At 68.9% G+C, this 55,557-nt stretch carries 56 protein-coding genes, 3 tRNA genes, 1 other RNA gene and 1 pseudogene (1 of these 61 cut by a window edge); 30 read left to right on the top strand and 31 right to left on the bottom strand.

What is annotated here, in order from left to right:
* Nucleotides 1–7 precede the first annotated feature (7 nt).
* Entirely contained in the window at nt 8–790 is a 783-nt protein-coding gene (locus tag BLT25_RS05820; protein ID WP_091043135.1) for a sigma-70 family RNA polymerase sigma factor, read from the top strand.
* 142 nt (nt 791–932) lie between these two features.
* Nucleotides 933–2,123, top strand: coding sequence for a DUF5667 domain-containing protein (locus BLT25_RS05825; RefSeq protein ID WP_091043137.1), 1,191 nt, complete (start codon nt 933–935; stop codon nt 2,121–2,123).
* A gap of 115 nt (nt 2,124–2,238) precedes the next feature.
* Here the strand turns inward: BLT25_RS05825 and BLT25_RS05830 are convergent, their stop codons facing one another.
* From BLT25_RS05830 to BLT25_RS05850, 5 genes are all read right to left on the bottom strand, one after another.
* Complete coding sequence (locus BLT25_RS05830) at nt 2,239–3,195, bottom strand: lysophospholipid acyltransferase family protein (protein WP_091043140.1); 957 nt, start codon at nt 3,193–3,195, stop codon at nt 2,239–2,241.
* On the bottom strand, nt 3,188–4,207 hold the full coding sequence (locus BLT25_RS05835; protein ID WP_091043141.1) for an NAD-dependent epimerase/dehydratase family protein: 1,020 nt from the start codon (nt 4,205–4,207) through the stop codon (nt 3,188–3,190). Before BLT25_RS05835 ends, BLT25_RS05830 begins: the two co-directional genes overlap by 8 nt.
* Before the next feature lie 14 nt (nt 4,208–4,221).
* Nucleotides 4,222–4,323 (bottom strand): 30S ribosomal protein bS22, encoded by a 102-nt coding sequence (locus BLT25_RS05840; protein WP_008356322.1) that lies wholly within the window; start codon nt 4,321–4,323, stop codon nt 4,222–4,224.
* Between the two features lie 185 nt (nt 4,324–4,508).
* Nucleotides 4,509–4,712 (bottom strand): helix-turn-helix domain-containing protein, encoded by a 204-nt coding sequence (locus tag BLT25_RS05845; protein ID WP_008356311.1) that lies wholly within the window; start codon nt 4,710–4,712, stop codon nt 4,509–4,511.
* Between the two features lie 210 nt (nt 4,713–4,922).
* Nucleotides 4,923–6,128: an acetoin utilization protein AcuC gene (locus BLT25_RS05850; RefSeq protein WP_091043144.1), complete on the bottom strand. Its 1,206-nt coding sequence runs from the start codon at nt 6,126–6,128 to the stop codon at nt 4,923–4,925.
* 185 nt (nt 6,129–6,313) lie between these two features.
* Between BLT25_RS05850 and trpS the strand changes: the two genes are divergently transcribed.
* Complete coding sequence (gene trpS / locus BLT25_RS05855) at nt 6,314–7,291, top strand: tryptophan--tRNA ligase (protein WP_091043146.1); 978 nt, start codon at nt 6,314–6,316, stop codon at nt 7,289–7,291.
* 99 nt (nt 7,292–7,390) lie between these two features.
* On the opposite strand, the gene BLT25_RS05860 is transcribed toward trpS, so the two are convergent.
* Nucleotides 7,391–8,842 (bottom strand): MFS transporter, encoded by a 1,452-nt coding sequence (locus tag BLT25_RS05860; RefSeq protein ID WP_091043149.1) that lies wholly within the window; start codon nt 8,840–8,842, stop codon nt 7,391–7,393.
* Between the two features lie 257 nt (nt 8,843–9,099).
* Here BLT25_RS05860 and BLT25_RS05865 point away from each other — a divergent pair, with 257 nt between their 5' ends.
* The 3 genes from BLT25_RS05865 (at nt 9,100) to BLT25_RS05875 (ending at nt 11,088) form a co-directional block, all read left to right on the top strand.
* Nucleotides 9,100–10,209 carry a ScyD/ScyE family protein gene (locus BLT25_RS05865; RefSeq protein WP_091043151.1) on the top strand — a complete coding sequence of 370 codons (1,110 nt, stop codon included), beginning with the start codon at nt 9,100–9,102 and terminating at the stop codon, nt 10,207–10,209.
* A gap of 494 nt (nt 10,210–10,703) precedes the next feature.
* Nucleotides 10,704–10,832: a type IV toxin-antitoxin system AbiEi family antitoxin gene (locus BLT25_RS30650; protein ID WP_176883648.1), complete on the top strand. Its 129-nt coding sequence runs from the start codon at nt 10,704–10,706 to the stop codon at nt 10,830–10,832.
* Nucleotides 10,822–11,088 carry a hypothetical protein gene (locus BLT25_RS05875; RefSeq protein ID WP_091043155.1) on the top strand — a complete coding sequence of 89 codons (267 nt, stop codon included), beginning with the start codon at nt 10,822–10,824 and terminating at the stop codon, nt 11,086–11,088. The genes BLT25_RS30650 and BLT25_RS05875 overlap by 11 nt, the downstream gene beginning before the upstream one ends.
* A gap of 3 nt (nt 11,089–11,091) precedes the next feature.
* Here BLT25_RS05875 and BLT25_RS05880 read toward each other — a convergent pair whose 3' ends face one another.
* From BLT25_RS05880 to BLT25_RS05890, 3 genes are all read right to left on the bottom strand, one after another.
* Nucleotides 11,092–12,549 (bottom strand): alkaline phosphatase PhoX, encoded by a 1,458-nt coding sequence (locus BLT25_RS05880; RefSeq protein WP_091043158.1) that lies wholly within the window; start codon nt 12,547–12,549, stop codon nt 11,092–11,094.
* Nucleotides 12,550–12,722: 173 nt separating this feature from the next.
* A complete protein-coding gene (locus BLT25_RS05885; protein ID WP_091043160.1) occupies nt 12,723–14,183 on the bottom strand; it encodes an alkaline phosphatase PhoX in 1,461 nt (486 codons plus the stop codon).
* Nucleotides 14,184–14,606: 423 nt separating this feature from the next.
* Complete coding sequence (locus tag BLT25_RS05890) at nt 14,607–15,557, bottom strand: 5'-nucleotidase (RefSeq protein WP_091043163.1); 951 nt, start codon at nt 15,555–15,557, stop codon at nt 14,607–14,609.
* 99 nt (nt 15,558–15,656) lie between these two features.
* Here BLT25_RS05890 and BLT25_RS05895 point away from each other — a divergent pair.
* A tRNA-Pro gene (locus BLT25_RS05895) sits at nt 15,657–15,729 on the top strand.
* 8 nt (nt 15,730–15,737) lie between these two features.
* Here the strand turns inward: BLT25_RS05895 and BLT25_RS05900 are convergent.
* The gene (locus BLT25_RS05900; RefSeq protein ID WP_143033645.1) at nt 15,738–16,211 is read right to left on the bottom strand and encodes a PNPOx family protein; all 474 of its coding nucleotides are present in this window, start codon (nt 16,209–16,211) and stop codon (nt 15,738–15,740) included.
* A gap of 83 nt (nt 16,212–16,294) precedes the next feature.
* On the opposite strand from BLT25_RS05900, the gene BLT25_RS05905 reads away from it, so the two are divergent.
* The 8 genes from BLT25_RS05905 (at nt 16,295) to acs (ending at nt 26,313) form a co-directional block, all read left to right on the top strand.
* The gene (locus tag BLT25_RS05905) at nt 16,295–17,410 is read left to right on the top strand and encodes a sensor histidine kinase (RefSeq protein WP_091043168.1); all 1,116 of its coding nucleotides are present in this window, start codon (nt 16,295–16,297) and stop codon (nt 17,408–17,410) included.
* Entirely contained in the window at nt 17,407–18,180 is a 774-nt protein-coding gene (locus BLT25_RS05910) for a LytR/AlgR family response regulator transcription factor (protein ID WP_091043171.1), read from the top strand. Before BLT25_RS05905 ends, BLT25_RS05910 begins: the two co-directional genes overlap by 4 nt.
* Nucleotide 18,181: 1 nt before the next feature.
* The gene (locus tag BLT25_RS05915; protein WP_091043174.1) at nt 18,182–18,550 is read left to right on the top strand and encodes a hypothetical protein; all 369 of its coding nucleotides are present in this window, start codon (nt 18,182–18,184) and stop codon (nt 18,548–18,550) included.
* Entirely contained in the window at nt 18,547–20,079 is a 1,533-nt protein-coding gene (locus BLT25_RS05920) for a sodium/solute symporter (protein ID WP_091043176.1), read from the top strand. Before BLT25_RS05915 ends, BLT25_RS05920 begins: the two co-directional genes overlap by 4 nt.
* Nucleotides 20,080–20,345: 266 nt before the next feature.
* Nucleotides 20,346–22,091: a hypothetical protein gene (locus BLT25_RS05925; RefSeq protein ID WP_091043179.1), complete on the top strand. Its 1,746-nt coding sequence runs from the start codon at nt 20,346–20,348 to the stop codon at nt 22,089–22,091.
* Between the two features lie 174 nt (nt 22,092–22,265).
* Complete coding sequence (locus tag BLT25_RS05930) at nt 22,266–22,616, top strand: DUF485 domain-containing protein (RefSeq protein WP_091043182.1); 351 nt, start codon at nt 22,266–22,268, stop codon at nt 22,614–22,616.
* On the top strand, nt 22,616–24,235 hold the full coding sequence (locus tag BLT25_RS05935) for a solute symporter family protein (protein WP_091043185.1): 1,620 nt from the start codon (nt 22,616–22,618) through the stop codon (nt 24,233–24,235). The genes BLT25_RS05930 and BLT25_RS05935 overlap by 1 nt, the downstream gene beginning before the upstream one ends.
* A gap of 110 nt (nt 24,236–24,345) precedes the next feature.
* Nucleotides 24,346–26,313 (top strand): acetate--CoA ligase, encoded by a 1,968-nt coding sequence (gene acs, locus BLT25_RS05940; protein ID WP_091043187.1) that lies wholly within the window; start codon nt 24,346–24,348, stop codon nt 26,311–26,313.
* A 110-nt stretch (nt 26,314–26,423) separates the two neighbouring features.
* Here acs and BLT25_RS05945 read toward each other — a convergent pair whose 3' ends face one another.
* Entirely contained in the window at nt 26,424–27,011 is a 588-nt protein-coding gene (locus tag BLT25_RS05945; protein ID WP_091043190.1) for a C40 family peptidase, read from the bottom strand.
* 480 nt (nt 27,012–27,491) lie between these two features.
* On the opposite strand from BLT25_RS05945, the gene nhaA reads away from it, so the two are divergent.
* The 3 genes from nhaA to BLT25_RS05960 all read left to right on the top strand — a co-directional run bounded on the left by nhaA (nt 27,492) and on the right by BLT25_RS05960 (nt 30,339).
* A complete protein-coding gene (nhaA, locus tag BLT25_RS05950; RefSeq protein WP_091043191.1) occupies nt 27,492–28,790 on the top strand; it encodes a Na+/H+ antiporter NhaA in 1,299 nt (432 codons plus the stop codon).
* A gap of 42 nt (nt 28,791–28,832) precedes the next feature.
* Complete coding sequence (locus BLT25_RS05955; RefSeq protein ID WP_091043194.1) at nt 28,833–29,240, top strand: phage holin family protein; 408 nt, start codon at nt 28,833–28,835, stop codon at nt 29,238–29,240.
* Nucleotides 29,241–29,406: 166 nt separating this feature from the next.
* The gene (locus tag BLT25_RS05960; RefSeq protein WP_091043197.1) at nt 29,407–30,339 is read left to right on the top strand and encodes a type IV toxin-antitoxin system AbiEi family antitoxin domain-containing protein; all 933 of its coding nucleotides are present in this window, start codon (nt 29,407–29,409) and stop codon (nt 30,337–30,339) included.
* A 163-nt stretch (nt 30,340–30,502) separates the two neighbouring features.
* On the opposite strand, the gene BLT25_RS05965 is transcribed toward BLT25_RS05960, so the two are convergent.
* Genes BLT25_RS05965 through nth form a run of 4 tightly spaced genes read right to left on the bottom strand, consistent with a single transcriptional unit; the run spans nt 30,503 to nt 33,730 of the window.
* A complete protein-coding gene (locus tag BLT25_RS05965; protein WP_091043199.1) occupies nt 30,503–31,681 on the bottom strand; it encodes a MarP family serine protease in 1,179 nt (392 codons plus the stop codon).
* Complete coding sequence (locus tag BLT25_RS05970; protein WP_091043202.1) at nt 31,678–32,373, bottom strand: NUDIX hydrolase; 696 nt, start codon at nt 32,371–32,373, stop codon at nt 31,678–31,680. Before BLT25_RS05970 ends, BLT25_RS05965 begins: the two co-directional genes overlap by 4 nt.
* Entirely contained in the window at nt 32,370–32,981 is a 612-nt protein-coding gene (locus BLT25_RS05975; RefSeq protein ID WP_176883650.1) for a TlpA family protein disulfide reductase, read from the bottom strand. Before BLT25_RS05975 ends, BLT25_RS05970 begins: the two co-directional genes overlap by 4 nt.
* Before the next feature lie 32 nt (nt 32,982–33,013).
* Nucleotides 33,014–33,730: an endonuclease III gene (gene nth, locus BLT25_RS05980; RefSeq protein ID WP_091043206.1), complete on the bottom strand. Its 717-nt coding sequence runs from the start codon at nt 33,728–33,730 to the stop codon at nt 33,014–33,016.
* Between the two features lie 187 nt (nt 33,731–33,917).
* Between nth and BLT25_RS05985 the strand changes: the two genes are divergently transcribed.
* Complete coding sequence (locus tag BLT25_RS05985) at nt 33,918–34,595, top strand: Crp/Fnr family transcriptional regulator (protein ID WP_008356269.1); 678 nt, start codon at nt 33,918–33,920, stop codon at nt 34,593–34,595.
* 111 nt (nt 34,596–34,706) lie between these two features.
* On the opposite strand, the gene BLT25_RS05990 is transcribed toward BLT25_RS05985, so the two are convergent.
* Genes BLT25_RS05990 through BLT25_RS29395 form a run of 5 tightly spaced genes read right to left on the bottom strand, consistent with a single transcriptional unit; the run spans nt 34,707 to nt 37,655 of the window.
* On the bottom strand, nt 34,707–35,303 hold the full coding sequence (locus BLT25_RS05990) for a YdeI/OmpD-associated family protein (protein ID WP_091043208.1): 597 nt from the start codon (nt 35,301–35,303) through the stop codon (nt 34,707–34,709).
* 17 nt (nt 35,304–35,320) lie between these two features.
* Nucleotides 35,321–36,115: an MBL fold metallo-hydrolase gene (locus tag BLT25_RS05995; protein WP_091043211.1), complete on the bottom strand. Its 795-nt coding sequence runs from the start codon at nt 36,113–36,115 to the stop codon at nt 35,321–35,323.
* A complete protein-coding gene (locus BLT25_RS06000) occupies nt 36,112–36,993 on the bottom strand; it encodes an NUDIX hydrolase (RefSeq protein ID WP_091043214.1) in 882 nt (293 codons plus the stop codon). The genes BLT25_RS05995 and BLT25_RS06000 overlap by 4 nt, the downstream gene beginning before the upstream one ends.
* A 51-nt stretch (nt 36,994–37,044) precedes the next feature.
* Nucleotides 37,045–37,503 (bottom strand): RidA family protein, encoded by a 459-nt coding sequence (locus BLT25_RS06005; RefSeq protein ID WP_091043216.1) that lies wholly within the window; start codon nt 37,501–37,503, stop codon nt 37,045–37,047.
* Nucleotides 37,500–37,655 carry a Sp36 family protein gene (locus BLT25_RS29395; protein ID WP_141791386.1) on the bottom strand — a complete coding sequence of 52 codons (156 nt, stop codon included), beginning with the start codon at nt 37,653–37,655 and terminating at the stop codon, nt 37,500–37,502. Before BLT25_RS29395 ends, BLT25_RS06005 begins: the two co-directional genes overlap by 4 nt.
* Nucleotides 37,656–37,747: 92 nt before the next feature.
* Here BLT25_RS29395 and BLT25_RS06010 point away from each other — a divergent pair, with 92 nt between their 5' ends.
* The 3 genes from BLT25_RS06010 (at nt 37,748) to BLT25_RS06020 (ending at nt 40,813) form a co-directional block, all read left to right on the top strand.
* Nucleotides 37,748–38,560, top strand: a complete 813-nt coding sequence (locus tag BLT25_RS06010) for a maleylpyruvate isomerase family mycothiol-dependent enzyme (RefSeq protein ID WP_091043219.1) — start codon at nt 37,748–37,750, stop codon at nt 38,558–38,560.
* A gap of 73 nt (nt 38,561–38,633) precedes the next feature.
* Nucleotides 38,634–39,650, top strand: a complete 1,017-nt coding sequence (locus BLT25_RS06015; RefSeq protein WP_091043221.1) for an ATPase BagA — start codon at nt 38,634–38,636, stop codon at nt 39,648–39,650.
* Entirely contained in the window at nt 39,647–40,813 is a 1,167-nt protein-coding gene (locus BLT25_RS06020; RefSeq protein ID WP_091043224.1) for an ArsA family ATPase, read from the top strand. Before BLT25_RS06015 ends, BLT25_RS06020 begins: the two co-directional genes overlap by 4 nt.
* A gap of 94 nt (nt 40,814–40,907) precedes the next feature.
* Here BLT25_RS06020 and BLT25_RS06025 read toward each other — a convergent pair whose 3' ends face one another.
* Nucleotides 40,908–41,183, bottom strand: a complete 276-nt coding sequence (locus BLT25_RS06025) for a WhiB family transcriptional regulator (protein WP_045548985.1) — start codon at nt 41,181–41,183, stop codon at nt 40,908–40,910.
* Nucleotides 41,184–41,411: 228 nt separating this feature from the next.
* On the opposite strand from BLT25_RS06025, the gene BLT25_RS06030 reads away from it, so the two are divergent.
* Entirely contained in the window at nt 41,412–43,778 is a 2,367-nt protein-coding gene (locus BLT25_RS06030) for a penicillin-binding protein (protein WP_091043226.1), read from the top strand.
* Between the two features lie 68 nt (nt 43,779–43,846).
* Here the strand turns inward: BLT25_RS06030 and BLT25_RS06035 are convergent, their stop codons facing one another.
* Nucleotides 43,847–44,305, bottom strand: coding sequence for a GatB/YqeY domain-containing protein (locus tag BLT25_RS06035; RefSeq protein ID WP_176883652.1), 459 nt, complete (start codon nt 44,303–44,305; stop codon nt 43,847–43,849).
* 26 nt (nt 44,306–44,331) lie between these two features.
* Between BLT25_RS06035 and BLT25_RS06040 the strand changes: the two genes are divergently transcribed.
* From BLT25_RS06040 to BLT25_RS29740, 4 genes are all read left to right on the top strand, one after another.
* Nucleotides 44,332–45,264: a metallophosphoesterase gene (locus BLT25_RS06040; protein WP_091043229.1), complete on the top strand. Its 933-nt coding sequence runs from the start codon at nt 44,332–44,334 to the stop codon at nt 45,262–45,264.
* 73 nt (nt 45,265–45,337) lie between these two features.
* A tRNA-Pro gene (locus tag BLT25_RS06045) sits at nt 45,338–45,411 on the top strand.
* A gap of 72 nt (nt 45,412–45,483) precedes the next feature.
* Nucleotides 45,484–45,942: a nitroreductase family deazaflavin-dependent oxidoreductase gene (locus BLT25_RS06050; protein ID WP_091043231.1), complete on the top strand. Its 459-nt coding sequence runs from the start codon at nt 45,484–45,486 to the stop codon at nt 45,940–45,942.
* Nucleotides 45,943–45,979: 37 nt separating this feature from the next.
* Complete coding sequence (locus BLT25_RS29740) at nt 45,980–46,768, top strand: hypothetical protein (RefSeq protein ID WP_091043234.1); 789 nt, start codon at nt 45,980–45,982, stop codon at nt 46,766–46,768.
* 106 nt (nt 46,769–46,874) lie between these two features.
* On the opposite strand, the gene BLT25_RS06060 is transcribed toward BLT25_RS29740, so the two are convergent.
* The 7 genes and pseudogenes from BLT25_RS06060 to BLT25_RS06085 all read right to left on the bottom strand — a co-directional run bounded on the left by BLT25_RS06060 (nt 46,875) and on the right by BLT25_RS06085 (nt 53,586).
* Nucleotides 46,875–47,918, bottom strand: a complete 1,044-nt coding sequence (locus BLT25_RS06060; protein ID WP_091043237.1) for an aspartate-semialdehyde dehydrogenase — start codon at nt 47,916–47,918, stop codon at nt 46,875–46,877.
* Nucleotides 47,915–48,472, bottom strand: a complete 558-nt coding sequence (locus BLT25_RS30655) for an ACT domain-containing protein (RefSeq protein WP_371113327.1) — start codon at nt 48,470–48,472, stop codon at nt 47,915–47,917. Before BLT25_RS30655 ends, BLT25_RS06060 begins: the two co-directional genes overlap by 4 nt.
* Nucleotides 48,449–49,750, bottom strand: a pseudogene (locus tag BLT25_RS06065) (aspartate kinase); the annotation flags it as partial. The gene BLT25_RS30655 and the pseudogene BLT25_RS06065, both read right to left, overlap by 24 nt.
* A gap of 11 nt (nt 49,751–49,761) precedes the next feature.
* Complete coding sequence (locus BLT25_RS06070) at nt 49,762–50,349, bottom strand: DUF5063 domain-containing protein (protein WP_091043240.1); 588 nt, start codon at nt 50,347–50,349, stop codon at nt 49,762–49,764.
* Nucleotides 50,350–50,435: 86 nt separating this feature from the next.
* Nucleotides 50,436–51,032: a recombination mediator RecR gene (recR, locus tag BLT25_RS06075; RefSeq protein ID WP_008356228.1), complete on the bottom strand. Its 597-nt coding sequence runs from the start codon at nt 51,030–51,032 to the stop codon at nt 50,436–50,438.
* A gap of 33 nt (nt 51,033–51,065) precedes the next feature.
* The gene (locus tag BLT25_RS06080; RefSeq protein ID WP_091043242.1) at nt 51,066–51,461 is read right to left on the bottom strand and encodes a YbaB/EbfC family nucleoid-associated protein; all 396 of its coding nucleotides are present in this window, start codon (nt 51,459–51,461) and stop codon (nt 51,066–51,068) included.
* A gap of 10 nt (nt 51,462–51,471) precedes the next feature.
* The gene (locus tag BLT25_RS06085; RefSeq protein WP_256328468.1) at nt 51,472–53,586 is read right to left on the bottom strand and encodes a DNA polymerase III subunit gamma and tau; all 2,115 of its coding nucleotides are present in this window, start codon (nt 53,584–53,586) and stop codon (nt 51,472–51,474) included.
* 176 nt (nt 53,587–53,762) lie between these two features.
* Here BLT25_RS06085 and BLT25_RS06090 point away from each other — a divergent pair, with 176 nt between their 5' ends.
* Nucleotides 53,763–54,374: a DUF4328 domain-containing protein gene (locus BLT25_RS06090; RefSeq protein WP_091043247.1), complete on the top strand. Its 612-nt coding sequence runs from the start codon at nt 53,763–53,765 to the stop codon at nt 54,372–54,374.
* A 14-nt stretch (nt 54,375–54,388) separates the two neighbouring features.
* On the opposite strand, the gene ffs is transcribed toward BLT25_RS06090, so the two are convergent.
* An RNA gene (gene ffs / locus BLT25_RS06095) (signal recognition particle sRNA small type) lies at nt 54,389–54,479 on the bottom strand.
* A gap of 100 nt (nt 54,480–54,579) precedes the next feature.
* Here ffs and BLT25_RS06100 point away from each other — a divergent pair.
* A tRNA-Ser gene (locus BLT25_RS06100) sits at nt 54,580–54,667 on the top strand.
* A 94-nt stretch (nt 54,668–54,761) separates the two neighbouring features.
* Here BLT25_RS06100 and BLT25_RS06105 read toward each other — a convergent pair.
* Nucleotides 54,762–55,172, bottom strand: coding sequence for a RidA family protein (locus BLT25_RS06105; protein WP_091043249.1), 411 nt, complete (start codon nt 55,170–55,172; stop codon nt 54,762–54,764).
* A gap of 77 nt (nt 55,173–55,249) precedes the next feature.
* Here BLT25_RS06105 and BLT25_RS06110 point away from each other — a divergent pair, with 77 nt between their 5' ends.
* On the top strand, nt 55,250–55,557 hold the 5' portion of the coding sequence (locus BLT25_RS06110; protein WP_091043252.1) for a winged helix-turn-helix transcriptional regulator. It continues 58 nt past the right edge of the window; 308 of the gene's 366 nt are visible here — the first part of the coding sequence; it begins with the start codon at nt 55,250–55,252; its stop codon lies beyond the right edge, outside the window.

Here is a 55,557-nt window from a genome sequence, read left to right on the forward strand (position 1 = left end):
GACCCACATGTCGCGCCGCGCCAATGACGTCCATCGTCGCTTGGATGCGCTGCGCGCTGCGGTCGAGCTCTTGATGAACGAGGGCTACGAACCCGCCTACGCCGGGGTGGCCGGTGCGTCCGGTCCGCTCGCCGAGCCCGAGCGTCGCGGCTCGGGTGGCACCCACGAGTCCACGCCCCGCTCCGACAACGAGCCGGACGACGACACCGAGCTCGCCGCCTCCTCGGAGGAGAGCGAGGCCGACCGCACCCGGCTGATCGCGCTGGTCGAGCTCGCCCGCAAGGGCGACAAGGAGGCGTTCGGCCTCCTCTACGACCACTACAACGGTGCGGTCTACCGCTTCCTCTTCTACCGGACCCGCTCCACCCAGGTCGCCGAGGACCTGACCTCGGAGACGTTCTTCCGGGCGCTCCGCTCGATGACCGGCTTCCGCTGGCAGGGCAAGGACTTCGGCGCCTGGCTGATGACCATCGCGCGCAACCTGGCCACGGACCACTTCAAGGCGGGACGTACGCGCCTGGAGATGACCACCGAGGACATGGGTCAGCACGACTCCTCCTCGGACGGGCCCGAGAAGATCGTGATGGCCGGGGTCACCAACGAGATGCTGCTCGGCGCTCTCTCCAAGCTCCCCGACGAACAGCGCGACTGCATCATCATGCGTTTCCTCCAAGGGCTGTCGATCGCGGAGACAGCCGCTATCCTCGGGCGCAGCGACGGAGCCGTGAAACAGCTCCAGCTGCGCGGGATCCGCAATCTCGCCAAGCAGATGCCTGACGGGATCCGCTGATGACTGTGTTCCGCACCACCTTGAATGCTCGACCGGTTGCCGTAACCCGCGGCCGGGGCGACTCGTTGTCCGACATGGCAGCGCCTTGTGCGCAGCTGTTTCGACGAATCCCTGACAGCCGACACCGAGTAGGAACCCCCCGATGAGCCCGGCATTCCCGGCGCGAAAGCGTGCCGACGAGTTCGACCGAATGGTCGCGGCCACTGCCGCGACGGATCGGCGTGCCTCGCAGTCTGCCGACGAGCTTCGTGATCTGGCAGTCTTCGCTTCGTCGCTCTCCACTCTCAGCGACTCAGCCGTCCCCAGTCGCGACTTCTCCGTCTCCCTTCGCGAGCGCCTGATGGCGGCGGCCGACACCGAGCTCGTGCCCGCGCCCCGCACCGAGAAGACCGTCGAGCGCAAGCTCACCGTCGGTCCCGTGCGCAGGCCGCGCCGGCAGCGCAATCTGGCCGTCGCCCTCGCCGCGATGGCGATCGTCGGCGGCACCGCGGGTGCCGCGGCCGCGTCCCAGACCGCCCTGCCCGGTGACTCGCTCTACCCGGTCAAGCGCGCCGTGGAGAACGTCTCGGCCGGCTTCACCGTCAGCACCCAGGCCCGCGGCATCCGGATCCTCGAGGACGCCGGCACCCGCCTGCGCGAGGCCAAGTCGCTCGTCGCTGACGCGCCGATGACCGACTCCGAGCGGGTCACCACGACGCTCGAGACCTTCTCGCGACAGGCCGCCCACGGCTCCGACCTGCTGATCAGCGACTTCGAGCAGTCCCAGGACAACGACTCGCTCGCCCAGCTGCGTACGTTCGCTGCCGATGGCGTCGAGGAGCTGGCCGAGCTGAGCCCGAAGGTGCCCGAGCGGGCCGAGCCGGCCGTCTCCGACGCCGCGCAGACCCTCGTGCTGATCGACCAGGCCGCCGCCCAGCTCTGCCCCACCTGCGAGGGTGGCATCACCGAGCTTCCCGCGACGCTGGTCTCCAGCCTCACCTCCGACATCGACGGGCTGCTTCCGGCCGACACCGTCGTCGAGGCCGAGGCGCTGCCGCCGCTCACCCAGGACGACAACGCCCTCGACCTGCCCTCCATCGACCCCGACAAGATCGGTCCCGGCTCGGTGACCGACCCCAAGGGCACTCAGGACGACCCAGCGAAGCCCTCCGAGGAACCGGAGGAGGACGGCAGCATCCTGCCGAGCCCCAGCACCCCCTCAGACGGCGACCCCTCCGAGGACCCGGACACCGACCCCGAGACCGTGACGGACCCCGTCACCGGTCTGGTCACCGGCGTCACCGGCCTGGTCGGCGACGTGCTCGCCGGCGCGACCGGTCTCCTCACCCCGTAAAGCACCACGCCGAGGCGTCACTGCCGTCGGCCGAGTGGGCACGCGTGTGCCGCCTCGGTCGACGCGAGTGACGTCTCGGCCGACGGGGGTGACGCCTCGGCTGGGGTGGGTTGGGTCAGCCGAAGACGGAGGCGCGCTCGCCCAGCAGGCGGTAGAGGGTCTGCTGGATCGTCTCACGCACCTGGTCGGTGACGTTGAAGACCAGCATCGGGTCGTCGGCCTCGGCGGCGTCGTACGCATCGGTGCGGATCGGCTCGCCGAACTCGATCAGCCACTTCGACGGGAGCGGGATGAGACCCAGCGGCCCGAGCAGCGGGAAGAACGGCGTGATCGGCAGATAGGGAACGCCGATGACCTTGGCGAGGGCCGGGATGTTGCCGACCAGCGGATAGATCTCCTCGGCTCCGACGACGGAGAGCGGCACGATCGGGACGCCGGTGCGCAGCGCGGAGGAGACGAAGCCGCCGCGCCCGAAGCGCTGGAGCTTGTAACGCTCGCTGTAGGGCTTGCCGATGCCTTTGAAGCCCTCGGGCCAGACGCCGACCAGCTCGCCGTTGCGCAGCATCCGCTCGGCGTCCTCGCTGCAGGCCAGCGTCGCGCCCGCCTTGCGGGCGATGTTGCCGACGATCGGCATCCGGAAGACGAGGTCGGCCCCGAGCGGGCGCAGGTCACGCCCGAGCTCGTCGTGGATCGAGACCATCGTCATCAGGCCGTCCATCGGGATGGTGCCGGAGTGATTGGAGACGATCAGGGCGCCGCCGTCGGTCGGGATGTTCTCGATGCCGCGGACCTCGACACGGAACCACTTCTCCTTGATCGGCCGCAGCACGGCCAGCATGAAGCGTTGGGTGAGCTCGCGGTCGAAGCCGTATTCGTCGACGGAGTATTCGCCCGAGATCCGGCGGCGCAGGAACACGATGAACCGAGCGAGCTGCTCCTCCCACTCGGCTCCGAAGACCTCTTTGGCAGCGATCTCCAGAGCCGCGGCCCAGTCGGCCGCCGGGATCGCCCGCAGCGGGTGGCGCTCACGCGCCGTGGTGCCGGTTAAACCCTGGGCGGCGGACTCAGTCACCGGGCGCTCCTGTCAGTCGGCTCTCCAAGGCGGCCAGCGCACGGTCGGCACGGTTCACGGACGGCATCACGCTGTCCGCAAAGTCTACGACCGTGTCTTCGGTCGTGTATCGAGGTTCGAAGCCCAGCAGGGAGCGCATCCGCGTGGTGTCGACGCCGCGACCGTAGGTCAGCAGCGCCTTCAGCTCGGCGGGATACTCGCCGCCGCCGAACCTCGCCAGGCCGAACAGGGGCTCGGGGATGGGCACGGTGACCCGCTGCAGCCGTCTCGCGACCTGTGCATGGGTCAGCACCCCGTCGCCGGCGACGTTGAACGTCCCGGGGACCCCGGTGCGTACGGCATGTTCGAGGACGCCGTAGAGGTCCTGCTCGTGAAGAAACTGAAGGCGCGGGTCGAAGCCGAGCACGTTGGGTACGACCGCTCGCCGGAAGTGGGCGGCGATCGGGCTGACCACGCTCGGGCCGAGGACGTTGGCGCAGCGCAGGACCGTGACGGCGATGTCCGGGCGACGACGGGCGAAGCCGCGTACGTAGGACTCGATGTCGGCCACGTCGCGGGCATAGCCAGAGGACGGGGTGCGCCGCGGCTCCATCGACTCGGTGAACATCGCCGGGTCGCGGCTGCTCGCCCCGTAGACCTGGGTCGTCGACTTCACCACGACCTGGCGCAGGGACGGCGCGGTCTGGCAAGCCGCGAGGAGCTGCATCGTCCCGATGACGTTGAGCTCCTTCATCGTCGAACGACCCCCGGTGGTGCCGGGGGTCGCGATGACGCTGAGGTGGACGACGGTGTCGACCTCCTCCTTGGCGATCACCTTGGCGATCACCGGGTTGCGGATGTCGGCTCGGACGAATCCGACTTTGCCGATGTCGCCGCGAGGCGGTGCGACATCGACGCCGATCACTCGCTCGACGTTCGGGTGGCGGGCGGCAGCGCGCGCAAAACGGCGCCCGAGGTCACGCGAGACCCCGGTGACCAGGAGGACCCGACCGGGTCCAGAGCGTTCCGCCACCTACGCCACGTACGTCACTTGCCGAGCTTGCGGCGCTGGACGCGAGTCTTCTTGAGCAGCTTGCGGTGCTTCTTCTTCGCCATGCGCTTGCGACGCTTCTTGATGACAGAACCCACGGGGAACCCTTCACGATCGTTGCAGAGAATGCCGGCCCGGTGCCGACGCGGCCACTCACCGCAGCGCGCGGCAAACAGACCTAGGGGGTAAGACTAACGAAGCCAGGGCACCCAGAGAGAATCGGTGACCCGATGCGACCGGTGTTGCCCCCGCGCCCTACGTGCCCGGGCGCGGGGTCCGACAACTAGCCCGCGTTGTAGAACGAGCTCTTGAGGTATTCGTTCGCGTCGTCCTCCCGAACCCGGAAGGAACGACCGACACGCACCGCAGGCAGCTCGCCCGAATGAACCAACCGGTAGACCGTCATCTTGGATACGCGCATCATCGACGCAACCTCGGCAACGGTCAGGAACTTGCTGTCAGAGATGTCTCCAGAAGGAGTAACCATCTGCTTCCACCGTTCTCTCTCGAGTGATCGCGACGCCAGCGGCTTCCCCACCTCTGGTCCAAAAACGCGATCCCAAAGTGAGAATAGGGCCTGATGTGACAGATGGGGAAGGGGACACCCTTGAGAATCTCACATACCACCGGCGTGTCGAGTTGCATTTGGGCGCGACGAACTGCGGTTTCTAGACCGTCCCGAAACTAGGTGACCGGGCTACGGCATCGGGTCGAGCCCGTGCAGCGGGAACACCGCTGTGCGAGTCGCGTGGACCTGCCGGTCCAGCCACGTGCCGGGGTCGTATCCGCTCCCCCAGTCGCGGTAGGCCGGTTCACGTCCGTCCGTCATGCGCAACGGCGCGACCCTCCCGAGGCGCGTCTGCACGTGCTCGCGCCAGCCACCTGGCACGTCGAGCGTCGGCTCCAAGGGATTCCCCGACACTAGCGCAAGAAGGTGCGTCCATGCGCGTGGCACGACGTCGACGACCGCGTACCCACCTCCGCCGAACGCCACCCACTTGCCCGCGCACACCTCGTGCGCGAGCTCGTGGAGCGCGACGTACGCCGCCCGCTGGCCGTCCACGCTCAGCGCCAGGTCGGCGAGGGGGTCGTCGGTGTGCGAGTCGCAGCCCTGCTGGGTCACCAGGATCTCCGGCTGGAACTCACGGACCAGGTCGGGCACGACGGCGTGGAAGGCACGCAGCCAGCCGTGGTCGGCCGTGCCGGGCGGCAGCGCGACGTTGGCCGCGGTGCCCTCGGCTTCGGGTCCGCCGATCTCCTCGGCGAAGCCGGTGCCGGGGAAGAGCAGCTGGCCGGTCTCGTGGATCGAGATCGTCAGGACGCGCGGGTCGTTCCAGAAGGCCCGCTCCACACCGTCCCCGTGGTGCACGTCCACGTCGACGTACGCGACCTTCTTCACGCCCTGGTCGAGGAGCCACTGGATGCCGGCGGCGACGTCGTTGTAGATGCAGAACCCGGCAGCGCGCCCGCGCATCGCGTGGTGCAGGCCGCCCATGATGTTGGCGCTGTGCAGACTCTCGCCGGAGTAGACCTGGCGGCAGGCCTCGATGCTCGCGCCGACGATGTGGGCGCTGGCGTCGTGGATGTGCGCGAAGACCGGGTCGTCCTCGGTGCCGAGGCCGTGGGCGAGGTCCGACTCGCCGCTTCGGCCGGCCTTGATGACCGCCTCGATGTAGCTCTCGTCGTGGATGGTGAGGAGCTGCTCCGGGGTGCCCATCGGCGCCTCGACGACCTTCAGATGGTCGAGTACGCCGAGCTCGCCGGCCAAGCGCATCGTCAGGTCCACCCGGATCGGCGCCATCGGGTGAGTCGGGCCGAAGTCGTAGTCGGCCAGACTCTCGTCGAAGACGACCGTCGAGTGCCCCTGGCACGAGGTCGGCCACGTGGTCGGCGGAGTCGTCATGGGCCACACGGTATCCGTGACGTGTGCGACACTGGAGAGGTGTTCAGCATTCGTTCCACCCAGTGGTGGTCCGCCTCCTAGGCGGTCCACCCTCTTGTCGAGCACTCACATCAGGCCGCCCACGGGCGGCCTCTTTCGTTTCTGACGTCGCTGACCCGTGGGCCTCACCACCCGAAAGGTCCATCATGACGAAGCGACTCTCCCTCATCACTCCCTCCGGCCGACTCACCCTCGGCAACCTGCTCGGCGCGCTGCGGCCGATGCGATGTATCGAGCCTGTCGAGATGGCCGCCACGGCCGACTCCTCGGCCTTCTACGGGCTTTCCGACCTGCACGCGCTGACGCTGCCGCACGAACCGTCGGTGCTGCGTACACGAACGGAGGAGATGGCCCTCCTCCTGATGGCCTCCGGGCTCGAACCGGCCACGTTGTTCATCCAGTCCCACGTCCCCGCGCATCGCTCGCTCGGCTATCTGCTCGAGTGCGTCGCACACACCGGCGAGCTGGGCCGGATGATCCAGTTCAAAGAGAAGTCCCGCCGGGTCGGGGCATCGGTGCGCGCGTCGCTGTTCACCTATCCGGTGCTGATGGCGGCCGACATCCTGCTCTACGGGGCGACCGAGGTGCCCGTCGGTGACGACCAGCGCCAGCACGTCGAGCTCGCCCGCGACATCGCGATCCGGTTCAACACGACGTACGGCCGGGTCTTCTCAGTCCCCCAGGCGGTCCATCCGGCGGCCGGGGCTCGGATCATGGATCTGGCCGACCCGACCCGCAAGATGTCGAAGTCGGCCGGAGACGAGCACCCGGGGTCGATCTTCCTGCTGGACGATCCCGATGCCGTACGCCGCAAGGTGGCCCGCGCGGTCACCGACTCCGCAGGGGACGTCTCCCGCGACGAGGAGCGGCCGGGGGTCACCAACCTGATCGACATCCTCGAGGCCTGCGGTGGATCGGCGGCGGGCCTGTCGGGCTACGGCGCCCTGAAGGCCGCGGTCACCGACGCGGTCGTCGCCGAGCTCGAGCCGATCCAGAAGCGCTACCGCGAGCTCGCCGCGGACCGGACGTACGTGACGCAGGTGTACGCCGCCGGAGCCGAGAGGTGCCGCGACGCGACCGCGCCGGTCCTGGCGGCTGCTGAGGCGGCGATCGGACTGGCGTGAACGCGAGTCGCGCCCTGTAACACGCTGTTCGTAGGACTACTCGCCCTATCTGAACGGGCGAGAAGTCCTACGAACGACGTGTTACAGGGGCCGGAACCGTCAGATCCGTACGTCGGCCAGCTCCCCCACCCGCGCACCCTGCGGCCGCAGGTAGACCACGAAGGTGACCAGGGCGCAGATGGCGTAGAAGACGGTGAAGGCGACGAACGCCGACTTCGTGGCGTCGAGGGGGTTGTCGACCCAGGGGCTGTTGAAGGCGATCGGGATGAGGAAGCCACCGACCGCGCCGACGGCACCGATGATGCCGACCGCGGCGGAGGACTTCTTGGTCGCGCCGACGAGCGCGGCGTCCCGCTCGGTGGTCCCCGGGGTGGTGGCCAGCTCGGCCTCGCGACGGAAGATCGACGGGATCATCTTGTACGTCGACCCGTTGCCGATGCCGGTCGAGGCGAAGACCAGCATGAAGAAGCCCAGGAAGGCGGGGAACCATGCCTGGTTCGCCTGCGCGATGGCGGGCGAGGCGTCCGGGTTCGGGGTGAGCTGCATCAGCGTCCACAGCACGGCAAGGGTGAAGACGACCATCCCGACGAACGCGCCGAGCGTGACCTTCGCACCGCCGAAGCGGTCGGCGAGCCAGCCACCGAACGGCCGCGTCGCGGAGCCGACCAGCGCGCCCAGGAAGGCGAAGTAGGCGAAGTAGATGCCGGTGCCGAGCGGCGCGGGCTCGGGCACCCAGAAGTTCAGCTTGATCAGCAGCGGCATCGCGGCGGAGTAGCCGATGAAGGAGCCGAAGGTGCCGATGTAGAGGAACGACATGATCCAGGTCTGCTTCGACTTCACCACCGAGAGCTGCTCACGCACGGGCGACTTGGCGGAGCTGATGTTGTCCATGAAGAAGAAGGCCGCGAGGATCGCGATGACGGCCAGCGCCGCGTAGACGAACGCCGCCCGCTCCAGGTGGATGCCACCGGACGAGGCCTTGACCAGCCCGAAGATGCCCGCACCGCCGACGATGACCGGCAGCAGGAACTGGATGAGGGCGACGCCGAGGTTGCCGCCGGCGGCGTTGAGGCCGAGTGCCGCACCCTTCTTCGAGGCGGGGTAGAAGAAGTTGATGTTGGCCATCGAGGAGGCGAAGTTCCCGCCACCGAGGCCGGCGGTGGCGGCGATCAGACAGAAGACCCAGTAGGGGGTGGACGGCTGCGTGACGGCGTACGCGAACCCGAGGGTCGGCACGAGCAGCAGCGCGGCCGACATCATCGTCCAGTTGCGGCCGCCGAACTTCGGCACCGCGAGGGTGTAGGGCACCCGCAGCAGCGAGCCGACCAGGTTCGGGATGGCGATCAGGAAGAAGAGCTGCGACGGCGTGAAGTCGAAGCCCTGAGCGACCAGGAAGGCCGAGGAGACCGACCAGATCAGCCAGACCGAGAAGCCGAGGTGCTCGGCGAAGATCGACCAGATCAGGTTGCGGCGGGCGGTCTTCGCCCCGGTCTCCTCCCAGAAGGTGGCGTCCTCCGGACGCCAGTCGTCGATCCAGTGGCGGCGGCTCATGTGGGCTCCTCAGGTGCGGGCGGTCGGCGAGATGCCACTCACCATCGCCAGCCCACGTTTCAGCAGGCGCCAACCCTCGCGCGCAGGCCCGTCAACTTCCTCTCACGACCTCACAGGGCTCACAACCTCACCGCTGCCACCGAGAAAGGCGTTACCCAAACCGGGCGATTCGATCGCCACCGGAGGCAATGAGACTGAACAACGACCGGCGACGACGCGGTCGCCGGTCGATACAGACAACACAAGGAGGACACACAATGTCCAGACTTCCAAGGTGTCTGACGGCGGCTGTCGCACTGATCCTCGGCGCGGCGCTCATCGCCACCACCCCGGCAGCACAGGCTCACTCGAAACCCAAGCTGCCCAAGGGCGTACTCGCGTCCGGCCTGCTCTCCCCGCTCAGCGCGGCGGTGGGCGAGGACGGGACGGCGTACGTCTCCTCGAACTTCGCCGGGCAGATCCTGAAGGTCCGGCCGGGCAAGTCGCCGAAGGTCGTCTACACCGATCCGAACGGCTACGAGGTCGGCGGGCTCTCGGTCCGCGACGGCGTGGTGACCTTCGTGGTCACCCGGTCCAACCGCGAGACCTTCGAGAACACGGGCAGCTGGCTGAAGCGGCTCTACCCCTCGGGCAAGGTCAAGACGGTCGCCGATCTGCACGCCTACGAGACGAAGCGAAACCCAGACGGCCGTACGTCCTACGGGTTCCGCGACGGCGACACCGACTGCAACGCGAAGTGGCCGGCCGACATCGGCGCGCCCGCGGCCTACAAGGGCGGCATCGACTCGCACCCGTACGCCACCGCGCTCACGCACGACCGCACCTACGTCGCGGACGCCGGCGGCAACAGCATCCTGTCGGTCTCCTCGCACGGTCACATCCGGACCGTCGCGACCCTGCCGGGGATCCCGTACACGTTCACCCCGGAGGTGGTCGCCGGCTTCGGGCTCGACCCGTGCTTCGAGGGCCGGACCTACTACTTCGAGGGAGTCCCGACCGACGTCGAGACCAGCCACCACGGACGTCTCTACGTGTCCAGCCTGCCGGGCGGACCGGAGGGTCCTGAGCTCGGTCCTCGCGGCAGCGTCTTCAAGATCGACGCCAGGACGGGACACAAGAAGCAGGTCGCCAAGGGCTTCCTCGGCGCCACCGGTGTCGCGGTGAGTCCGCACGGCACGATCTACGTGGCCGAGATGTTCGGCAACAAGATCACCGCCGTACGCCACGGCCACCGCTGGACCAAGGCTTCACCGCCGACTCCAGGGGCGGTCGAGTGGACCAGGTGGGGCGTGGTCGCCACGATCGACGTCCTCTCCGGCACCGACGGCAGTTCGGCGCCGGCCGGGAAGCTGGTCAACCTGGGCTGACACGCAAACGAAGGGTGTTCAGTATTTGCTGCTGTTCAGTTGGTCTGAACAGCAGCAAATACTGAACGGACGTGATGATGACCATCGACCCCGACTGGCCGACGCTCGAGGAGCACTGGTCCTCGCCGGAGATCGTCCCCTGTTGCTCTGGACTCAGAGCATCCCGCCGAAGACCGCGGACGCTCTTCGTCGCGCCGGCGTTCAGTACGCAGCGGCGTATCGGTGAGTCTGGTGAACGACACGCTGCGGCTGCTGCACGGGTCGGGCTACGACTTGCCCACGCCCGGGAGGAGGAACGGCGCCCTTCTCGATCACTGGGCCGCGGCGCTCCCCAGCGGACTCGCGCCCTCGGCTACGGCTTGCCGGCTTCCACGGGGACATCGACGTCGACGACCTCACGCAACCGGACGGGCCAAGCCTGCCGATCTTGAACCGCTGGCGCACCGACGGCACCATGAACGTGTTCGTACGCCGGAAGTTCTGGAGCGATCCCGGTGCGGAAGAACGCCCCAGCCGAGCCGCGTCGACTCAGCCCGTGGCCACTTGTCTACGCCGACCTCTTGGCAACCGGAGACCCGCGCCTACGCACCATCGCACAGGTGCTGCGTGACCATGAAGCTTGATCTCGCAGCACCGCTCGACCTGGGGCTCGCGGACGCCCAAGACATCGGCGTCGTGCTGTCGTGGTACTCCGACTCCGCAGAGGTCAGCGATTCCCTCTACGAGACCGAAGCGGGCAATGAGGTTCTGGCCACCGAAGAGTATGACTCGACGCTTGCCGCCGCGCATTGGCTCGGTCGCGCTGATGCCAGGTCGCTTGACCACCTGCGTACGCGGCGGGCGGCCAGGGCTGCCCTCCGCGTACGTCTTCTCTCCTGATCCTCAGCCGAGGTAGCGCTCCCACGGGCCGGTGATGGCCAGGGTGTAGCCGGGGTCCTGCATGTTGACGAAGAGGACCTTGCCGTCGGGCGAGAAGCACGGGCCGCAGAACTCGGAGTCGTTGAGGTCGTTGCGGGCGATGGCGTACGCCGGGCCGCCGGGGAACGCGCCGAGCACGTGCGAGGCGCCGGTGCCGTCCTCGGCGAGCACCAGCGAGCCCCAGGGGGTGACGGTGACGTTGTCGGGGCCGTCGAAGGTGAGGTCGGTGTACTTCGGCGCCGGGGCATCGTCCTCGGACTGCGTCTGGTGCGGGAAGTACGTCACCAGCTGGATGGTCTCGGCCGCGTAGTCGTAGAACCAGACCATGCCGTCGTGCGGGCTGGCGTCGGCGGGGAGATCGGTGTCCTCCCACGCGTAGGAGTTGACCACGTAGACACCCTCGTCGGTGCCCCACACACCCTCGAACTTGCGCCCCCGGGTGACCTCGCCGTCGGCGAACTGCTCCCGACAGGGAGTCGACTGCGCGTCGCGCTCGGGGACGGTCTTCCACGTCACCGGGAAGGGCTGGCCCATCTGGGCCGAGGTCAGGTAGGCCACGTCGGGCAGCACCGAGCCGTCGGGCAGGATGATCTGCATCGCGGCGAGCGTGCCGGCGTCGTCCGCCAGCTCGGTGAGCACGCCCGGACCGAGCCTCACGCCGGCAGGGGCGGTCCAGCGGTAGAAGAGCCCGTTGGGCTCGTCGGCATCCTCGGAGAGGAACACCTTCGTCCTGGTCCTGTCGATCGCGAGGGCCTCGTGGTCGTAGCGGCCGAAGGCCTTGATCGGGCGCGGGTCGGCCGAGCCGTCGGCCCAGACCTCGAAGACGTAGCCGTGGTCCTTCTCGTAGACCCCCGTGCTGCCGTCCTCGCCCTCCCACTCCTCACCGGCGTCGTTGACGGTCTCCTCGCAGGTCAGCCAGGTCCCCCACGGCGTCGGGCCGCCGGCGCAGTTGGTGGAGGTGCCGGAGATCGCGACGAACTCGCCGAAGTTGGCCCCGCCCGCGTCGGTGGTGATCACGGTGCAGCCACCCGACGGCGCGCCCGGGTCGTAGACGGTGCCCTCGACGAGCGGCACCGGTACGCCCTCCCCGGGCTCGATCTCGTGGTTCTGGATGAGCGTGTAGCGCCCGCGCCTGCCACCGAGCACCATCATCCCGTCGTGGTTGGACGGCGTCTCCTCCCCCGTCTTCAGGGTCGTCTCACCGGCGGAGGTGACGATGGCGTACGCGAACCCCTCGGCCAGCGCGAGGATCCCCTTGGGGTCGTCCACGAGCGGCGGGAACGGCTCGCGGGCACGCTTGCGTCCCGGGGTGCCGGGCCGCGCGGGCTTCGCCTCGGCGAGAGCGGGAACGGCACCGGCAACGGCCAGGCCGACCCCGGTCGCGGCTCCTCCGGTGAGCAGGGAGCGTCGAGTTGCAGGCATGGGTTGAACTCCTCGAGCGAAGGTAGGGGATCCCGAGACAGGTCTCAGCCCTCAACCCAAGCCACTCCGCAACACCTGCGCGCGCGCCCGAGATGAACCTCAGGCGACGGCGCCGTGAAACGTAGGCGGCGGGCGGCCCGAGCCGCCCACCGCGTACGTGTTCGCCCTGGGCCTCAGCCGAGGTAGCGCTCCCACGGGCCGGTGATGGCCAGCGTCAGCCCCGGGGACTGCATGTTGACGAAGAGCACCTTGCCGTCCGGCGAGAACGCCGGTCCGCAGAACTCGGAGTCGTTGAGCTGGTTGCGCGCGATGGCGTACGTCGGGCCGCCGGGGAACGAGCCCAGCACGTGGGAGGAGCCAGAGCCGTCCTCGGCGAGCACCAGCGAGCCCCACGGCGTGACGGTGACGTTGTCCGGGCCGTCGAAGACCAGGTCGTCGTAGGCGGGACGGTCGTTCTCCCACGCCTCGTCGTTGTGGGGGAAGTACGTCACCAGCTGGATGGTCTCGTTCTTGTAGTTGTAGAACCACACCATGCCGTCGTGCGGGACCGCGTCGGCCGGCAGGTCGGAGCTGTCCTCACCGGCGTAGGAGTTGACGACGTAGACGCCCTCGTCGGTGCCCCACACGCCCTCGAACTTCTTTCCGCGGGTCACCTCGCCGGTGGCGAACTGCTTCCGGGTCGACACCTCGCGCGCATCGCGGTCGGGCACCGGGATCCAGCGGACCGGGAACGGCCGGTTGAGCTGGGTGGAGGTCAGGTAGGCCACGTCGGGCAGGATCGAGCCGTCGGGCAGGATGATCGCCATCGCACCGAGCTCGCCGGCGTCGTCGGCCAGGTCCTCCGCGATCCCGGGCCCGAGCTTGTAGCCGCGCGGAGCCTTCCAGCGGTAGAACAGCCCGTTCGGCCCGGAGGCGTCCTCGGAGAGGTAGACGTGGCGGCGGTCCTCGTCGATCGCGAGCGCCTCGTGGGCGTAGCGACCGAAGGCCTTGATCGGGAGCGGCAGCTTGCGGCCGTCGGGGAAGACCTCGAAGACGTACCCGTGGTCCTTCTGGTAGCCGTTCCCCGAACGCGTCTCGGTCTCCTCGCAGGTCAGCCAGGTCCCCCACGGGGTCGGGCCGCCGGCGCAGTTGGTGAGCGTGCCGGAGATGCCGACGAACTCGCCGAGGTTCTCGCCGCGCGCGTTGGTGGTGATCACGGTGCAGCCGCCGGCGGCGGTCGCGCCCGGGTCGTAGACCGTGCCCTCGACGTGCGGGACGCCGTACGTCGCGTTGCGGCCGAGCTCGTGGTTCTGGATCACCGTGTAGGTGCCGCGGCGACGGCCGGCGAAGACCGCGTTGCCGTCGTGGGCGCCCGGGGTCAGCTCGCCGCTGTCGAGCTTGGAGACGCCCGCGCGGGTGATGATCGTGTACGAGAAGCCCTCGGCCAGCGCCAGGATCCCGTCGGGGTCGTCGACGAGCGGCGGGAAGGCCTCGTACGGGGTGGGCGCGTACGTTCCGGCGCCACCGGATCCGCGCCCGTTCCTTGCGGTGGCACCGGGGGTGGATTCGGCGAGCGCGGGCATGTTCCCGGCAATCGCGATCCCGACGCCGGCGGCAGCGCCACCGGCGATCAGAGAGCGACGGGATGCAGGCATGGTGGTACTCCTCGGAGCTTGGTAGGGGATCCCGAGACAGGTCTCGGCCCTACTCAAGCCACTCCACATCACCCGTGCGCCCGCGCGAGGTGAACGTCAGGCGGCGACGCCGTGAAACGTACGCCGGAGGCGACTCAGGCCGCTCCGAACAGGCCGCTCAGGCCGGTCCTCCGGGCGGGGCCGGAGCGCCCGCTCTCCCACGCGTACCCGCACCTGCAGCACATCAACCGCCGGCGGCCCCCCACCGAACGCGAGAGAACCCGGATCTCCTCGTCTTCGGTGCACTTGGCACACATAGCCGAAGTCATCGAGTGAACTCCTCGCACTTCTCAAGTGAACAGAATCTGTACAACTCCGCCCAGGGTGACATATGCGAGGGCCCATCCACCAGATGAGAACCTCCTGTGGATGAACTGTAAAGCGCTATTGACCAGCGGGAACGTCGTCGGCGTTGGCCACGCCGTAGGGGACGTGGACCCCGGCGATCGACCCGACCGCCTCGTCCAGGTGGGTCGTCTGGTCGTCGAAGAAGATCAGCGGGCGGAGCACCTCGAGCACGCGCACCTTCTCCACGCCGCCGAGGAAGAAGGCCTCGTTGACATGGACGTCCCAGGACTGCAGCGACCGGATCGCCCGCTCGTGGGCCGGAGCGCCGCGGGCGGTGACCAGCGCGATCCGCAGCCGCGGCTCGTATCCAGGGGACTCCAGGCGGCGCTGCTCCTCGATCCGCTGGATCCGGTTGAGGTCGCGCAGCAGCGGCTGCAGCGGCCCGGGCTCGAGCGGCTCGGCCTTCCGGCTCGCCTCATAGACCCGGTAACGCTCGATCCCCTCCTCGCGGAAGACCCGCTCGGAGCCGTCGTCGGCGAGCACACCGTCGAAGTCGAAGGCGACGACGACGGAGCGGTCCGTCTCGTCGTACGTCGCCGCCGACGGCAGCACATGCCCGGCCGGGAACCCTTCGCGGCTGGCCGCGATGACGTCCTCGCGGTTGCCGCTGAGGAACAGCGACATGTCGAGCGCGCCGATGTAGGGGTGGGGCGAGCGGCCCTGGGTGAAGACCGCGCGGGTCATCGGAAGGCCGTGGTGCTCGATCGAGCGCATCACCCGCAGCCCGGTGTTGGGATCGTTGCGCGAGACCACGATCACCTCGACGAGACCGTCGTCGGCGTCGGGCGCCAGGTCGTTGAGGCTCAGCAGCCGCTTGATGAACGGGAAGGCGACCCCCGGTGCGAGCGGATCGTCGATGCGGTCGTCCTGGTAGCGGCGGTAGGCGCTTTCACCGTGCTCGCGGAAGTACGCATCCGACTCGGTGAGGTCGAAGAGCGCGCTCGACGCGATCCCGACCACCAACCGGTCCCTCAGCTCATATCCCACGCGTCGCAACCTACCGCCGATAAATCGTGTGCGTTCCGGCTCCAGGCCTGTCTACGGTGGGTGACATGCAGCAGCGACCGCGCCCGTGAAGACACTGCACGGGTTGTGGGGAAGCGGCTATCCCTCCTGGGTTGGGTCCAGGCGATCGCGGGTTCGAGTCCCGCCAACCCGACGATGACCTCAGTCCACGTTGGTGACGCGGAGGAACTCCTGGACGTCGAAGACGGCGCGGAAGACGCCGGCGCCCTTGGGAAGCAGAGGCGCGACCTCGGCGTACGGCACAACGCGCGGGTCGGTGACCCGGTGGTCGACGCCGTCGTGGACGATCGTGGCCGAGTTGGCGGCCAGCACGTTCTGGGCCCAGTCGACCTTCGAGGTGTAGGGCAGATTGATGACGAAGCCGTCGGGGGTCGGGAACGGCGTGACCGGAGTGGCGTACTCCCGTCCGCTCGCGCGGCCGACGTGGAGGACGACGCCGTTGGTGACGCCCTCCATCCCGGCGGTCTTCAGGGCCTCGGAGGCGAATCGCTTCGAGAAGGCGCGGATGCGGTCCTGAAGCCACGGCGACTTGTTGCGCATGCCGATCACGAAGGCGGCCCCCGCGCCCGCCACGCCGACGGCCAGGAGACCCGGGATCACTCGACTCAATCGCATGCTGCCAACGTACATCGGCGGGTGACAGATACCGTGTGCGTCGTCACACTGGAGGTCTGATCCACCGGAGGGAAGGAGCGCGGATGCGGCGCTGGCTGCGCACCCCGCTGGGCACTCACCTGGGCACCGAGGCCGACCGGGCGACCTTCCGCACCCTCCACAACGCATCGCTGGCGAGCCCTGCGCTGCGTGGCGGCCTGACCGTCGACAGCGCCGAGCGCGCCGCCCCGCACCTGCAGGCGCTCCTGGCCGCTCCCGCGCTCGCGATCACCGACACCGACGGTCTGCTCGCCTGGGAAGGCATCGGCACCCACCACCAGGAGCACGCGACCAAGCTGGCCGAGGGGACGCTGGAGCGCGGCGCGACCAGGTTCTACGACCGCGTCGACCTGGAGTGCGGTCAGGCCGGCTGCCCGCTGCACTCCGCCGTGGTCAGCCCGCTGGTCGTCGACGACCACCTGGTCGGCACGCTGCAGGCGTACGCCCCGGACACCTCGGCGATGATGGTCCGCGCCACCGACGAGGTCGCGACGTGGGTCTCCGGTCAGCTGGAGCTCGCCGAGCTCGACGCGTCTCGGCGGCGCCTGATGGAGGCCGAGGTGCGCGCGCTGCGCGCTCAGATCAGCCCGCACTTCATCTACAACTCGCTGGGGGCGATCGCCAGCTTCGTACGCACCGATCCGGAGCGTGCGCGCGAGCTGCTGCTGGAGTTCGCGGACTTCACCCGCTACTCCTTCCGGACCCACGGCGAATACACCACGCTGTCCGAGGAGCTCCGCTCCGTGGAGCGCTACCTCCTGCTGGAGCAGGCCCGGTTCGGCGAGCGGCTCTCGGTGCGGCTCTCGGTGGCACCCGAGGTGCTGCCGATCGCGGTCCCGTTCCTGTGCCTGCAGCCGCTGGTCGAGAACGCCGTACGCCACGGTCTGGCCGACGCGCAGACCGGCCACATCTCCATCCGGGCCGCCGACAGCGGCACCGAGTGCGTGATCGAGGTCGAGGACGACGGCGCCGGCGAGGACCCGGAGAAGGTGCGCAACGCGCTGGCCGGCGGCGCCGACTCGGTCGGCCTGGGCAACGTCGACGCCCGGCTCCGCAACGCCTACGGCGACGACTACGGTCTGGTCGTCGAGACCGCCCCGGGTGCCGGCACGAAGGTCATCCTCCGAATCCCGAAGTTCGCCCCAGGAGTGCACACATGACGGGCCGATCCACCCAAGCATTCGCCGCGCGCCAGGGGGCGCCGGGAGGCCGGCTCCGCATCCTGGTCGTCGACGACGAGCCGCCGGCGGCCGACGAGCTCTCCTACCTGCTCACCCAGGACGCCCGGGTGGCGGAGGTGCGCACCTGCCTGAACGCGACCGACGGGCTGCAGCAGCTGCAGGGCTCGGGCGTGGACGCGGTGTTCCTCGACATCCAGATGCCCGGCCTGAACGGGCTGGAGCTGGCCCGGCTGCTGGCGCGGTTCAAGACGCCGCCGGCGGTCGTGTTCGTGACCGCTCACGAGGAGCACGCGCTGGAGGCGTTCGACCTGCGTGCGGTCGACTACGTGCTCAAGCCGGTCCGCGCCGAGCGGCTGGCGGAGACCGTCACCCGGCTGATGGGCAGCGTGCCGGAGGAGGAGCCGAGCGGTGACGTACAGATCCCGGTCGAGCTCGGCGGCGTCACCCGCTTCGTATGGCGCTCCCAGATCACCCACGTCGAGGCACAGGGCGACTACGCCCGGCTGCACACCGCCGACGCCTCCCACCTCGTGCGGGTCCCGCTGACCCAGCTCGAGCAGGAGTGGGCCTCGGCCCGGTTCGTACGCATCCACCGCTCGCTCCTCGTCAACCTCGCCCACGTGACCGAGGTGCGGTCGGAGGCCGGACGCTGCTCGGTCGTCGTCGGCGGCGCCTCCCGCGGGACCGAGCTGCAGGTCAGCCGCCGGCACACGCGCCAGCTCAAGGACCTGCTCGCCCGGCGAAGCTGACATGACCGAACCGCAACGCGTACGCGTCACCGGACCGCCCCGGCGACGCCCGGCCGTCCGCCGGGTCGACGTCGACGAGGACACCCGCCTCGGCGAGGTCTACCTCGGCTCGCTGATGCGCGCCCAGCTCTCGATCGCCGTACGCACCCTGGTGGTGCTCCTCCTCGGCGTCGGCTCGCTCCCGCTGCTGTTCTGGCTGGCTCCGGGCCTGGTCCGCGCCGCGCCGTTCGGCGTCCCGCTCCCCTGGCTGCTCCTCGGGGTGCTGGTCTACCCGTTCCTGTTCCTCCTCGGCCGCTGGTACCTGCGCGGAGCGGAGCGCAACGAGGCCAGCTATGCCGACCTGCTCCGCTCGGACGACGAGACGCCATGACCTTCGACTCCGCCCCGGCGATCGTCGCGGTCACGCTGGTCACCCTGGCGACGCTGACCATCGGCACCTGGGGGCTGCGGTTCAGCCGGACCACGAGCGACTTCTACGTCGCCTCCCGGTCGGTACGCCCCGGCCTCAACGCGAGCGCGATCGGTGGGGAGTATCTCTCGGCCGCCTCCTTCCTGGGCGTCGCCGGGCTGGTGTTCACCTCGGGCGCGGAGATGCTCTGGTATCCGATCGGCTGGACCGCCGGCTATCTCGTGCTGCTGACCCTGGTCGCGGCCCCTTTGCGCAGGTCAGGTGCCTACACACTGCCCGACTTCGCCGAGGAGCGGCTCGCCTCACGCGGCGTGCGGCGGCTCTGCTCGCTGCTGGTCGTGAGCATCGGCTGGCTCTATCTGCTGCCCCAGCTGCAGGGCGCCGGGCTGACCCTGGAGCTGGTCGCGAGCGCACCTCGCTGGGTGGGACCGGTGCTCGTCGGGACGGTCGTGCTGGTCAGCGTCTTCTCGGGCGGGATGCGCTCGATCACGTTCGTGCAGGCCTTCCAGTACTGGCTCAAGCTGACCGCGCTGCTGGTGCCCGTCGGGGTGCTGGTCGCGGTCTGGGCCAACGACGGCGCGCCCCGCGCCGACCTCAGCCAGGCCTGGTCGCTGCCCATCGGCACCGACACCACGACCGGCCTCTACGCCACCTACTCGCTGATCGCGGCGACGTTCCTCGGCACGATGGGCCTGCCGCACGTGGGCGTCCGCTTCTACACCAACCCCGACGGCCGCGCCGCCCGCCGCACGACCCTGGTCGTGCTCGCCCTCCTCGGCGTCTTCTACCTGCTGCCACCGATCCTCGGCCTCCTCGGGCGCGTGTACGGAGCCACCCCCGCCTCCGCCGACACCCTGGTGCTCGAGCTGCCCGGGCTGATGGTCCCCGGCTGGGCGGGTGACGCCCTCACCGGACTGGTCTGCGCGGGCGCGTTCGCGGCCTTCCTCTCGACGTCGTCGGGCCTGGCGATCGCCGTCTCCGGCGTGCTCTCCCAGGACGTGGTCGTCCCCCTGCTGCGCCGCCGGGGCAGCCGCTTCGGCGGCGTCGCCGCCTTCCGGATCGCCTCCCTGGTCGCCGTCTTCGTCCCGGTCGCCGGCGCCCTGCTGACCCCCAGCGTCGGGGTCGCCCGCGGGGTCGCCTTGGCCTTCGCGCTCGCGGCAGCCACCTTCTGCCCCTTGCTCCTGCTCGGCATCTGGTGGCGCCGGCTGACCGCCTACGGCGCCGCCACCGGGCTGGTCACAGGCCTGGTCACCACGGGGTCGGCCGTGGTGTTCACGATCAGTGGATCGCGTACGGGCACGTGGGCGGATGTCGCGCTCACCCAGCCGGCGCTGTGGGCGGTGCCGCTCTCCTTCGCCGTCATGATCCTCGTCAGCCTCACCACCTCTGCCCGCATCCCCGCCCACACGACCAGACTTCTCGTACGCCTCCACACCCCTGAGCCCACGCTCGCGTCCCCCGACCGCCGGCCGCAGACGTCATCGGCCTAGCGCCGGCCGCGGGCAGCGGCAGAGGTCAAGAGGCAGTGATCTCCGCCCTAACCGACGTGGTCCAACCGTGACCGTCACCACCGCTGACCTCCAACGAGTGCGGCCCGGCAGCGAGTGGCTCCACGTACGCCCAGTGGATCCCAGGGGCGCGGGGCCCGAAAGTCGTGCATCTGGCCGAAACGCGCACGCGCCGACGCGTGCCTCGCTAGTCTGACGGACCGTTCCTGGGCATGCCTAGGTCCTTCGCGTCGATCCGGGAGCCGGCGATGGATGAGAGTTCGGACGTCGGCGCCGACCTGGGTCTGTACGTGACAGCTGCCGGTGGCCTGCTGGGCGTCTGGCATGCGGCCGGCGGACGTGAGGTCGACGGCTTCGCAGACGTGGCGCTGACAGCACTCGCGGGAGTGCTCGGCGCCTTCGGCGGGCTCCTTCTCGGACTGCTCGTCGGAGTGGCGCTCCTGGTCGTCCACACGGTCGCGGTCGCCCCTGCGGTCGGGTGGTGGCGACACCGGAGGTTCGGGCGCGCGACGCTCGTCGTCCTGGCCTGGACGACAGTCATGACAGCCCTGCTCTGGTGGTGGCCCGACCGCTTCCTCCCCGCCTGCCTGATCGCGGGCTTCGGGGGCTGGTCCGTGTTCCTGGCCCGCCGGCGGTTCGGCGAGTGGGCGAACCTCGGCGGCGTCGCCGTCGCCACCCTGATGGGCGAGCAGCTCGTCTTCGGCAACCTGCTCTCCGCGACGTACGTCGCGCCGATGCTCCTGCTCATCATGGCGTGGCTCTCCTGGTGCGGCTGGCGGGCGATGCGCACGTCGCGACGGGTCACGGTGCGTGCCGCGGCCGACATCGTCTGGTCGGTCCAGCTCGGTCTGCTGCTGTCGCTGGCGCTGGTCTGGCTGGCCGGCGTCCTCTCGCTCTCCCCGACCCAGGTCACGGCGACCCGTGCCGTGCTGGAGAGGGCGCAGTCGCTGACCGCGGTGCACTGGGCGTACTGGCTGACCGCCTACACCGCGATCGCCGTGAGCAGCTTCCTCGTGCTGCGGTGGCCGCAGCGCTTCGGGGAGGTCCGGCTACCGGTCCTCGGCGTGCTCGACACCGGGAAGCGGACGCTGGCCGGGATCAACATCGGCCTGATGGTCGCGCTGGTCTTCACCATCACCGCGGTGCCCGTCTCCGAGGGAGCCTGGAAGCGGCAGGTCGAGGAGCGGTACGCCCTCGAGACGCGACACGTTCAGCGCTCGGAGGGCGAGGAGGCGGCGTACGAGCAGATCCACCAGTACGTGACCGCGAACCGCCGCGTCGCCGCCCAGCTGAAGCCGATCGTCGTGGCGGTCCACGAGGCCGCGCCCACCGAGCCGGGACAGCCGGTATCGGACAGCGGCCTCGCCATCGCTCGTCAGCTCGGCCGGTTCCAGGCGGCGACACTCCACCTCGGGGACCGACGGCCGGCGCCGGTCGCGGTGCTGTCCGGTGATCCGGATGTGAGCGAGGCGTTCGCGGCGCTCGACGAGGCACAGCATGCCCGGTCGCAGCAGGAGACCCGGTCCGGCCGGTTCGCGGACGCCGCGGCGGCCGCGGTCGCCAGCACGCTGGACATCCCCGACATCGGACGCAACGAGGTCCTCCACATCGTCAAGGCCTACCTCGGCGGGCTGGTCGAGGAGGGCCGGGTGCGAGACCTCTTCCAGAGCTGGGCCGCCGGCGAGTCGGTCCGGCCCGCGATCAGCCGCCTGGTCTCCATCGACGTGCCCGCCCTCTACGACGCCGCCTACGACCTGGCGCGGAGGGCGGCGGTCCGGGCGGGCGTGGACGTGATGGCGTTCAACGCGACGTACGGCCTCGGTCTGACGATGCCGGGCGAGTCGCGGCAGCTGTCCGAGGTCGTGATCCTCGCTCGCCAGACCCACCACCTGACCGACGGCGGCAGTCCGTGTCCGGGGTGTGTGCATCCGCCCGAGGGCGGTGGCACCCAGACCGGTGGCGGCACGTCCGGTGGCGGCGGCCGGCGCGGGTAGACCAGCCACTCGACGTACGAAATCGACCGCTCGTCGCTCGACTGCACCGCCCACCGAGGGACGGCGCGTTACCCCGCGACGACCGGTCCGGCCGACCCCTAATGTGACTGCGATCACACGTCGTCCGTCATCCACCCCCACGGAGGACGGCCTCGTCAACGAAAGGGTTAGACCGTGAGCCAAGAAGCGCACGACCAAGCCCACCGGCACGACCCGGTCTACGACAGCCTGCACGCCACCGCAGAGTTCCGCGCTCTGCGATCGGCGTACCGGAGGTTCGTGTTCCCGGCCACGGTGGCATTCCTGGTGTGGTACCTCCTCTACGTCTTCTGCTCCAACTGGGCGGAGGACTTCATGGACACCAAGCTCGTCGGCAACATCAACGTCGCGCTGGTCTTCGGGCTCCTCCAGTTCGTGACCACGTTCGGCATCGCCTACCTCTACGCCAACTACTCCAACAAGCGCCTCGACCCGCTGGCTCGGAAGCTCGACGAGGAATACGAGATCGAGAAGAGGCAGCTCTGATGGACGGTAGCCAGATCCTCACCACAGTCCTCTTCCTCACGGTCGTCGCGATCACGATCGGCATCACCTTCTGGGCGAGCCGGCAGACGAAGACGGCGGCCGACTACTACGCCGGCGGCCGCGGCTTCTCCGGCTTCCAGAACGGTCTCGCCATCGGCGGCGACTACATGTCGGCGGCGTCGTTCCTCGGCATCTCCGGCGCCATCGCGCTGTCGGGCTACGACGGTTTCCTCTACTCGATCGGCTTCCTCGTCGCCTGGCTGGTGGCGCTGCTGCTGGTCGCGGAGGTGCTGCGTAACTCCGGTCGCTACACGATGGCCGACCAGCTGGCGTACCGGATGAAGCAGCGCCCGGTCCGCCTGGCGGCCGCGACCTCCACGGTCGTCGTCTCGATCTTCTACCTGCTGGCCCAGATGGTCGGTGCGGGCGCCCTGGTGGCCCTGCTGCTCGGCGTCGAGGACCAGGTCGTCAAGAACATCGTGATCCTGTTCGTCGGCGCGCTGATGATCTTCTACGTCACCGTCGGCGGGATGAAGGGCACCACCTGGGTCCAGATCGTCAAGGCCGTCCTGCTGATGACCGGCTCGGCGCTGATCGTGATCCTGGTGCTCGCCCAGTTCGGCTTCAACCTCTCCGAGCTGCTCGGCTCCGCCGCCGACGCCTCGGGCAAGGGCGACGCCTTCCTCCAGCCCGGGCTGAAGTACGGCGCGAGCTTCACCAGCGAGCTGGACTTCGTCTCGCTCGGGCTCGCCCTGGTGCTCGGCACCGCCGGCCTGCCGCACATCCTGATCCGCTTCTACACGGTCCCGACCTCGGCAGACGCCCGCAAGTCGGTGCTGTGGGCGATCGGCCTGATCGGCGTCTTCTACCTGTTCACCCTGGTCCTGGGCTTCGGTGCGGCCGCGCTGGTCGACCCGTCCACCCTGGACAAGGCCGGCAACCTGGCGGCACCACTGCTCGCCCAGGAGGTCGGTGGCGGTGAAGGCTCCGTCGGCGGCGCCGTACTGCTGGCGCTCATCGCCGCTGTCGCCTTCGCCACGATCCTCGCCGTGGTCGCGGGTCTGACGCTGACCTCCTCGGTCTCCGTCGCCCACGACATCTACAACTCGGTGATCAAGCGTGGCAAGGCCACCGAGAAGGAGGAGATGAAGGTCTCGCGCTGGGCCGCGGCAGGCATCGGCCTGGTCGCGATCCTGTTGGCCATCCCAGCACAGTCGCTGAACATCGCGTTCCTGGTGGCGCTGGCCTTCGCGGTCGCCGCGTCGGCGAACCTGCCCGCGATCATCTACAACATGTTCTGGAAGCGGTTCAACACCCGCGGCGCGGTCTGGTCGATCTACGGCGGCCTGATCTCCTGCGTCGGCCTGGTCTTCTTCTCGCCGGTCGTCTCCGGCAAGGTGGACCCGGCCACCGGCGACAGCCTGTCGCTGTTCCCGGCCGGCATCGACTTCTCCTGGTTCCCCCTGGAGAACCCCGGGCTCATCTCCATCCCGCTCGGGTTCTTCCTGGGCTGGCTGGGCACGGTGACGTCGAAGGAGCCGGAGACCGCTGAGCGTTACGTCGAGCTCGAGGTGCGGGCCCTGACCGGCGCCGGCTCGGAGAAGGCGATCACGCACTGATCCCTCACGGCGGGCCGTCGTACACAGTGTTGTACGACGGCCCGCCATCATTCTTTCCCCCGCACTACCCTGTGGCTTGAGCCACACATTTTTCGTACGTAGGAGTCACTGTGAGCGACGAGACCCTGTCCAACCTGCTGCACGAGAAGCGCCGGTTCGAGCCCCCGGCCGAGCTTGCCGCCGCCGCCAACGTCAAGGCCGATGCGTACGACGCCGCTGCCGCGGACCGCGACGCGTTCTGGGCGGCCGCCGCCGAACGGCTCACCTGGGCCAAGCCGTTCGACCGCGTCCTGAACTGGGACAACCCGCCGTTCGCGAAGTGGTTCGAGGGCGGCGAGATCAACGTGGCGTACAACGCCGTCGACCGGCACGTCGAGGCCGGGCTCGGTGACCGGGTCGCGATCCACTGGGTCGGCGAGCCAGCGGACGACAAGCGGACCATCACCTATGCCGAGCTCAAGGACGAGGTCTCCCGGGCCGCGAATGCCTTCGAGGCGCTGGGCGTCGGCAAGGGCGACCGGGTGGCGATCTACATGCCGATGATCCCCGAGGCCGTCTTCGCGATGCTGGCCTGTGCGCGGATCGGCGCGATCCACACCGTCATCTTCGGTGGCTTCTCCGCCGACGCTCTCGCGACCCGCGTCGTCGACTGCGGCGCGAAGCTGATCGTCACCTCGGACGGCGGCTACCGCCGTGGCGCGCCCTCGGCCCTCAAGCCCGCCGTGGACGAGGCGGTCACGAAGGTCGAGGCGACTCAGCCCGGTCTGGTCGAGAACGTGCTGGTCGTACGCCGCACCGGGCAGGACGTCGACTGGAACGACTCGGTCGACAAATGGTGGGGCGACGTCGTCTCGACCGCGTCGACCGAGCATGCCCCGGTCGCGCACGACGCCGAGCACCCGCTCTTCGTGATGTACACCTCGGGCACGACCGGGAAGCCGAAGGGCATCCTGCACACCACCGGCGGCTACCTCACCCAGGCGGCGTTCACGCACTGGGAGGTCTTCGACCTCAAGCCCGAGACCGACGTCTACTGGTGCACCGCCGACATCGGCTGGATCACCGGCCACTCCTACATCGTCTATGGGCCGCTGGCCAACGGCGCGACCCAGGTGCTCTACGAGGGCACTCCGGACTTCCCGGAGAAGGGCCGCTGGTGGCAGATCATCGAGGAGTACGGCGTCACGCTCTTCTACACGGCCCCGACCGCCATCCGGACGTTCATGAAGCAGGGCCGCGCCATCCCGGACGGCCGCGACCTCTCCTCGGTCCGCCTGCTCGGGTCGGTCGGTGAGCCGATCAACCCCGAGGCCTACGTCTGGTACCGCGACGTCATCGGCGGCTCCTCGGTGCCCGTCGTGGACACCTGGTGGCAGACCGAGACCGGCGCGATCATGATCTCGCCGCTCCCCGGCGTCACCCACGGGAAGCCGGGCTCGGCGATGAAGGCGCTGCCCGGTGTGGGCGCCGACGTGGTCGACGACAACGGCGCCTCCGTGCCGGACGGCGCCGGGGGCTACCTCGTGCTCACCCAGCCGTGGCCGTCGATGCTGCGTACGATCTGGGGCGACGACCAGCGCTACGTCGACACCTACTGGGCGCGCTTCAAGGACCAGGGGTTCTACTTCGCCGGCGACGGTGCGAAGAAGGACGAGGACGGCGACGTCTGGGTCCTGGGCCGCGTCGACGACGTCATGAACGTGTCCGGGCACCGGCTCTCCACAACCGAGATCGAGTCCGCACTGGTCTCGCACTCCTACGTCGCCGAGGCCGCGGTCGTCGGTGCGACCGACCCCGACACGGGGCAGGCCGTGGTGGCGTACGTCATCCTGCGCGACGGGTCGCCGCAGGACTGCGAGAAGGAGCTCTCCGACCACGTCCGCAAGGAGATCGGCCCGATCGCGAAGCCGCGGCAGATCATGATCGTGCCCGAGCTGCCCAAGACGCGCTCCGGCAAGATCATGCGGCGGCTGCTCCGCGACCTCGCCGAGGGTCGCGGCGTCGGTGACACCACCACGCTGGCCGACCAGACGATCATGGACCTGATCGCCGCCGGGCAGGCGACGTCGACCGAGTAAGCCGCAAACTCGTGGTGCCGAGTCGGCGCATCTGACCCCGTGTCTCGGGAAGCGGAGCGAGCGGGAGGGGTCGGATGCGCCGACTCGGCAGTGTCTTACGGCGCCGAGCCCTACTTGCCGTACTTCACCCGGCGGATGAAATGGCTGTCGGTCCAGATCGGGTCCTTCTTGACGGTCTCGCCGGAGTTGGGTGCGTGCCAGACCCAGCGGCGTCCGTCGTGCTTCCCGGCGTAGATGCCGACGTGGTAGACGCCGCCTCTGCCGTAGAAGAAGACCAGGTCGCCCTTGCGCGGCTTCTTGACCTTGAAGGTGTGGCCGACCTGGCCCGATGAGCTGTGCGGCAGCTTGCGGCCGAGCTTCTTGTAGACCCACTGGGTCAGGCCTGAGCAGTCGAAGGAGTGTGGGCCGTCGCCGCCGTAGGAGTACGGAGCGCCGGCGCGGCTCTTGGCGCGGCGCAGAGCCCGGATGCCCCGCGACTTCTTCTTTTTCTTGACCTTCTTCTTCTCGATGGTCGTTGTGGAGGCGGTGGTCGAGGCCGGGTGCGAGCCGGTGTGGGCGCTCGTGCCCGGTGAAGGTGCGGCCGTGGCCGCCTGGTTGGGTACGGCGACGAGTGCGAGGCCGACCACGAGTGCGGTCGCCAGGCCGATGCTGATCCGTCTGGGCGCGCGCGACAGCGCGCGGATACTGGATCCGATCATTTCGAGGTTCCCCCGATGCAGCGACGCCTGCGAAGGTCGACCTGTCGGATTCGGGCTGCTGATGCCCGGGCGCTGGAATCCCTGTGTTCCGCCTACGCCTTCACCCCGAGCCGGCCTGCCTTGTCTCTGGCTCCCGGCGTGCTGCTTGGCTCCCCCGTGCCCGCCACCCTGGTCGGATCGACTCTCCTCCGGCTGTGACGGGCCTCGGCGCGACCGGAGCGACCCTCACCGTTCAGTGCGGGCTCAACCACTATGCAACGAAACCGGGTGCGGGGCGGGGCATTTGTGGATCAACTCACTCTGATTTTGATGGTTTTGTCTACGTTTGAATCTGTTTGCCTTGTTCTTCCGATTGAATCTTGCCCCACACTGATCACCCTTCCGCCTCTGACGACGGCGCTTGCTAGGGTCGTCGGCAGGTGTGCCGGGAAGTCTGGTCGGCGTGACTTCGTCGACCCCTGAGCCCCTGGAGGCCCACCCGTGACCGAGACCCGCAACCGCCTCTTCACCCGCGGCTCCTGGCTGGAGACCTCGCGGACGGCCGAGATCCTGCGCGCAGAGACGACCGGCGGCGTACTCCTGATCATCGCCGCGATCATCGCGGTCATCCTGGCCAACAGCCCCTGGCAGGAGACGTACGAGGCGGTCCGCGACTTCCGGGTCGGGCCCGAGGCCCTTCATCTCGACCTCACGATCGGGGCCTGGGCGGCCGACGGCCTGCTCGCGATCTTCTTCTTCGTCGCAGGTCTGGAGCTCAAGCGGGAGTTCGTCTCCGGCGACCTCCGCGACCCCCGCCGAGCGGCGCTGCCGATCGCGGCCGCGGTCGGCGGCATGGTCGCACCGGCGCTGGTCTACGTGGCCGTCAACCTGATCGGCGACGGCTCGCTGGCAGGCTGGGCCACGCCGGTGGCCACCGACATCGCCTTCGCGGTCGCGATCCTGGCGGTCATCTCGACGCATCTGCCCACGGGGCTGCGTACGTTCCTGCTGACCCTCGCCGTCGTCGACGACCTGCTCGGCATCATCGTCATCGCGGTCTTCTTCACCTCCGAGCTGCACATCGGCTTCCTGCTGCTGGCGCTCGTTCCGATCGGGCTCTTCGCGGTGCTCGTGCAGCGCCGCGTACGCAACCCCTGGCTGCTCCTCCCGCTCGCCCTGATCGCCTGGGCCCTCGTCCACTCCAGCGGTGTCCACGCCACCGTCGCGGGGGTGCTGCTCGGGTTCACCGTGCCCGTCATCGCCCGCAACCCCGAAGCCAAGCGCGGGCTCGCCGAGCACTTCGAGCACCTGGTCCGGCCGATCTCGGCCGGCGTCGCGGTGCCGATCTTCGCCTTCTTCGCCGCCGGTGTCTCCCTCGGCGGCTGGGACGGGGTGACCAGCGCGCTTCGCGACCCGATCACGCTCGGCATCATCCTCGGTCTCGTCGTCGGCAAGACCATCGGGATCTCGGGGTCGACCTGGCTGCTGGCCCGGTTCACCCGTGCCTCGCTCGACGACGACCTCGCCTGGACCGATGTGATCGGGATGGCGATGCTGGCCGGTATCGGGTTCACGGTGTCGCTGCTGATCGGCGAGCTCGCCTTCAGCTCGGATCCGGCGGCCCACGACCACATGAAGGTGGGCGTTCTGTTCGGGTCCGTGCTGGCCGCCGCCCTGGCGACGGTGGTACTGCGGGCACGCAACCGGGTCTACCGCCGCATCGAGGAGATCGAGACTCTCGACGCCAACGAGGACGGCGTGCCGGACGTGTTCGAGGATGATCAGGGTCGGGACCGGTAAGGTCGTGGGCGCTCCCCAACACACGTTCAGCGAAGGGTTCCCATGGCAGTCGACATCGTGAAGTCCCCGGGCGGCGAGGACCCGACGATCGGCAAGCTCGTCGTCGACGCCACCCGCGACATCTCCGAGCTCGTCAACAAGGAGATCACGCTCGCCAAACAGGAGCTCAAGGTCTCGATGACCAACGCCGGCGTCGGCGTCGGTCTCTTCGCCGCCGCAGCCTTCCTGCTGGTCCTCGCCGTGATCATGCTCTCCGTCTCCGCGGCCTACTTCATCCACTGGACAGGCCTCGGCCTGCAGTGGTCCTTCCTCATCGTCTTCGGCTTCTACGTACTCCTAGCCGCGCTCCTCGGCTTCATCGGCGTACTCAAGGTGAAGAAGGTCAAGGCCCCCGAGAAGGCCATCGCCCAGGGCAAGGAGATCCCCCGGGCTCTCAAGGGCCAGCGCTGACCCACCCGCCGAGGCGTCACCCCCGTCGGCCGAAGCGTCACTCCGGTCGGCCGAGGCGTCATCATGACGGGCCGGTTTCCGTCCACAGGGCACGCCGAGTCCGAAGTTATCCACAGCCTCTGAAAAGACGGATGACTTCGTACGCGACGTGTCTCACGCTGTGGCCATGAATCTCTCACTCGTCAAGACAGACGGCCGGCTGCCGGAGCGACCCTTCACCACGTCCGACATCGAGTCGGTCGCGACCAGCAGATACGCACTCGCCCAGGCGATCAGCCATGGGGACGTACGTCGCCCGTTCCGGGGCGTCTATCTCGCCACCCAGGCGGAGGACGATCCGGTGAAGCGCGCTGAGGCGCTCGTGCAAGTCGTCTCCGAGCACCAGGTGATCAGTGACCGGACCGCCGCCTGGGTGCATGGCATCAACACCTTCACCCAGACCGAGATGGCACAGCTCCCGGCCGTGGAGACGTGTGCCCTCCGCGGTCACGCCCGCACGAGGCGCCCGGGCACGGACGGCCACTCACGCGACCTCCTGCCCGAGGACGTCGCGGTCATCGGAGGCGTACGGGTGACGACACCGCTACGCACCGCGCTCGACCTCGGCTGCAACCTGAAGAGGCGGGAGGCGATGGCTGCGCTCAACGAGTTCGCCAGACACCACGGGATCACCCGGAGCGCCCTCGACGAGCAGCTGCCCCGCTTTCGCGGTCGGCGCGGTGTCGTCCAGCTCCGCGAGCTCGTCCCGCTGCTGAATCGTCGCCTCGAGTCCCAGCGTGAGTCCTGGACCTTGCTCGCGATCAGTGATGCCGGACTTCCTCTTCCAGAGGCGCAGGTCTGGGTCGACGTCGAAGGAATCCCGACCTACCGCCTCGACTTCGCCTATCGACTCGCCAAGGTCGCGATCGAGTACGACGGCGAAGACCACGACGACCCCGACCAACGAATCTACGACGAAGAGCGACGAGGTTGGCTGATCGATCACGGCTGGACGATCGTCATCGTCCGAAAGGGTGACTTCACCGGCGACCGGCTCGATGCCTGGCTTCGCGAGATCAAGGACGCCCTGACCCCGACCTACTCCACCCGCCGCTTCTGATCGAAGCGTCGCTCCCGTCGGCCGAAGCGTCACCCGCGCGAGCCGAAGCGTCAGTCCCGCCGGCCGAGTTGGCATCGCGTTGCCAACTCGGCCAACGCAGGTGACACTTCGGCCGACGTAGCTGACGCTTCGGCCAACGCGGCTGACGCTTCGGCGAGGGGCGTCAGCCGGCGCAGGCTCCGGTGTCGACGGCAGCGGTCTGGGAGCGAGCCTCGCGGGCGATCTCGATGACCTGGTCGGTGGTGAGGGCGTAGCCGGTCTCGGAGTCGGTGACCGAGGCGGCGAAGACGACGCCGACGACGTCACCCTCGGAGTCGACGATGGGGCCGCCGGAGTTGCCGGGGCGGATGAGGCTGCGTACGGAGTAGACGTCTCGGATGACGGTGCCGACTCCGTATATGTCGGGCGAGCGGAGGCGCTGCTCGGCGCGGATACGACCGGGCTGTACGTCGAAGGGGCCGTCCTGCGGATAGCCCAGGACAGCGATCGGGTCCTCGGCACCGGCGGTGCGGTCGAACTCGAGGCGCTCGAGGTTGCCGCCGCCCTCGAACTTCAGGACCGCGATGTCGATCTCGGGGTCGTAGTGGACGACCTTGGCGTCGTTGGCTCCGTCACCGACGATGACGTTGGGGTCGTCGACGCCGGCGACGACGTGGGCGTTGGTCATCAGATAGCCGCGCCCGATGACGAACCCGGTGCCCTCGACACCCTTGCCGCACTCGTTGGCGCCGCGGATCTTGAGGACCGACTCGCCGGCGCGTACGACATCGGGGTCGGTGAGCATCCGCCGCGGACCGGGACCGACCTCGACAATCCGCTCATTGGCGAACGGCTCCAGGTAGCGCGGGAAGAACGAGGTGCCGACGACGTCGTTGAACGCGCTCAGCGCACGGTCGGCAGGCGACGGCATGATCGAGTCGACCTTGGCCAGGATCGCCGACCCCCGCACCGCGGGCGTGAGCCCGTTGATCTGTGCCCCCGAGACCGCGACCCCGAGAGCCCAGGCAACCACCAGCACGGCCGCCGCGCTGAGCAACGACCCGCCGAGCGCATCGACGATCCGAGCCGGCTGCCAGGTGATCTCGTCCCGCACGCGCACGCCACCGTATTGCAGCACCGCCTGCCCGATGGACGCACACGCGATCACGACGAAAAGAGCCCCGAGCGAGACCCACAACGACGGAGCCGCGCTGCCGAGCACCTTCGGTGCCAGCCAGATGCCGATGAAGCCCCCGAGCAGCAGTCCGCCGGTCGCGAAGGCGCCGGTGATGAAGCCCTGCCAATAGCCCGAGAGCGCGTAGGCCCCGACGAGAATGATCAGGATCCAGTCAAGAAAGTTCACGGCCGATTCCGTTCGCGTCCCTGGAACATGTATTCGGGCAACTCCTTGATCGGCGCGTCCGGAATCTCCGTGATCCACCCGAGATAGGTGAAGAAGCGGCTGATGATTCCACCTGTGAAGCCCCAGAGGATGACATCCTTCTCCGGTCCGATCAAGAACGCGGGCATCAGCCATCCACTGCGGCCCGGCGCGCCGACCTGGATCCGATGGGCAGGATCCATGAGATCCGACAACGGCACCCGGTAGACGGCATGCACCTCTTCGAGCGATCGGGCCGTGACCGGAGACGGCTCTCGCCACCACGCGATGATCGGCACCACCGCATGGTTCGAGAACGGGATCCACAGCGCCGGAAGGCGGCCGACGACGTCGACGCCGGCCGGGTCGAGGCCCGTCTCCTCCCATGCCTCCCGCAGCGCCGCCTCTTCGACGGTCTCGCCCGGATCGAGCCGGCCGCCGGGGAACGAGACCTGGCCGGGGTGCGAACGCATCGTGTGCGAGCGCTCCGTCAGCAGCAGATCGGGACCCGAGGGACCTTCGCCGAACAGCATCAGCACGGCCGACTCGCGTGCGCTGCCGTCGGGCGGCGGCAGGAACTGTGAGATGTCCTCGCCCTGGATCTGCCGAGCGGCCTCGACGATCTCGTCGAACCACTCCGGCCGAGTCCCGTTGGACGTCTGAGGCTCGCTCACAGCGTGATCCCCAGCTTCTTCTCGACGAGCTCCTTCACCTGGGTCGCACTGGTCATGCCGCCCATCTGCAGCAGCTCCACCTCGCCGGAGGAGGACAGGACGTACGTCGCCGGCACCGCCCGCGCCGTGAGCGGCCCGCCCTGCAGCTCACCGCCTGGATCGGCGTACATCGGGAAGGTCACCCCGCGCGAGATCGCTTCTTCGAGCGCGACCCCGGGGACGGTGTCCATGACGTCGATGCCGATCACCGGCACCTCGTCACCGTAGGTCTCGTAGAAGCTCTGCAGCGCAGGCATCTCCTCCTTGCAGGGCGCGCAGAAGCCCTGGAAGAGGTTGATCACCATCGGCCCCTCGAAGGAGGCGAGGTCGGCGGACTCGCCACCGCCGAGGCAGGCCAGCACGATCGACGGCAGGCCGCCGTCGCTCGCGGGCCCTTCCTCGCAGGCCTCCACCTTCGACGCCTTCTTGGCCGCGACCATCTCCGCGGTGGCGACGTTCACCTTGGAGGACGGTTCATCGGCCAGTGGCGCGCCGGACTGTCCGCCCCCGTCGGAGGAGTCGGTGCCGCAACCGGCCAGGACGGCCAGCAGCAGGGCAGCAGCCGACACGACCCGGGCTCGTCTCCCCAGGGCACGCACCATCAGTTGCGGCCCTCCGTGCGGACCAGCTTCGCCGCGGCGTCAGGGTCGGTCGGCCCCTCCCCGTACGCAGGGCACAGCTGTGAGACCGGACAGGCACCGCACGCCGGCTTCTGGGCGTGACAGATCCGTCGCCCGTGCCAGATCACGTGGTGGGACAGCATCGTCCAGTCCCGCTTCTCGAACAGCGCGCCGACCTCGTGCTCGACCTTGACCGGGTCCTTCTCGGTCGTCCAACCGAAGCGCCGCGAGAGCCGCCCGAAGTGCGTGTCGACGGTGATCCCGGGCTTGCCGAAGGCGTTGCCGAGCACCACGTTGGCGGTCTTGCGCCCGACGCCGGGCAGCTTCACCAGCTGCTCCAGGCGTGAGGGCACCTCGCCGTCGTACTCCTCCACCAGCACGGCGCTCAGCTTCAGCAGCGCCTCGGTCTTGGCACGGAAGAACCCGAGCGGCCCGACGAGCTGCTCCAGGTGCTCCCGGGGCGCCGCCGCCATCTCCTTCGCCGACGGGTAGGCCGCGAACAGCGCGGGGGAGGCCAGGTTGACCCGCTTGTCCGTGGTCTGCGCGCTCAGCACGGTCACGACCAGGCACTCGAACGGGTTGGTGAAGTCGAGCTCGGCCTTCGCATCCGGGTAGGTCTCACCTAGAACGCGGTCGATCCGACGGGCACGACGCACCAGACCCAGGCGCGTCTCAGTCGCAAACTTCTGGGCAGGCACGCAGCAAGGCTACGCGGCCGCACCGACAATCCCGATCCGGCCCGTAAGGCTGCTAGCACAAACACCGCTCAACACATGCACTTTCTGCGCTTATCGGTGGGGGATGTGCACTTGTGAGACGTTCCACAGATAGGATTCCCGGTGTAATACCCGCGGATGTGGGGAAAATCCAGGAGGAATGGCCGCAATGGACAACGACGTACTCCGTCAGGCACCGCTCTTCAGCGCACTCGACGACGAGTCGATGACGGCCCTGCACGCCTCGATGGCAGAGTCGAAGCTCCGCCGCGGGGAGGTGCTCTTTCACGAGGGCGACTCCGGCGACAAGCTGTACGTCGTGATCGACGGCAAGGTGAAGCTCGGCCGCACCTCGTCCGACGGCCGCGAGAACCTGCTCGCCATCATGGGCCCCGGCCAGATGTTCGGTGAGCTCTCGCTCTTCGACCCTGGCCCCCGTTCGGCCACCGTCACCGCGGTCACCGACTCCGCCTTCGCGAGCCTGTCGCACGAGGACCTCCTCAAGTGGCTCGAGGGCCGCCCGGTCGTCGCCCGCGGCCTCCTCGCCCAGCTGGCCGGCCGACTCCGCAAGGCCAACGACGTCGTCGCCGACCTCGTCTTCTCCGACGTCCCCGGCCGTGTCGCGAAGGCCCTGCTCGACCTCGCCGACCGCTTCGGCCGCACCGCCGACGACGGCGTCCACGTCCACCACGACCTCACCCAGGAGGAGCTCGCCCAGCTCGTCGGCGCCTCCCGCGAGACCGTCAACAAGGCCCTGGCCGACTTCGCCAGCCGCGGCTGGCTCCGCCTCGAGCCGCGCAGCGTGGTCATCATGGACATCGAGCGCATGGCCCGCCGCGCCCGTTAGTCCTTCTCCTTCCACAGGCATCCGGCCTCCTTCCACCTGGCGTAACAGCAGGTGAGAGGAGGCCGACGTGCATTTCAGATCGGAATTCCCGGTCCCCGCCCATGACCGGGGCTACTGAGGCTGACGCTTCTGGGGATAGAAAGTCTCGTGGCGGGCGAGCATGGCGACGAACTCCTCGACCTTGCGCGCCCGAGCGGCCTCGGTCTTCAGGGCGGTGATGCGGTGATAGAGGGCGAAACGGTTCTGGGATGTGAGGACGTCGTACATCGCCTGCGCCTCGGGCACCGCGGCGATCGCGGCGAGGAGGTCGGGCGGGGTCTCGGCGGTGGCTGGACCCGCGTACGCGGCCTCCCACCGCCCATCCGCCTTCGCCGCCTCCACGACGGCCCGCCCGGCGGCGGTCATCCGGCCCTCGGCCTCGAGGCGGCCGATGTGCTCGACGTTCCTCAGTGACCAGCGGCTCTTCGGCCCACGCGGGGTGAACCGCTGGAACGACGACTGCTCGTCGCGCCGCCGGGCCTGGCCGTCGATCCAGCCGAAGCAGAGCGCTTCGTCGAGCGCGGTCTGCCAGGCCAACGTGGTGAGCGTGCCGCCCTTCTTGGTCAGCACCAGCCAGACCGCGGGCGTGTCGGCATGGTGCTCCTCCAGCCAGGCCCGCCACGCGGGCGGGTCGGGAAGCAGGAGCTCGACTCCGGGCAGGATGGCCATGAGCCGAACAGTAGGCCTCAGCGCTCGGCGAGGTAAGCCAATTGCGCCCTCACCGAGAGCTCGGCGGCACCCCAGAGGACCTGGTCGACGTCGGCGTACACGATCTCGACGATCGCCCGCGGATCCGCATCCGCAGGGGTGGTGCCGAGCCCGGAGAGAGCCTCCTCGACCTGGCCGAGGCGTTCGCGGCGGTGGGAGATGTAGTAGTCGAGAGCTCCGAGCGCGTTGCCGATGACCGGGCCATGACCGGGCCAGACGCTGCCGACACCGTGCTCGGAGGCGAGGGCGTGGAGGCGGTCGAGCGAGTCGAGATAGGCACCCAGTTCGCCGTCGGGATGGGCGACCACGGTCGTCCCCCGCCCGAGGACGGTGTCACCGGTCAGCACAGCCCCGTCGGCGGGCAGCCAGAAGGACAGCGAGTCCGCGGTGTGCCCGGGAGTCCCGACGACGCGAATCTCCAGCCCGTCGACCTCGATGACGTCGCCGTCCCCGAGCCCCTCGGTTCCGAGCCGGTATTCAGGATCAAGAGCGCGTACGCCTGCCCCAACCCGCTCCGCGAAGGCCCGTGCCGCCTCGGAGTGGTCATAGTGATGATGGGTCAGCAGCACCGTCGCGACCTCGCCTGCGGCCTCCGCGACGGCATCGAGGTGCCCCTCGTCGAGAGGGCCGGGGTCGATCACGACCGACCGGCGCGCACCAGGCTCGCGCAGCACCCAGGTGTTGGTGCCGTCGAGCGACATGATGCCGGGGTTGGGCGCAAGGATGCACTGACCGCGCTCCCCGAAGACCCCACCTGACCAGGACTCGTTCATGGGCGTCCCCTTCCGGCGACGAGTGAGGCGTGCAGCGGCATCATCGACAGCGTGTGGCCGCCGTCGACCTCCGCGACGGTCGGCGTGAACATCGTCAGCTCACGCTCCTCGGCGGCCGCGAGAACCTCGTCCTCCGAGCCGATCGAGGAGACCTCGAGACAGTTGAGGTAGGTCGGCGGCATCATCGCCAGCTCGCCGGCCTCGACCTGGGCGACCGCATCAGCGGTGCCCAGCCAGAGCACCGAGGAGGACTCGCTCGACACGTCGCGCGTCACCTGCCCCTCGGGCAGCCGCGCGACGAAGAACCAGGTCGCGAAGCGCTTCGGCTCGAAGACGGGCGTCGTCCACGCGGCCCACGGCGCCAGCAGATCCGTACGCAGCACCAGCCCGCGCCGGGTCAGCAGCTCGGTCAGCGACAGCGAGCGCGACTCCAGAGCGACCCGGTCCGCCTCCCACTCCGGGCCCGAGACGTCGTCGACGACGGCATCGCCCGACGGCCCCGCGAGCAGGACCCCGCACTCTTCGAACGTCTCCCGCACCGCCGCGGCGACCAGCGCCCGCGCGCGGGACTCATCGACCCCGAGCCGGCGCGCCCACTCACCGGCGGACGGCCCGGCCCAGCAGGAGTCGGGCAGCTCGGCGTCGCGTACGTCCACGCCGCCGCCGGGGAAGACAGCCATCCCGGCGGCGAACCCCATCGTCAGCTGCCGGCGGAGCAGGTAGACCTCAGGGCCAGAATCAGCTCCGGAGCCCGGCCGGAGCAGGAGCACCGTCGCCGCGTCGCGCGGCTCGACCGGGGTGCGTACGCCCTGGGCGTACTCCCCGGCCAACGCCACGATGTCGTCACCAAGCCGGACTGGAGGGATCGGGATACGCACGCTCGTCACTGTAGCGACGCTCACACCCGCGCCCTACCCCCGATCCGAGGGTCAGACTTCGACGATGATCTCCACCTCGACAGGCGCGTCGAGCGGCAGAACGGGCACGCCGACGGCGGAACGCGTGTGGCGGCCGGCGTCACCGAAGACCTTGCCGAGCAGCTCGGAGGCACCGTTGGCGATGCTCGGCTGGGCGGTGAAGTCGGGAGTGGAGGCGACGAAGCAGGTCACCTTGACGACCCGTTTGACCAGCGACAGGTCGCCGATCTCGGCCTTGACCGCGGCGAGCGCGTTGAGCGCGCACTGCTGCGCGGCCGCCACGCCCTCCTCGGGCGAGACCTCGCCACCGAGCTTGCCGGTGGACAGCAGCGCGCCGTCCTTCATCGGCAGCTGGCCGGACGTGAAGACGTAGTCGCCGGTGCGAAGCGCCGGGATGTAGGCCGCCACCGGAGGAACGACCTCCGGCACCGACAGCCCGAGCTCGGCGAGGACCTCCTCGGGCGCGCTCACTCCGAGACCGCCCGCTTGAAGAAGCCGACGTAGTTGCCGGTGCCGTTGTCGAGGATGGAGACGAGCTCCCACCCGTCGGCACCGAAGTTGTTGAGAATCTGCGCCGCAGCGTGGTTGAGGATCGGCGCTACCTGGTACTCCCACTTGGTCATATCGGCACCCTACTTCGCGGACCCGTGGACCGGTCTCCCGACGAGATGGTTTGACCTTCCAACCGACGGCGAGGCCCACTATCGTCAGGTCCGTGACTTCCGCAGAGCAGCTGAAGACGTACGTCGACTCCTGGTGGTCCTCCGTCCAGGACCTCCTCACGCTCCTCGAGGATCTCTCCGAGCCCGACTGGGACCGGCCCACCGACCTCCCCGGCTGGGACGTACGCGCCATCGCCTCCCATGTCGCTCATCTCGAGGGCCTCACCGCCGGCGCGCCCCGCGAGGACGCCACCGTCCCCGAGTCCGCCCACATCAAGTCGCCGATGGGCCAGTTCACCGAGATCGGCGTGCTCACCCGCCGCGAGGCCTCACCGGCGAGCATCATCGACGAGATCCGCCGCTACTCCGCCGTACGTCACGACGAGCTGCTCGCCTCCCCGCCCGAGGACCCCGCGGTGCCGGCGTCCGGCATCTTCGGCGCCCTCGGGTGGACGACCGGCAAGCTGCTCCGCAACCGGCCGCTCGACGTCTGGCTGCACGAGCAGGACATCCGCCGCGCCACCGGCCGCCCTGGCCACCTCGACAGCCCCGGCGCCCTCCACACCGCCGACTACCTGCTCGAAGGCGTCGGCTTCGTGCTCGCGAAGAAGGCCGGCGGCGCCCCTGGTGCCACGGTCGTCGTCGAGGTCGAGGGCCACGCCCCCTACGCGTTCACCGTCACCAAGGAGGGCAAGGGCGTCCCGGTGGCCGACCCGACCGCACCCACCGTCACCCTCCGCACCGACCGGGAGACGTACGTCCTCCTCGCCGGCGGCCGTGCCTCCGGCGACCCGAGCAAGGTCGAGATCACCGGCGACACCGTGCTCGGCACCAAGATCGTCGAGAACCTCAACATCACCCCCTGAGTTGTGAACCTGAGAGTGATCTATAGGTCACTCTCAGGTTCACAACACCCCGGGCCCGGATAAAGTCAGGTCCATGAGTTCCGACTGGCCCCACGTGCAGCTGCATGTGGTGACCGGCAAGGGCGGCACGGGCAAGTCGACGGTGGCTGCGGCTCTCGCGCTCGGGCTGGCCTCCCACGGGAAGAACGTCCTGCTCTGTGAGGTCGAGGGCCGCCAAGGGGTGGCGCGGATGTTCGACGTCGACCCGCTGCCCTACGCCGAGACTCGCATCGCGACCGGGCTGCGGATGCGGTCGCGATCGGGTGCCGACGCCGAGCCGGGCAACGTCTACGCGCTGCACATCGCCCCGGAGGAAGCCCTCCTCGAATACCTCAAGATGTACTACAAGCTCGGTCCCGCCGGCCGTGCCCTCGACCGCTTCGGCGTCGTCGAGTTCGCGACCACGATCGCGCCTGGGGTCAGGGACGTCCTCCTCACCGGCAAGCTCTTCGAGGCCGTCCAGCGCAACAGCCGCAACAAGGGCGCGCGGACCTACGACGCCGTCGTGCTCGACGCTCCCCCGACCGGCCGGATCACCACCTTCCTCAACGTGTCCGAGTCGGTCGCGGGTCTGGCCAAGGTCGGCCCGATCAAGAACCAGGCCGACACCATGATGACCCTGTTCCGCTCCCGCCGCACCGTGGTCCATCTGGTCACGCTGCTGGAGGAGATGCCGGTCCAGGAGACCGCCGACGGCATCAGCGACCTGCGCGCCGCCGGCCTCCCCGTGGGCGGCGTCATCGTCAACCAGGTGCGCCCCCGGGACCTCCCCGACGAGTCGCTCGCCCCCGCCCTCGCCGGCACCCTCGACAGCGACAAGATCGCCGAGGACCTCAAGCACGCCGGCGTCGAACCCGACCCCGCCCTGATCTCCGCCCTCACTCTCGAGGCGAAGGAGTACGCCGAGCGCCGAGCCCTCGAGGACGCCCAGCGCGACCTCGTCGCCGGCCTCGGGGTCCCGACCTACGAGCTCGATCGGATCGCCGGCGGGATCGACATCGGCGGGCTCTACGAGCTCGCGGCCGAGCTCAAGGATCAGGGGCTCGCATGACGGCACGTCCCCGCGTCGGCCCGTTGGCCGCCCACGCCGACCACACCCGGGCCCTCGACGTCGACCGGCTGCTCGACGACCGCGACACCCACATCATCGTCTGCTGCGGCAGCGGCGGCGTGGGCAAGACGACCACCTCGGCGGCGCTCGCGCTCCGGGCAGCAGAGCGGGGCCGGAAGGTCGTCGTGCTGACGATCGACCCCGCCCGCAGGCTGGCCCAGTCGATGGGCATCGACCAGCTCGACAACACTCCTCGTCCAGTCCCCGGCATCGGGCCAGGCACCCTCGACGCGATGATGCTCGACATGAAGCGCACCTTCGACGAGGTGGTCGAGTCCCAGGCCAGCCCCGAGAAGGCGCAGCAGATCCTCAACAACCAGTTCTACATCGCGCTGAGCTCCAGCTTCGCGGGCACACAGGAATACATGGCGATGGAGAAGCTCGGCCAGCTCTACCGCGACTCCTTCGCCCACAACGGCGGCAACGGCGACTACGACCTGATCGTCGTCGACACACCTCCGAGCCGAAGCGCCCTGGACTTCCTCGACGCCCCCGAGCGCCTCTCCAGCTTCCTCGACGGGCGCTTCCTGCGCCTGATGCTGGCCCCGGCCAAGGGGCCGGTCCGGCTGATGTCGGCCGGGATCAACATCGTCACCAACGCGCTCAAGAAGGTGCTCGGCGGGCAGATGCTCACCGACCTGCAGACCTTCGTGACCGCGCTCGACACCGTCTTCGGTGGTTTCCGGCAACGGGCCCAGGAGACGTACGCACTGCTACAGGCCGACGAGACCGCCTTCCTCGTCATCGCCGCCCCCGAGCCCGACGCGCTCCGGGAGGCCGCCTACTTCGTCGAGCGGCTCTCCGGTGACCGGATGCCGCTCCAGGGCCTGGTCGTCAACCGAGCCACGCTGCCCGACGACGCCGCGCTCACTGCGGCCGCTGCGGGAGCCGCCTCCGAGCGTCTCCCCGACGCGCCGCTCACCGCCGGGCTGCTGCGACTCCATGCCGACCGCGCGCTCCTGGTCGAGCGCCAGGACCAGCTGCGCGAGCGCTTCGCGGTGGCCCACCCCCAGGTGCCGACCACCGTCGTGCCGGCGCTGCCCGGTGACGTACACGATCTCGACGGGCTCCGCGAGATCGCCCGGTTGCTGGCCCGAGGCTGAGCACCTGAAAACGGGGTCGAGCCAGGACGTACGAAACGTACGTCCTGGCTCAGACCAAGATCTTCAGCGATCCACTCGAGTAGGGGACGGGTGGTCACTCCACCGAGGCACGGGTGCGCGCGGCCTCGAGCACGGCGCGCCAGGAGGCGTTCGGGCTGCGGCGGAGCAGCGCACGACGCTCGCGCTCGGTCATGCCGCCCCAGACACCCCACTCGATCTGGTTGTCGAGCGCCTCGGCGAGGCATTCGGTGCGGACGACGCACCCGGAACAGACCATCTTGGCCTTGTTCTGTTCGGCTCCACGCACGAAGAGCTCGTCAGGCTCGTTCTCACGACAAGCGGCCTGCAGCGACCATTCATCAACCCACATTGTGTGCCATCCCTTCGTCGGAGCGCTTCGCCCTCCCCAATTTGACGGCGTGGGCGCCCGTGCGGACTAAAGGTTAAGGACCCGAGCCTGTCGAGTGACACACCCTTCTGGCCCAAAGTACGTAGTTCGAAATGACTAGTAGGGGTCCTAGGACCCCTTTGTGGCCTCCCTGTCCGGCTACATTTGCGAATCATGTGCTATTAGCCGCGATCACCTACGATGACCAGCATGTCCTCGCCGTCGCTGCGCCCGCAGACCGTGCTCAAGCATCTCGCCGTCATGTGCGGCGTGGCAGCCGTCCTCGGAGTCGTCGCCGCAGGTCTCGCCATCCCCTTCGCCGGTGTGGCCGGGATCGCGGCCAAGGAGACCGCCGAGAAGATGGACTCGCTGCCGCAGGCCTTCGAGGTCGACGACATGTCCCAGACGACCAAGATCGTCGACCGCAAGGGCAACCTGATCACGACGCTCTACGACCAGAACCGCGTCTACCGTCCTCTCGACCAGATCTCGTCCAACATGACGAAGGCGCTCCTGGCGATCGAGGACTACCGCTTCTACCAGCACGGCGCGATGGACCTCAAGGGCACGCTGCGCGCGCTGATCACCAACCAGGCGAGCGACTCGGTGCAGGGTGGTTCCTCGATCACCCAGCAGCTGGTGAAGACCACGCTGGTCTACTCCGCGAAGACCGAGGCCGAGCGCAAGGCGGCCATCGAGAAGTCGACCGCCCGCAAGATCCGCGAGCTGCGCTACGCAATCGCGCTGGAGGAGAAGCACTCCAAGGACTGGATCCTGGAGCGCTACCTCAACGCCGCCTACTTCGGCGACGGCGCCTACGGCGTCCAGGCCGCCGCCAAGCACTACTTCAACGTCAACGCCTCCGAGCTCAACTGGCAGCAGTCGGCGATGCTGGCCGGGATGGTCAAGAACCCGACCGGGTACGACCCGACCAACTACCCCGACGCCACGATCGCCCGCCGCAACGTCGTCATCGACCGGATGGCCGCGCTCAAGGTCGTCTCCCGCCCCGAGGCGGAGAAGCTGAAGGACGCCGACCTCGGCCTGGACGTCCAGAAGCAGCGCAACGGCTGCCTCGGCTCCTCCGCGGAGTTCTTCTGCGACTACGTGCTCAACTGGCTGGTCAAGGACCCCTCCTTCGGTGAGACGGAGGCTGACCGACTGGCGCTGATCAGGTCCAGCGGTCTGACCATCAAGACCACGTTGGACCAGCGTTTCCAGGACGCTGCCCAGGAGTCCGTCGAGGACCACGTCTACGCCACCGACGACGCGATCGGCGCTCTGGCCATGGTGGAGCCCGGCACCGGCCGGGTGCGCGCGCTGGCCCAGTCGCGGCCCATGGGCGACAAGCGCAAGAAGGGCCAGTCCTACCTGAACTACATGGTGCCGACGCAGTACGGCGACTCGGCCGGGTTCCAGGCCGGCTCGACGTTCAAGCCCTTCGTGCTCACCGCGGCGATCGAGCAGGGCTTCCCGCTCAAGCAGCAGATCAACTCACCGGAGAACATTGTCCTCCAGGAGTCGTCGTTCGCCGGATGCCCCGGCGACGGCAACCGCGTCGGCACGTGGCCGGTCGGCAACTCGACGACGAGTGGGTCGAAGGACGCCTACACCGGCACTCGCGAGTCGGTGAACACCTTCTACGCCCAGCTGGAGCAGATCACCGGCCTCTGTGCCCCTTACAAGATGGCCCAGAAGATGGGCGTCCAGCTGACCGATCCGAAGGACGAGCGGGTGCCGTCCTTCACCCTCGGTGTCACCAGCGTGAGCCCGCTGGAGATGGCGGAGGCGTACGCGACGTTCGGCGCTCGCGGCAAGCACTGTGACTCGGTACCGGTCAACGAGATCCTCGACGCAAACGACAAGGTGATCAAGACGTACGAGCCCACCTGCAAACAGGTGATGGCCGAAGGTACCGCCGATGCCGTCAACGACATCCTGCGCGGCCTCCTCGAAGGCGGTTTCGCGAGCAGCCAGGCGCTCGCCGTGCCCGCCGCCGGCAAGACCGGAACGATCAACGGGAACCGCGCCGTCTGGTTCATGGGGTACACCCCGAAGCTCGCCACCGCAGCGATGATCGCCGGTGCCAACTACGACGGCACCTGGAAGTCCCTCAACGGGCAGCTCGTCGGAGGGTCCTACATCGGCGAGGCTTCGGGATCGGGGCAAGCCGCCCCGATGTGGGGTGACGCGATGAGGGTCATCGACAAGTACCTGAAGTGGGTGGACTTCCATGAGGTCGACCCCAAGGTGATCGCGGGGAACACCGTCGACGTCCCGTGGACCGGCGGCATGACGGTCGAGAAGGCCACGAAGGTCCTGCGGAGCGCTGGTTTCCAGGTCCAGGTCGGCCCGGAGGCCTACTCGGAGTACGACCCCGGTCTGGTTGCCTTCACCACTCCGTCCGGCGAGGCCGCCGAGGGGTCGCCGGTGACGATCTACACCTCGCTGGGCCCGGAGCCGAAGCCCGATCCCAAGCCCAAGAAGAAGCAGCCCGAGAAGAAGAAACCCGGCAACGAGAAGCCGGCCGCGGTCGAGGAAGAACCCGACTTCGGCTGGGAGTGGCCGACCGGCTGACACCGAGAGCATCAAACGACCGTGGCCCCACCGGATCCGGTGGGGCCACAGTCGTTCTCGGATCGCCGTCAGGCGAGCTGCTTGCGCACCTCCGCGGCCACGGCGCCGCCGTCGGCCTTACCCTTGGTCTGCGGGGTCAGGACGCCCATCACCTTGCCCATGCCCTTCATCCCGAGGTCGGCGGCGCCGGTCTGGGCGATGGCCTTGCTGACCAGGTCGGAGATCTCCTCGGCGCTCAGCTGAGCGGGCAGGTACTCGGTGATCACCGCGGCCTCCGCGGTCTCCTTCTCGGCCTGCTCGGGGCGACCGCCGTCGGCGAAGGCCGTGGCCGCCTCGCGGCGCTTCTTGGCCTCGCGGGTGAGGATCGTGATGATCTCGTCGTCGGTGAGCTCCTTGGCCTCCTTGCCGGCGACCTCCGCCTCGGTGATCGAGGCCAGAACCATGCGCAGCGTCCCGGCGCGGTCCTTGTCACGGGCCTTCATCGCAGAGGTCAGGTCGGTCCTCAGCTGGTCCTTCAGAGTGCTCATGGACCCCATTGTGGCAGGGTTGTGCCATGCGGCTCGCCTCAGTAATCGGCCCAGTAGTCGGCACAGCACTCGGCACCGGGCTCGCCACCGGCGCGGCCATGACGGCGTACGCCCTGTGGGAGGCCCGTCAATACACGCTGCGCCACGTCGGACTGCCGGTGCTCCCCGAGGGCGCGGACCCGCTGCGGGTGCTGCACCTCTCCGACATGCACGTGGTCCCGTCGCAGCACAAGAAGCTCGACTGGATCGCGTCCCTGGCGTCCCTGAAGCCGGACCTGGTCATCGACACCGGTGACAACCTGGCCCACCAGCGGGCGGTGCCATCGATCGTCAACGCCCTCGGCACGCTGCTCGACGTACCGGGGGTCTTCGTGCACGGCTCCAACGACTACTACGAGCCGCGGCTGCGCAACCCGATCGGCTACCTGCTGCCGGACAACGGCAAACGGCAGACGAACGTGCCCGAGCTCCCCTGGCGTGACCTGTCCGCGTCGTTCACCAAGTCCGGCTGGCTCGATCTCACCAACACGCGCTCGACGCTGACCGTCAAGGGCGTCGAGTTCGCCTTCGCAGGCGTCGACGACCCCCACCTCCGCCTCGACGACCTGTCTGCGGTCGCCGGCCCCGCGGACCCGTCCGCGGACGTACGCCTCGGGGTCGCACACGCTCCCTATCTACGGGTGCTGGACCAGTTCACCGCCGACGGCTACGACGCGATCCTGGCCGGCCACACCCACGGCGGTCAGATCTGCCTGCCGGGAGGGCGGGCCCTGGCCACCAACTGCGACCTCGACCCCGCCCGAGTACGCGGCCTGCACACGCACACCCACGGCGGACGGCAGGCCTGGCTGCATGTCTCGGCGGGTCTCGGCACCTCGCCCTACACCCGGATCCGCATCGCCTGCCGCCCCGAGGCGACCCTCCTGACGCTCACCCCGCGCGGAGCGTCAGGTCGGTAGGGCCCGATTACGGCTCAGGGGAGTCTCTGGGCTATGCTCATTCCTCGTTGGACCGTTTGTTCGGTGCAGCATTCGGGTTGTAGCGCAGCTTGGTAGCGCACCTCGTTCGGGACGAGGGGGCCGCAGGTTCAAATCCTGTCAACCCGACATCGAGTTCAGGCTCGGAGATCGCAAGATCTCCGAGCCTGAACCTCTTTCTGGCCGAGTAATGTCGACGCCATGAGCTTCGACACTCGCAACGGCACCCGTGGCGCCAGGCAGCCCTCGGCGAACCTCTTCCTCAAGCTGGGCAACAAGCTGATGATGAGCCGGGCCCGCAAGAGCAACGGCACCATGGCCGGGATGCGGCTGCTCGTGCTCACCACGATCGGAAAGAAGAGCGGCGAGCCCCGCTCGACGCCGCTCGCCTGGTTCCCGGGCGACGACAGCACGTGGCTGATCGCCGCCTCCGCGGCCGGCGGGCCGAAGAACCCAGCGTGGTACTACAACCTTGCGGCCAACCCCGACCGCGTCACCATCGAGCTCGGCGGCGAGACCATCCCGGTGGTCGCCGAACAGCTGCACGGCGAGGACCGTGCCCGCGCGTGGGCCGCGATCGTCGAGTCGTCCGCCAACTTCGGGAGCTACGAGGAGAAGACCGACCGCGAGATCCCGGTCATCCGTCTCACCCGCGCCTGAGTTCAAATGTGACGCGCGGCATGCGAAACTGCCCCTCATGAGCAACGACCCCGCCGACAAGCTCGCAGCGCCGTCGTTCGGTTTCAAGAAGAAGCGTGGGGGCACGAAGCCGGCGAACGCCAAGCCTGAGAAGACCCAGCCACCGAAGACCCAGCCACAGAAGACCCCGGCCCCGAAGGCTCGGGTCGAGAAGCCACCGGTCGAGGCTGCTCCGGTCGAGGCTGCTCCGGTCGAGGCTGCTCCGGTCGAGGCTGCTCCGGTCGAGGCTGCTCCGGTCGAGGCCGCCTCGGGCGAGAAGACCCAGGTGCTGGAGAAGACGGCACCGCCCGTCATCGCTCCCGAGCCGCCTGCCAAGAAGCAGAAGGCGCAGAAGCCGCCCAAGCCGGCGAAGGAACCGAGGGCACCCAAGGCACCCAAGCAGCCCAAGGACCCGAGCCGGCGACGGATCAACCTCGACACCCCGTCGGGCCTGTCCGCGGCGGTCATGATCGGCGCCATCGTCGGCGCGTTCATGGCCCTGGCCGTCTGGTTCAGCGGCACCGTGAGCCAGTGGACGCGAGGCACCTCGTCGCTCGGCGACAAGGGAGCGATCATCCTGATCGCCGTCTTCGCGCTCGCGATCATCGTCGGCGGCTATCTCCTCCGCCTGGCCGCCGCCCGCTCCCCGTTCACGATCAGCTTCCTCGGCTCAGCGCTCGTCGCCGTCATCTCGATGCTCTTCCTCACCGACGTCTTCGTCCACGCCTGGGGAGTGATCATCGTCGTGATCCTCTCCGCCGCCGCGTACGCCCTCGCGTACTGGGTCACCACCAACTACATCGACTGACAAGCGCAGTCGAAGCGTCGGCCCCGTCGGTCGAGGCGTCACGTACGTCGGCCGAGATGGCACAGAAGTGCCACCTCGGCCGACCTGACTGACGTCTCGGGTGGGGTCAGAGGGCGGCGGCGACCAGCTCGGCGAGCTGGACGGTGTTGAGCGCGGCGCCCTTACGGAGGTTGTCGTTGGAGATGAACAGGGCGAGGCCACGGTTGTCGGGTACGCCCTCGTCCTGACGGATGCGGCCGACGTAGGAGGGGTCCTTGCCGGCGGCGTACAGAGGCGTGGGTACGTCACGGAGCTCGACGCCCGGGGCGTTCGAGAGGATCGCGATGGCGCGCTCAGGGGTCAGCGCCGAGGAGAACTCGGCGTTGATCGCGAGCGAGTGACCGGTGACGACCGGGACGCGGACGCAGATGCCGGAGACCCGCAGGTCGGGCAGGTCGAGGATCTTGCGGGACTCGTTGCGGAGCTTCTGCTCCTCGTCGGTCTCGTTGAGCCCGTCCTCGACCAGCGAACCGGCGTAGGGAAGGACGTTGTAGGCGATCGTCTCGACGTACTTGTCCGGCTCCGGGAACGCGATCGCGGACCCGTCGTAGGCGAGCTCGCGGGCCTTGTCGCCGGCCGCCGCGACCTCGCTGACCAGCTCCTCGACGCCAGCGACGCCGGAACCCGAGACCGCCTGGTAGGTCGATACGACGAGCCGCTCGAGGCCGGCTTCGTCGTGGAGCGCCTTGAGGGCCGGCATCGCGGCCATCGTGGTGCAGTTGGGGTTGGCGATGATGCCCTGCCGGGCCGCGATGACCCCGTCCATCGCCGAGGGGTTGACCTCGGAGACGACCAGCGGGATCGACGGGTCCTTGCGCCAGGCCGAGGAGTTGTCGATGACGATCACGCCGGCCTCGGCGAACTTCGGCGCCAGCGCCTTCGAGGTCGCGCCACCGGCGGAGAAGATCGCGATGTCGAGGCCGGCCGGGTCCGCAACCGCGGCGTCCTCGACGACGACCGAACGGTCACCGAACTCGATGGTCTTGCCGGCCGAACGCGCCGAGGCGAAGAAACGTACCTCGCCGAGCGGGAAACCGCGCTCGAGCAGGATCTGGCGTACAGCGACGCCCACCTGTCCGGTCGCTCCCACGATTCCCAGGTTGATACTCATCGGCCGGTCCCTCCGTAGACGATGGCCTCTACGTCGCTGTCGAGGCCGAATGCTCTGTGTGTGGCGCGCACGGCGCGGTCGAGGTCGTCGGCGCTGACGAGCACCGAGACCCTGATCTCCGAGGTCGACACCATCCGGATGAAGACTCCCTCGGCGGCGAGCGCGGCGAAGAATCGCGAGGTGATCCCCGGATGCGTACGCATCCCGGCACCGACGATCGAGAGCTTGCCGATCTGCTCGTCGGCGATCGGGTCGGCGAAGCCGATCTCGCTCTGGATGTCGCCGAGGGCCGCGCGCGCGAGCTTGACGTCGCTGCGCGGCAGGGTGAACGAGATGTCGGTGCGCCGCGTCTCCTCGGCCGACACGTTCTGGACGATCATGTCGATGTGGATGCCGGCATCGGCGAGGGTGTCGAAGACGCGGGCCGCCTCGCCCGGCTCGTCGATGACGCCGACCAGGGTGATCTTGGCTTCGCTGCGGTCGTGGGCGATGCCGACGATCTCCGGGACGTCGCCGTTGGGCTCGGCACCGTAGGAGACCTTCTCGACGTCCACGTCGCTGAACTTCTCGGCCGCGGCCTGGGCCGCCCGGTCGACCTCGTCGTCGGCGACGACGACCGAGACCCGCACCTCGGAGGTGGAGATCATCTGGATGTTGACCCCGGCCTGGGCGATCGCGGAGAAGAAGTCGGCGATCTTCTTCGGCTGTGTGCGCAGCCCGGCACCGATCAACGAGACCTTGCCCATCATCGGCTCGCTGCTGACCCGCTCGAAGCCGAGCTCGGCCTGCGCCGGCTCCAGCGCCTTCACGGCACGCTCGACGTCGTCGCGCGGGATGGTGAAGGTGATGTCTGTACGCTCCGTGCCGGACGGTGATGCGTCCTGCACCACCATGTCGACGTTGATCCCGACGCCGGCGATGATCTCGAAGACCTTCGCGGCCGCGCCGATCTTGTCAGGGGCGTTGACGACGGTGATCTTGGCCTGGCTGCGGTCGGAGGCGATCGCGGCGACGATCGGCGCCTCCATGCCGACGCCGTCTCCGGGCTCGTCGACCGTCGGCGAGACCGCGTCGATGCTGCCCTTGACCACGGTGCCGGTGAGGGTGGAGAAGGAGGAGCGTACGTGGATCGGGAGGCTGTGGCGGCGGGCGAACTCCACCGAGCGCAGGTGAAGCACCTTCGCCCCGGAGGCCGCCAGCTCGAGCATCTCCTCGAAGGCGACCGAGCTCAGCTTGCGGGCGGTCGGGACGATTCGCGGGTCGGCGGTGAAGACGCCGTCGACGTCGGTGTAGATCTCGCAGACGTCGGCGTTCAGCGCGACCGCCAGCGCGACAGCGGTGGTGTCGGTGCCGCCACGACCCAGCGTGGTGATGTCCTTGGTGTCCCTGGAGACGCCCTGGAACCCGGCCACGATCGCGATCGCACCGTCGCCGAGCGCCGCCTGGATCCGCTCCGGGGTGATGCTGAGGATCTTGGCGCGCCCGTGCTGCGCGTCGGTGATCAGACCGGCCTGGGACCCGGTGAACGACCGAGCCTCGTACGCCAGCCCGCGCTCGTTCGCGACGTCGTTGATCGCCATCGCGAGCAGCGCCATCGACTGCCGCTCGCCGGAGGTGAGCAGCATGTCGAACTCACGCGCGTGCGCGGTCGCGTCCGGCGAGACCTTGTTGGCCAGGTCGATCAGCTCATCGGTGGTGTCGCCCATGGCGGAGACGGCCACGACCACGTCGTGGCCCTGCTCTTTGGTCGCGACCACTCGCTGAGCGACGCGCTTGATGCCTGCAGCGTCCGCGACCGAGCTGCCACCGTACTTCTGAACGACGATTCCCACGGCGGGAAAGTCTACGTTGCCGATGAGGCCGTCTTCTCCAGCATCTCATCAGCGGCAGCCAGGTCCTCGTCCTCACCGGTGAACGGCTCGGAGTCGAGGCGGTCGTGAGCGACCACGGTGAGCAGCGCATTGAGCACGGCACCGGCCAGGTTGCCCCAGTTGTTGACGTAGCTGAACTGCCACCACCACAGCGCCTCGTCGACGTCGCCGAGACGGTAGTGCCGCAGGCCGTACTCCAGATCGGTCACCAGGCTGGCGACGTCGTCGGAGATCTGGCTGTCGACCACGTCAGGCGTGTAGGGGTCGAAGACGAAGCTGTAGGTGTCGATGTCCCCGAACATCTCGGCGAGCCCCATCCGGAGCTCGTCGACATCGGCCTCCATGCCCACGTCGGGCTGGAACTCCTCCCGAGGCTCGAAGTCCTGCTGGGCACCCAGTCGCGCGCCCGCCAGCAGGATCTGGCTCACCTCCAGCAGCAGCATCGGGACAGCGCTGCCACCGTCGCCGTCCGCAGCTATCGCGCGCACCGAGAGCAGGAAGCTCTCCACCGAGTCGGCGATGCTGGTGGCGAAGTCCTTGCCGGTCAAGTCGTTCGTCATGACGGCCCCCTTCCCGAGGTCCCTTGAATCGTCAGGCTACCGCCGAAGTCGCGGCCTGACGAGGGTAAAGACTCGGCTCTTAGGGTCTACTCAGCCGCACGGCGGCCGGCGAACGCGCGGCCGAGGGTGACCTCGTCGGCGTACTCCAGATCGCCACCGACCGGGAGACCGCTGGCCAGACGGGTGACCTTCAGTCCGAGGGGGCTCAGCTGACGGGTCAGATAGGTCGCCGTCGCCTCGCCCTCGAGGTTGGGGTCCGTGGCGAGGATCACCTCGGTGATCCCGGGGTCGTTGAGCCGCTGGACGAGCTCACGGATGCGCAGCTGGTCGGGACCGATCCCGTCGATCGGGCTGATCGCGCCGCCGAGCACGTGATAGCGCCCGCGGAACTCGCGAGTGCGCTCGATCGCGACGACGTCCTTGTACTCCTCGACCACGCACAGCACCGACTGCTCGCGACGTGGGTCGCGGCAGATCCGGCAGGTCTCCTCCTCGGAGACGTTGAAGCAGACCGAGCAGAACTTCACCTTCGCCTTGACCTCGTTGAGGATCGAGGCCAGCCGATGTACGTCGGCGGGATCAGCCTGGAGCAGATGGAACGCGATCCGCTGGGCACTCTTCGGACCTACGCCCGGCAGCCGTCCCAGCTCGTCGATGAGGTCTTGGACCACACCCTCGTACAACTTGGTTATCGCCTGTCTCTAGCTGTGCTTATCTCAGAACCCGAGCTTGAACGGCGGCTCGCCGCCACCGGGGGCACCACCGAGGCCACCACCGAGGCCGCCCGCGAGCGGGCCCATCGCGTCACCGGCGAGGGCGTCGGCCTTGCCCTTCGCCTCGCGGTAGGCGGCGACGATCACCGCGCCGAGGTCCTCGAGGTCGTCGGGGTCGCTGCCGTCGAACTCGCCCTGCTTGATCTCCACGCCGACCAGCTCGCCGGTGCCGGTGAGCTTGACCGTCACCGCACCCCCAGCGACGGTGCCGTCGACGATCGTCTCGGCAAGCTTCTCCTGGGCGTCGACGATCTGGCTCTGCAGCGCCTGGGCCTGCTGCATGATCGCATTGAGGTCGAAGCCGCCCTCGCCGCCGAGGCCTTCGAGTGGGTTCGTCATCTGTGCCGTCCTAGTTGTGAGGAATCTCTTCGATCATCGTTGCACCCAGCTCCTGAGCGAGCAGGGCCTCGGCGCCCATCGCGGCCGGCCCGTCGTAGGCCTGGTCGTCGGGGTTGACCGCGGCGTCCGCCTCCGCCAGGCGGGCCACGGAGTCGTCGACCGGAGGCTCGTAGTCCGCGGCCCGCGTCGGCCGGATCGCCTCCCGAGCCAGCGCGATCGATCCTGGGTCCGCAGGCTGCGTCGCGGTCGGCGCGGACGGCTCCGGCGGAGCCGGGGGTTGGTCCGGGGGCGGCGGCTCGGCGGCCCAGTCGGGCGGGGGCGCCTGCTCGTTCCAGGAAGGCTCCGGCGGCTGCTGCGGCTGGGTGGGCTCCTGGGGCGCGCTCGGCTGCGGCGGAGGCGAGGCCTGCCGCTGCGGGGCCCCTTGGCCGCCGCCCGCGACGATCGCCTCGATCTTCGGCTGGATGCCGATCACGTTGACCAGCGCCTGCCCGAGGATCGGCTCGTGCCCACCGGTCGCGAACCGGTCGCGAAGGCCCGGCGAGGCGAACCCGAGGGTGAGCACGCCGTCGCGGAAGTCGACCACCTGGGCGTTCTGGCCCACCAGCGACCAGGTCGCCCGGCGCAGACCCTTCGTCTGGGCGATCACGTCGTCCCACAGGCGGCGGACGTCCACGTTGCCCATACCGCCCGGCGACTGAGCCTGAGGTTGTGGCTGAGGCTGGCTCGACGGCTCCGGAGCGGCCGGCGCCTGCTGAGGAGGCATCTCCGCGGCCGGAGCGGGCTCACGGGCCGGCTCGGGGGCGGGCTCGGGGCTTGGTGCGTACGCCTGGACGGGTTCGGGCTGCGGTGACGCGGGAGCGACTGTCTCGTGCCCCGGCGCACCGACGGAAGGCTTGAGCACCGGCCGGTCCTGGGCGGGGGCAGCCGGCGCTGGAGGAGCGGCCACCGTCGGCGTACCGCTGATCTCGATCCGCCTCTCCAGACGGTCCAGCCGGGCCGCGAGACCGTCGGCACCGTCGGCCGCGGGCAGCAGCACCCGCGCACAGATCAGCTCGAGCAGAAGTCGGGGCGCGGTGGCGCCGCGCATCTCGGTCAGGCCGGTCGCGACCGCATCGGCGGCTCGGGACAGATCGTGTGGTCCGAAGCGTCCGGCCTGGGCCACCAGCCGCTCGCCGCCGTCCTGGGAGACGTCGATGAGCCCGGTCGCCGGTGCGTCCGGGACCGCCTTGACGATGACCAGGTCACGCAGTCGCCGCAGCAGGTCCTCGGTGAACCGCCGCGGGTCCTGCCCGGTCTCGATGATCTTGTCGATCACGCCGAAGACGGCGGCGCCGTCATGGGCTGCGAAGGCGTCGACGACCTCGTCCAGCAGCGCGTCGGGGGTGTATCCGAGCAGCCCGGCGGCCAGCTCGTACGTCACTCCCTCGGGCCCCGCGCCACCGAGCAGCTGGTCCATCACCGAGAGGCTGTCACGCATGGACCCGGCGCCCGCACGCGCGACCAGCGGCAGCGCGGCCGGCGCGACGTCGATGCCCTCCTTCTCGCAGAGCATCGAGATGTAGTCGGAGACCAGCTTCGGCGGGAAGAGCCGGAACGGATAGTGATGGGTGCGCGACCGGATCGTCGGGATGACCTTCTCCGGCTCGGTCGTCGCAAAGATGAACCGCAGATGCTCCGGCGGCTCCTCGACGAGCTTGAGCAGCGCGTTGAAGCCCTGCGTCGAGACCATGTGGGCCTCGTCGATGATGTAGACCTTGTAGCGGCTCTTCACCGGCGCGAAGAACGCCTTCTCCCGCAGGTCACGGGCATCGTCCACACCACCGTGCGACGCCGCGTCGATCTCGATCACGTCGATACTGCCAGGCCCGCCGCGCGCCAGGTCCCGGCACGACTCGCACTCCCCGCACGGGTCCGAGATCGGCGCCTTCTCGCAGTTCAGCGCCCGCGCCAGGATCCGCGCCGAGGTCGTCTTTCCGCAGCCGCGAGGCCCGGAGAAGAGGTACGCATGGTTGACCCGGTTGCCCGCCAGCGCATTGCGCAGCGGGCCGGTGACGTGATCTTGGCCGATGACCTCGGCAAACGTCTCCGGCCGGTAGCGGCGGTAGAGAGCTAGCGGTGCGTCCACCCCATGAACCCTAACGACCCCCACCGACAGTCGGTAGCCGCCGGGCGGCCCGGTCGCGGACGAACCCCGCAAAGTGAGCGGTTCTGACGTGTTCGGCTGCGGATTCCCCTCCTCACGGGCCAGCATTCGCACCGAGCGCGCTTCCAGGCGTCGACACCATCCCGAAAGGACGCTCGATGATCGATCCCGAGGACGCGCCGTCGACATTGCCGGACCAGCCCGCCTCCCAGCATCTGCCAGCAGTCCCCCGTGCCCTGGGGAAGGCCGCGATCCACCTGGCCGTCGCGCTCACGGTCATTCGGCTGATCGGGGTCGCGATCGTCTCCGTCCCGGCCCCAGGGGAATGGGCCTTGGACGTGCTCGCGGCGAGCCCGGTGGTCGCGATCTCGATCGGCATCCCCCTCTACGTGGTGGCCACCCTGTGGCTCCTGCGGAGCTACGACTTCGCGAGGGCGGTCGATCCGGCGTTCCCCATGCGGCGCAGCCGAGCGTGGACGTGGCTCGGGTGGTGGGTTCCGATCGTCTCGCTCTGGTTTCCGTTCCAGATCGTCGACGACGTACGCCGCGCGACCGCGAAGGGCCAAGCCCGCACGAGTCCGGCCATCTGGTGGGCAGCCTGGTTGATCGCCGTCTGGACGGGACAGATCTCGAGGAGCGCCTTCGGTGATCACTGGACGCTGGTCGCGGTTCTCGACACAGTCGCCGCCGTCGCCTGGGCGGTCGCGTGTGTCATGTGGATCTCGATCATCCGCGGGATAACCCGAGACCAGGAGGCGGCTCGCGGCTGACGTACGGGAAAAGAAAAGGCCCCCCACGTACCCAACAGAGCTCGCTTATCCTTGCTGCCTTCCGGCCCTGGGGAGGTTCGACAAGATGTCGCCACATGGGGGGTTGCCGAAGAGTCTAGACGAGTACGCTCACCGATCCCAAAGCACACCCGTCGACCCTCCGCCGATTTCCTCTCAGTTGCCCAACCCGCGTACGATCCCTCACGGATCTGTCGCCTAGTGGCCTATGGCGCACGGCTGGAATCCGTGTTGGGTTAACGCCCTCGGGGGTTCGAATCCCCCCAGATCCGCCAGCAGGAAACCTTGGTTGACCTGCAAGAACGCCGATCCGGACAGCGCAAGCTCCGGATCGGCGTTCTTCATTTCCCGGTCTCAGTCCCGAGCGGCTCAGTCCAGGACGGCGTACGCCTCGACCTCGACGAGCACGTCCGGCTCGAAGAGATAGTCCACGCCGATGGCGGACAGCGGCGGCAGCGGTTGCGGGATGCCGAGCTCGTCGACGACGCTCTCGAGACCCGCGACGAACGCGTCGTACTTGTCCGGGGACCAGTCCGTGACGAAGAACCGGAGGCGTACGACGTCGGCGAAGGTGGCGCCGGCTCCGGCCAGGCCACGGGCAGTGCTGCGGAGGGCGTGGGCGAGCTGGCCGGCGAGGTCACCCGGCGCCAGGCCGCGACCGAGCTCGTCCCGGGCGATCTGTCCGGCGACGTGGACGTGGCGGCCGCCGGTGGCGACGGAGACGTGGTGGTAGGGCACGGGCTGGAACATGCCTTCGGGGGTGAGCAGATCGACGGACACGATGAGATTCCTTTCGAGGGTTAAGGTTTCTCATGTGTACTTGGTATCCAGAGGACACTTCAACGAGACTAGGTGTCATGCCGGATACCAGCCCGGAGCCGTTGCGCCTGACCCAGGAGCATCGCGAGCTCCTCGACCAGCTCCTCGACAAGTGGTCGCTCCAGGTGCTCGACACGCTCTGTGAGCGGCCGCGACGGTTCAACGAGCTGCGTCAGGCGATCCCGGCGGTGACTCAGAAGTCGCTCACCACCGCGTTGCGCCGCCTGGAGCGGAACGGCATGGTCGCCCGGATCGTGCTGAGCACCCGTCCGGTCGCGGTCGAGTACCGCATCACCCCGCTGGGCAGCACCCTGCAGGACCTCATCGACCGGCTCTACCACTGGAC

The organism is Nocardioides sp. YR527, from assembly GCF_900101045.1.
Lineage (GTDB): Bacteria > Actinomycetota > Actinomycetes > Propionibacteriales > Nocardioidaceae > Nocardioides.

Coding starts and splice junctions, on each gene's coding strand:
- BLT25_RS05920 (WP_091043176.1), top strand. CDS start 18,547: ATGACCTTCGACTCCGCCCCGGCGATCGTCGCGGTCACGCTGGTCACC.
- BLT25_RS05850 (WP_091043144.1), bottom strand. CDS start 6,128: ATGACGACTCCGCCGACCACGTGGCCGACCTCGTGCCAGGGGCACTCG.
- BLT25_RS06030 (WP_091043226.1), top strand. CDS start 41,412: ATGTCCTCGCCGTCGCTGCGCCCGCAGACCGTGCTCAAGCATCTCGCC.
- BLT25_RS05865 (WP_091043151.1), top strand. CDS start 9,100: ATGTCCAGACTTCCAAGGTGTCTGACGGCGGCTGTCGCACTGATCCTC.
- BLT25_RS05845 (WP_008356311.1), bottom strand. CDS start 4,712: ATGGTTACTCCTTCTGGAGACATCTCTGACAGCAAGTTCCTGACCGTT.
- BLT25_RS05985 (WP_008356269.1), top strand. CDS start 33,918: ATGGACAACGACGTACTCCGTCAGGCACCGCTCTTCAGCGCACTCGAC.
- BLT25_RS05875 (WP_091043155.1), top strand. CDS start 10,822: ATGAAGCTTGATCTCGCAGCACCGCTCGACCTGGGGCTCGCGGACGCC.
- BLT25_RS05860 (WP_091043149.1), bottom strand. CDS start 8,842: ATGAGCCGCCGCCACTGGATCGACGACTGGCGTCCGGAGGACGCCACC.
- BLT25_RS29395 (WP_141791386.1), bottom strand. CDS start 37,655: ATGACCAAGTGGGAGTACCAGGTAGCGCCGATCCTCAACCACGCTGCG.
- BLT25_RS06040 (WP_091043229.1), top strand. CDS start 44,332: ATGCGGCTCGCCTCAGTAATCGGCCCAGTAGTCGGCACAGCACTCGGC.
- BLT25_RS05990 (WP_091043208.1), bottom strand. CDS start 35,303: ATGGCCATCCTGCCCGGAGTCGAGCTCCTGCTTCCCGACCCGCCCGCG.
- BLT25_RS06020 (WP_091043224.1), top strand. CDS start 39,647: ATGACGGCACGTCCCCGCGTCGGCCCGTTGGCCGCCCACGCCGACCAC.
- BLT25_RS05935 (WP_091043185.1), top strand. CDS start 22,616: ATGGACGGTAGCCAGATCCTCACCACAGTCCTCTTCCTCACGGTCGTC.
- BLT25_RS05955 (WP_091043194.1), top strand. CDS start 28,833: ATGGCAGTCGACATCGTGAAGTCCCCGGGCGGCGAGGACCCGACGATC.
- BLT25_RS06050 (WP_091043231.1), top strand. CDS start 45,484: ATGAGCTTCGACACTCGCAACGGCACCCGTGGCGCCAGGCAGCCCTCG.
- BLT25_RS05960 (WP_091043197.1), top strand. CDS start 29,407: ATGAATCTCTCACTCGTCAAGACAGACGGCCGGCTGCCGGAGCGACCC.
- BLT25_RS06035 (WP_176883652.1), bottom strand. CDS start 44,305: ATGAGCACTCTGAAGGACCAGCTGAGGACCGACCTGACCTCTGCGATG.
- BLT25_RS29740 (WP_091043234.1), top strand. CDS start 45,980: ATGAGCAACGACCCCGCCGACAAGCTCGCAGCGCCGTCGTTCGGTTTC.
- BLT25_RS06060 (WP_091043237.1), bottom strand. CDS start 47,918: ATGAGTATCAACCTGGGAATCGTGGGAGCGACCGGACAGGTGGGCGTC.
- trpS (WP_091043146.1), top strand. CDS start 6,314: ATGACGAAGCGACTCTCCCTCATCACTCCCTCCGGCCGACTCACCCTC.
- BLT25_RS05900 (WP_143033645.1), bottom strand. CDS start 16,211: ATGCGATTGAGTCGAGTGATCCCGGGTCTCCTGGCCGTCGGCGTGGCG.
- BLT25_RS06025 (WP_045548985.1), bottom strand. CDS start 41,183: ATGTGGGTTGATGAATGGTCGCTGCAGGCCGCTTGTCGTGAGAACGAG.
- BLT25_RS06015 (WP_091043221.1), top strand. CDS start 38,634: ATGAGTTCCGACTGGCCCCACGTGCAGCTGCATGTGGTGACCGGCAAG.
- BLT25_RS06070 (WP_091043240.1), bottom strand. CDS start 50,349: ATGACGAACGACTTGACCGGCAAGGACTTCGCCACCAGCATCGCCGAC.
- BLT25_RS06090 (WP_091043247.1), top strand. CDS start 53,763: ATGATCGATCCCGAGGACGCGCCGTCGACATTGCCGGACCAGCCCGCC.
- BLT25_RS05915 (WP_091043174.1), top strand. CDS start 18,182: ATGACCGAACCGCAACGCGTACGCGTCACCGGACCGCCCCGGCGACGC.
- BLT25_RS05820 (WP_091043135.1), top strand. CDS start 8: ATGTCGCGCCGCGCCAATGACGTCCATCGTCGCTTGGATGCGCTGCGC.
- BLT25_RS05925 (WP_091043179.1), top strand. CDS start 20,346: ATGGATGAGAGTTCGGACGTCGGCGCCGACCTGGGTCTGTACGTGACA.
- BLT25_RS05885 (WP_091043160.1), bottom strand. CDS start 14,183: ATGCCTGCATCCCGTCGCTCTCTGATCGCCGGTGGCGCTGCCGCCGGC.
- BLT25_RS05880 (WP_091043158.1), bottom strand. CDS start 12,549: ATGCCTGCAACTCGACGCTCCCTGCTCACCGGAGGAGCCGCGACCGGG.
- BLT25_RS05825 (WP_091043137.1), top strand. CDS start 933: ATGAGCCCGGCATTCCCGGCGCGAAAGCGTGCCGACGAGTTCGACCGA.
- BLT25_RS05905 (WP_091043168.1), top strand. CDS start 16,295: ATGCGGCGCTGGCTGCGCACCCCGCTGGGCACTCACCTGGGCACCGAG.
- BLT25_RS05995 (WP_091043211.1), bottom strand. CDS start 36,115: ATGAACGAGTCCTGGTCAGGTGGGGTCTTCGGGGAGCGCGGTCAGTGC.
- BLT25_RS05910 (WP_091043171.1), top strand. CDS start 17,407: ATGACGGGCCGATCCACCCAAGCATTCGCCGCGCGCCAGGGGGCGCCG.
- BLT25_RS05945 (WP_091043190.1), bottom strand. CDS start 27,011: ATGATCGGATCCAGTATCCGCGCGCTGTCGCGCGCGCCCAGACGGATC.
- BLT25_RS06080 (WP_091043242.1), bottom strand. CDS start 51,461: ATGACGAACCCACTCGAAGGCCTCGGCGGCGAGGGCGGCTTCGACCTC.